Annotated in this window: 39 protein-coding genes, 1 tRNA gene and 2 pseudogenes (1 of these 42 running past the window's edge); 18 read left to right on the forward strand and 24 right to left on the reverse strand. The window is 69.2% G+C overall.

Annotation, left to right across the window (positions count from 1 at the left end):
• Window positions 1-312 (forward strand): annotated as a pseudogene (locus AB0C27_RS10170) (hypothetical protein); the annotation flags it as partial.
• Between the two features lie 39 nt (window positions 313-351).
• On the opposite strand, the gene AB0C27_RS10175 reads toward AB0C27_RS10170, so the two are convergent.
• Window positions 352-427, reverse strand: a tRNA-Arg gene (locus AB0C27_RS10175).
• 78 nt (window positions 428-505) lie between these two features.
• On the reverse strand, window positions 506-3,160 hold the full coding sequence (locus AB0C27_RS10180) for an AAA family ATPase (protein WP_357840733.1): 2,655 nt from the start codon (window positions 3,158-3,160) through the stop codon (window positions 506-508).
• Window positions 3,161-3,365: 205 nt separating this feature from the next.
• Here AB0C27_RS10180 and AB0C27_RS10185 point away from each other — a divergent pair, with 205 nt between their 5' ends.
• Together AB0C27_RS10185 and AB0C27_RS10190 are read left to right on the forward strand one after the other, a co-directional pair.
• Window positions 3,366-3,560 carry a hypothetical protein gene (locus AB0C27_RS10185; protein ID WP_357840736.1) on the forward strand — a complete coding sequence of 65 codons (195 nt, stop codon included), beginning with the start codon at window positions 3,366-3,368 and terminating at the stop codon, window positions 3,558-3,560.
• 11 nt (window positions 3,561-3,571) lie between these two features.
• Complete coding sequence (locus tag AB0C27_RS10190; RefSeq protein ID WP_357840739.1) at window positions 3,572-6,208, forward strand: hypothetical protein; 2,637 nt, start codon at window positions 3,572-3,574, stop codon at window positions 6,206-6,208.
• A 221-nt stretch (window positions 6,209-6,429) separates the two neighbouring features.
• Here AB0C27_RS10190 and AB0C27_RS10195 read toward each other — a convergent pair whose 3' ends face one another.
• From AB0C27_RS10195 to AB0C27_RS10205, 3 genes and pseudogenes are all read right to left on the reverse strand, one after another.
• A complete protein-coding gene (locus AB0C27_RS10195) occupies window positions 6,430-7,194 on the reverse strand; it encodes a hypothetical protein (RefSeq protein WP_357840742.1) in 765 nt (254 codons plus the stop codon).
• A gap of 195 nt (window positions 7,195-7,389) precedes the next feature.
• Window positions 7,390-8,550, reverse strand: coding sequence for an IS30 family transposase (locus AB0C27_RS10200; RefSeq protein ID WP_357840745.1), 1,161 nt, complete (start codon window positions 8,548-8,550; stop codon window positions 7,390-7,392).
• A gap of 51 nt (window positions 8,551-8,601) precedes the next feature.
• Window positions 8,602-9,036: pseudogene (locus tag AB0C27_RS10205) on the reverse strand (transposase); the annotation flags it as partial.
• A gap of 927 nt (window positions 9,037-9,963) precedes the next feature.
• Between AB0C27_RS10205 and AB0C27_RS10210 the strand changes: the two are divergent.
• Window positions 9,964-11,055, forward strand: coding sequence for a pentapeptide repeat-containing protein (locus AB0C27_RS10210; RefSeq protein WP_357840748.1), 1,092 nt, complete (start codon window positions 9,964-9,966; stop codon window positions 11,053-11,055).
• 318 nt (window positions 11,056-11,373) lie between these two features.
• Here AB0C27_RS10210 and AB0C27_RS10215 read toward each other — a convergent pair whose 3' ends face one another.
• From AB0C27_RS10215 to AB0C27_RS10230, 4 genes are all read right to left on the reverse strand, one after another.
• On the reverse strand, window positions 11,374-12,168 hold the full coding sequence (locus AB0C27_RS10215; RefSeq protein WP_357840751.1) for a hypothetical protein: 795 nt from the start codon (window positions 12,166-12,168) through the stop codon (window positions 11,374-11,376).
• 7 nt (window positions 12,169-12,175) lie between these two features.
• Window positions 12,176-18,349, reverse strand: a complete 6,174-nt coding sequence (locus tag AB0C27_RS10220) for an ATP-binding protein (protein WP_357840754.1) — start codon at window positions 18,347-18,349, stop codon at window positions 12,176-12,178.
• A gap of 1,031 nt (window positions 18,350-19,380) precedes the next feature.
• Entirely contained in the window at window positions 19,381-20,490 is a 1,110-nt protein-coding gene (locus AB0C27_RS10225) for a DUF5925 domain-containing protein (protein ID WP_357840757.1), read from the reverse strand.
• Between the two features lie 58 nt (window positions 20,491-20,548).
• Window positions 20,549-22,252, reverse strand: a complete 1,704-nt coding sequence (locus tag AB0C27_RS10230; RefSeq protein ID WP_357840760.1) for a protein kinase — start codon at window positions 22,250-22,252, stop codon at window positions 20,549-20,551.
• A gap of 95 nt (window positions 22,253-22,347) precedes the next feature.
• On the opposite strand from AB0C27_RS10230, the gene AB0C27_RS10235 reads away from it, so the two are divergent.
• The 6 genes from AB0C27_RS10235 to AB0C27_RS10260 all read left to right on the forward strand — a co-directional run bounded on the left by AB0C27_RS10235 (window position 22,348) and on the right by AB0C27_RS10260 (window position 31,172).
• A complete protein-coding gene (locus AB0C27_RS10235; protein WP_357840762.1) occupies window positions 22,348-24,213 on the forward strand; it encodes a TrkA C-terminal domain-containing protein in 1,866 nt (621 codons plus the stop codon).
• A gap of 31 nt (window positions 24,214-24,244) precedes the next feature.
• A complete protein-coding gene (gene mtnA / locus AB0C27_RS10240) occupies window positions 24,245-25,183 on the forward strand; it encodes an S-methyl-5-thioribose-1-phosphate isomerase (RefSeq protein ID WP_357840765.1) in 939 nt (312 codons plus the stop codon).
• A gap of 127 nt (window positions 25,184-25,310) precedes the next feature.
• The gene (locus AB0C27_RS10245; protein WP_357840768.1) at window positions 25,311-26,069 is read left to right on the forward strand and encodes an N-acetylmuramoyl-L-alanine amidase; all 759 of its coding nucleotides are present in this window, start codon (window positions 25,311-25,313) and stop codon (window positions 26,067-26,069) included.
• Window positions 26,070-26,159: 90 nt separating this feature from the next.
• A complete protein-coding gene (locus AB0C27_RS10250) occupies window positions 26,160-27,932 on the forward strand; it encodes a methylmalonyl-CoA mutase subunit beta (RefSeq protein ID WP_357840771.1) in 1,773 nt (590 codons plus the stop codon).
• Entirely contained in the window at window positions 27,929-30,082 is a 2,154-nt protein-coding gene (gene scpA, locus AB0C27_RS10255) for a methylmalonyl-CoA mutase (protein ID WP_357840774.1), read from the forward strand. The genes AB0C27_RS10250 and scpA overlap by 4 nt, the downstream gene beginning before the upstream one ends.
• 136 nt (window positions 30,083-30,218) lie before the next feature.
• Window positions 30,219-31,172 carry a hypothetical protein gene (locus AB0C27_RS10260; RefSeq protein WP_357840777.1) on the forward strand — a complete coding sequence of 318 codons (954 nt, stop codon included), beginning with the start codon at window positions 30,219-30,221 and terminating at the stop codon, window positions 31,170-31,172.
• Window positions 31,173-31,247: 75 nt separating this feature from the next.
• Here the strand turns inward: AB0C27_RS10260 and AB0C27_RS10265 are convergent, their stop codons facing one another.
• Window positions 31,248-33,404, reverse strand: a complete 2,157-nt coding sequence (locus AB0C27_RS10265; protein WP_357840779.1) for a protein kinase — start codon at window positions 33,402-33,404, stop codon at window positions 31,248-31,250.
• Between the two features lie 111 nt (window positions 33,405-33,515).
• Between AB0C27_RS10265 and meaB the strand changes: the two genes are divergently transcribed.
• The 4 genes from meaB to AB0C27_RS10285 all read left to right on the forward strand — a co-directional run bounded on the left by meaB (window position 33,516) and on the right by AB0C27_RS10285 (window position 38,884).
• A complete protein-coding gene (meaB, locus tag AB0C27_RS10270) occupies window positions 33,516-34,475 on the forward strand; it encodes a methylmalonyl Co-A mutase-associated GTPase MeaB (RefSeq protein WP_357840782.1) in 960 nt (319 codons plus the stop codon).
• A gap of 487 nt (window positions 34,476-34,962) precedes the next feature.
• Entirely contained in the window at window positions 34,963-37,083 is a 2,121-nt protein-coding gene (locus AB0C27_RS10275) for a CehA/McbA family metallohydrolase (protein ID WP_357840785.1), read from the forward strand.
• A 110-nt stretch (window positions 37,084-37,193) separates the two neighbouring features.
• A complete protein-coding gene (locus AB0C27_RS10280; protein ID WP_357840788.1) occupies window positions 37,194-37,814 on the forward strand; it encodes a TetR/AcrR family transcriptional regulator in 621 nt (206 codons plus the stop codon).
• On the forward strand, window positions 37,811-38,884 hold the full coding sequence (locus AB0C27_RS10285) for an acyltransferase family protein (protein ID WP_357843052.1): 1,074 nt from the start codon (window positions 37,811-37,813) through the stop codon (window positions 38,882-38,884). Before AB0C27_RS10280 ends, AB0C27_RS10285 begins: the two co-directional genes overlap by 4 nt.
• Before the next feature lie 72 nt (window positions 38,885-38,956).
• Here AB0C27_RS10285 and AB0C27_RS10290 read toward each other — a convergent pair whose 3' ends face one another.
• Complete coding sequence (locus tag AB0C27_RS10290) at window positions 38,957-40,723, reverse strand: long-chain fatty acid--CoA ligase (RefSeq protein ID WP_357840790.1); 1,767 nt, start codon at window positions 40,721-40,723, stop codon at window positions 38,957-38,959.
• Window positions 40,724-41,071: 348 nt separating this feature from the next.
• On the opposite strand from AB0C27_RS10290, the gene AB0C27_RS10295 reads away from it, so the two are divergent.
• Together AB0C27_RS10295 and AB0C27_RS10300 are read left to right on the forward strand one after the other, a co-directional pair.
• Window positions 41,072-42,721, forward strand: a complete 1,650-nt coding sequence (locus tag AB0C27_RS10295; protein ID WP_357840793.1) for an ABC-F family ATP-binding cassette domain-containing protein — start codon at window positions 41,072-41,074, stop codon at window positions 42,719-42,721.
• A gap of 37 nt (window positions 42,722-42,758) precedes the next feature.
• Window positions 42,759-43,739, forward strand: coding sequence for a hypothetical protein (locus tag AB0C27_RS10300; protein WP_357840796.1), 981 nt, complete (start codon window positions 42,759-42,761; stop codon window positions 43,737-43,739).
• A gap of 65 nt (window positions 43,740-43,804) precedes the next feature.
• Here AB0C27_RS10300 and AB0C27_RS10305 read toward each other — a convergent pair whose 3' ends face one another.
• Both AB0C27_RS10305 and AB0C27_RS10310 read right to left on the reverse strand, forming a co-directional pair.
• The gene (locus AB0C27_RS10305) at window positions 43,805-44,071 is read right to left on the reverse strand and encodes a zf-TFIIB domain-containing protein (RefSeq protein WP_357840799.1); all 267 of its coding nucleotides are present in this window, start codon (window positions 44,069-44,071) and stop codon (window positions 43,805-43,807) included.
• A gap of 58 nt (window positions 44,072-44,129) precedes the next feature.
• Entirely contained in the window at window positions 44,130-44,987 is an 858-nt protein-coding gene (locus tag AB0C27_RS10310) for a phosphotransferase (protein WP_357840802.1), read from the reverse strand.
• 126 nt (window positions 44,988-45,113) lie between these two features.
• Here AB0C27_RS10310 and AB0C27_RS10315 point away from each other — a divergent pair, with 126 nt between their 5' ends.
• Window positions 45,114-46,001: a TIGR03619 family F420-dependent LLM class oxidoreductase gene (locus AB0C27_RS10315; protein ID WP_357840805.1), complete on the forward strand. Its 888-nt coding sequence runs from the start codon at window positions 45,114-45,116 to the stop codon at window positions 45,999-46,001.
• 48 nt (window positions 46,002-46,049) lie between these two features.
• On the opposite strand, the gene AB0C27_RS10320 is transcribed toward AB0C27_RS10315, so the two are convergent.
• The 3 genes from AB0C27_RS10320 to murQ all read right to left on the reverse strand — a co-directional run bounded on the left by AB0C27_RS10320 (window position 46,050) and on the right by murQ (window position 48,549).
• Window positions 46,050-46,430 (reverse strand): VOC family protein, encoded by a 381-nt coding sequence (locus AB0C27_RS10320; RefSeq protein ID WP_357840808.1) that lies wholly within the window; start codon window positions 46,428-46,430, stop codon window positions 46,050-46,052.
• 9 nt (window positions 46,431-46,439) lie between these two features.
• A complete protein-coding gene (locus AB0C27_RS10325; protein WP_357840811.1) occupies window positions 46,440-47,546 on the reverse strand; it encodes a serine hydrolase domain-containing protein in 1,107 nt (368 codons plus the stop codon).
• Window positions 47,547-47,649: 103 nt separating this feature from the next.
• On the reverse strand, window positions 47,650-48,549 hold the full coding sequence (murQ, locus tag AB0C27_RS10330) for an N-acetylmuramic acid 6-phosphate etherase (RefSeq protein WP_357840813.1): 900 nt from the start codon (window positions 48,547-48,549) through the stop codon (window positions 47,650-47,652).
• Between the two features lie 57 nt (window positions 48,550-48,606).
• Here murQ and AB0C27_RS10335 point away from each other — a divergent pair, with 57 nt between their 5' ends.
• The gene (locus tag AB0C27_RS10335; protein ID WP_357840816.1) at window positions 48,607-49,719 is read left to right on the forward strand and encodes a DUF1343 domain-containing protein; all 1,113 of its coding nucleotides are present in this window, start codon (window positions 48,607-48,609) and stop codon (window positions 49,717-49,719) included.
• A 2-nt stretch (window positions 49,720-49,721) separates the two neighbouring features.
• Here AB0C27_RS10335 and AB0C27_RS10340 read toward each other — a convergent pair whose 3' ends face one another.
• The 8 genes from AB0C27_RS10340 to AB0C27_RS10375 all read right to left on the reverse strand — a co-directional run.
• On the reverse strand, window positions 49,722-50,579 hold the full coding sequence (locus AB0C27_RS10340; RefSeq protein ID WP_357840819.1) for a GNAT family N-acetyltransferase: 858 nt from the start codon (window positions 50,577-50,579) through the stop codon (window positions 49,722-49,724).
• The gene (locus AB0C27_RS10345; RefSeq protein ID WP_357840822.1) at window positions 50,579-51,589 is read right to left on the reverse strand and encodes an ABC transporter ATP-binding protein; all 1,011 of its coding nucleotides are present in this window, start codon (window positions 51,587-51,589) and stop codon (window positions 50,579-50,581) included. Before AB0C27_RS10345 ends, AB0C27_RS10340 begins: the two co-directional genes overlap by 1 nt.
• The gene (locus AB0C27_RS10350; RefSeq protein ID WP_357840825.1) at window positions 51,586-52,584 is read right to left on the reverse strand and encodes an ABC transporter ATP-binding protein; all 999 of its coding nucleotides are present in this window, start codon (window positions 52,582-52,584) and stop codon (window positions 51,586-51,588) included. The genes AB0C27_RS10345 and AB0C27_RS10350 overlap by 4 nt, the downstream gene beginning before the upstream one ends.
• Before the next feature lie 2 nt (window positions 52,585-52,586).
• Complete coding sequence (locus AB0C27_RS10355; protein ID WP_357840828.1) at window positions 52,587-53,492, reverse strand: ABC transporter permease; 906 nt, start codon at window positions 53,490-53,492, stop codon at window positions 52,587-52,589.
• Window positions 53,489-54,496 (reverse strand): ABC transporter permease, encoded by a 1,008-nt coding sequence (locus AB0C27_RS10360; RefSeq protein ID WP_357840831.1) that lies wholly within the window; start codon window positions 54,494-54,496, stop codon window positions 53,489-53,491. Before AB0C27_RS10360 ends, AB0C27_RS10355 begins: the two co-directional genes overlap by 4 nt.
• A 3-nt stretch (window positions 54,497-54,499) precedes the next feature.
• On the reverse strand, window positions 54,500-56,332 hold the full coding sequence (locus AB0C27_RS10365; RefSeq protein WP_357840834.1) for an ABC transporter substrate-binding protein: 1,833 nt from the start codon (window positions 56,330-56,332) through the stop codon (window positions 54,500-54,502).
• Between the two features lie 145 nt (window positions 56,333-56,477).
• Entirely contained in the window at window positions 56,478-57,455 is a 978-nt protein-coding gene (locus AB0C27_RS10370; RefSeq protein ID WP_357840837.1) for a zinc-dependent alcohol dehydrogenase family protein, read from the reverse strand.
• Window position 57,456: 1 nt separating this feature from the next.
• A protein-coding gene (locus AB0C27_RS10375; RefSeq protein WP_357840840.1) for a M20 family metallopeptidase crosses the window boundary here: on the reverse strand, window positions 57,457-57,671 show its final stretch. 973 nt of this gene lie beyond the right edge of the window; the window shows 215 of its 1,188 coding nt (coding positions 974-1,188); its start codon lies off the right edge, out of view; it ends in the stop codon at window positions 57,457-57,459.

The following is a 57,671-nucleotide window of genomic DNA, read 5'->3' on the forward strand; positions in this document are numbered from 1 at the left end:
CCGGCAACGGCCTACACCGCCTCGCCCAAGGCCCTGCCCGCCGGCAGCCGCGACGCCGACACCCACGCTCGCGTACGTCACGACCGCATCGACCCCTCCGGCGTGGTCACCCTCCGACTCGACGGCCGACTGCACCACCTCGGCATCGGACGAACCCACGCCCGAACCCACGTCATCATGCTGATCGAGGACCTGCACGTCCGTGTCGTCAACGCCATCACCGGGGAACTCCTGCGCGAGCTGATCCTCGACCCCAGCCGCGATTACCAACCTCAGGCAAACCCCAGCAAGACGAAACCCCCGAACCCGTAGGTTCGAGGGTTTCCGATGTCCTGAGACATCACAGAGTGCCCCCGGCAGGATTCGAACCTGCGGCACCCGCTTTAGGAGAGCGCGGATCAAACTGTATGTTTACCTAGTTTGAACTGCAGTGATGCCTTGGAAGGCTCTCGCGGCTCGCTTGATCATCCCGCGTATGTCCCGCGCGTGTTGAGCGATCACCACATCATGTCCTGCGCGGCTGCTCGTCGAGGGTGGGAATTTGTTGGCTGAGCAAGGCTTGCTGCAGGTAACGGGCTCGTTGCGCTGAATCTGTAAGACTATCGGCGATACGTCGTATACGGCCCTGGACGTCGGCGCGCAGCCACATGACAGTCTCCCGGTCGTCGCCAACGGCTTCCAGCACCTCTGCAGCATGGTGGAGGACCTCTTCCGTACGTAGCGCGGGTAGGTCTCCCATCCGCCGAAGAATGTCGACGGCATCTCGGGCCAATGCTGCGGCGGCCTCAGTCTCGCCACGCAGATGACGGATCCTGCTGACTAGGGACAGCGCCGCGATCTCACTCCGGATCATGCCTGTTCGCCGAGTCTCTTTGATGGTGTCTTCGGCCAGTTCCAGCGCCTGGTCCAGCAGGACTGGATCGGTGTCGCCAAGCAGAAGTAGCACCTCGGCGTAGAGGTTACGGACGATGGGGACGAGGTTGAGCAGCCAAGTTTGTTCGGTTTCCCGCCATGCCTCCGCAAGCATCGGCTGACAGGCGTGCCTGCGGGCTGGGTCGAGTGCCATCAGCCGAGCGAGGAGGGCGCTGTTGTAGGCGTGCCAGCCGCTGGGCCCGCCGCGGGCCTCCTCGAAGGAAAGAGCTTCCCGTAGGGTGTTCTCCGCCGTGTCTGCATCCCCCATGGCTGAGTGCAGCTGAGCAAGGTAGTTGAGCGCGATAGGGAGCTCTGCATTGAGCGGGTCCGCGCGGAGGTGTTCCACACATGCGGTGAGGTGTACCAGTGCCGTCCCAAAATCCCCCGCATCGAAGAGATTCACCCCTAACTGCATGTCGGTGAGGTTGTGGGCGTGGCGAAGGACGGGATCGGACAAGTTGCGTAGCCGGGGATCGGTCTCGTAGAGCTGTTGGGCTTCCCGGAGCACCGTGAGGCCGCTGATCAAATCGCGCTTTGGCAGCTGACGTCCGTACTCGGCGAGGGCGACGAAGAGTGCTAGAGAATCATCAGTGTCTCGGGCGAGCTCCACCGCTAGCTTTAGCCTGTCCAGTGAAGGCACTAGTCCCTGGGTGTGGAGGAGGACTTTGCCATGAAGCATGACCGTGCGGGCCGCCAGGGCAGGGTCGCCGCAGCGGCGAGCCGCCTCCTCTGCCTGTGCAGCTAGACCTTCCAGGTCGTCGCCCTTGGTACGCCGCCGTGCCTGCCAGTGGATCTCGGTGAGGTTGAGGAGGAGCTCTACGGCCTGCGCCATCAGAGAGTCCCTGTGAGAGGATCGCTCTGGCAGACGCTCGATCTCGTGGACCGCGAAGCGACAGAGTTTCTCCGCCTCCGCAAAGGACAGACCATTGACTGCCACATCCTTGGCCAGTCTAAGGTGCTCAGCTCCAGAGGCTGGATGCGGGGCGCCCGAACGGAAGTGGCGGACGCAATCGAGCCGGGCTTCCAAAGGAAGCTCATAGCCGAGTGCCATTAGCCCTTCGGCGATCCGTGTATGACGTTGCCGACGCCGGCCGGGGCTCTGCTCTGCATACAGCTCCTTCTGAAGAAGAAGATTGTTGAACTGATAGCAGTCGGCAGGGGGCGCCCAGTCGGGATTCGGCGCCGCTGTGATAAGCCCACTCTCCCGGGAGAGCCAATGAAGCCTGTCCTGGACCTCCTGTTCCTCTAGATTGGCCGCTCGGGCAACAAGCGGAGCTAGGAACGTGGATCCCTGGGTAGCAGCCACGACCAGCAATTCCCGGTCAGAGGTCTCCAGGCTTGCCAACGGCTGCCGAACTGCTCGACGCAAGGCGTCTGGCAGTGGGCCGTCGAGCCCGCCATCGGTACCGATCAATGGCAGGAACTGAGTGACATAGGCAGGTCGCCCACCAGTGAGCTGGCTTAGCCAGGCCGAAATCGACGGGGCGATATCCTGGCTATGGTAAAGGCGTACGAGTTCCGCCACGGCATCGTCCGGCAGACCGCCGAGGGTGATCTGCTCCAGGCGCCCCCGCAGTTGCCACCGGTCGAGGAACTCCCTGATAGTTGCTCCTTCGGCTGGTGGACCGCTGTCCTGATCCGTTTCATGAACCAGTACAACGCCCACCGGATGACCCCAGAACTGCTCGATGAAATGGTCAAAGACAAGTAGGCTGCTGGGGTCGATCCACTGCACATCATCGACTATCACCAATGTCGGCCCAGATTTAACCAGAGCATCCACCAATGCCGACGCAAGACCATGGGCGAGGCTTTGCCGGTACGGCAGCAAACTGTCCCCCTGCACAGAACCGGAGTCAATGGCCGACTGGGTGATCTGCGCCGCGGCTGCAAGGGCTGGACCCACTATAGGCAGAGAACCTACGAGCTCCGGTAGATGCTGCACAGTCGCATACTTGATGCGCCGGGCGGCCCTCGGCGGATGAAGAGCATTAAAGATAGCCATCACTGGCCCATAGGCATTGGCCTCACCGACAAATGCCTGACACCTAGCGCGAATCACCCGGAGAGCCGGTTCCGCGGTGCGTAACTCTGTTAGACGTGCGACTTCATCAAGGAGGGCGGACTTACCAATCCCGAGTGGACCTTCGACTACAAGAGCACGGCTTTGCCCTCGGCAGACGTCTTCCGTCAGCTCCATCAGTGTGCCCACGTGTTCCACCCGGTCGACAAAGGCGATGCTTCTCATATGTCCTCCATACGTCGACCAGAGTCCACTGTGCAAGGTCTGCTGTTGAGTGCCCGTGACGGCACCGTAAGCGGAGTGGAGGGCGCCCTCGGTTTCGTCTGGTGCCGGCGCAGCGGGAGCGTAGCCGTTTGGTCTGGCCGGTGCGGAAGCCGTAGGTGTCGCAGGCGACGCTTTGATGACGCGGTTGGCGACTTCGGAGCCGGCGTTGGTGATGCTGGTCTGGATGGAGGCGAGCATGCTCGACCGCATCGGCATGCCCTTCTCGCCATGTGGAACGCCAAGGAAGACCCTGCTGGTCCTGCTCGCCTTGGCTCGTACCGACCCCGACCGCACCGACATCGTGGCCGCCTGTTCGCTCGACTTGCCGGGGCTTGTTGTCCATTGGGGTAGCACGCCGTGATGATGAGTCACATGGGCGGGGACGGCCGGAGACGCTGGGCGGCGTCGCCAGTGGCGATGGTCGCGATTCCGGTGGCGATCGGGCTGATGGGCAACCTGGCGACCAGCACCGTGGAGATAGAGGCGTGGTGGTGGGTCCCGCTCACCTGGACGGTGACCGCTCTGCTCGTCGGGGCGGCCCTGGTGAGCCAGATCGCGCAGTCCCGCCCCGCCGACAGCAGCGCCCCAGAGGGTACGCCTGCCGCGGTCGTGTCCACGGCGACCGTCAAGGAGAGCGATCCGATCGCCTTGGGCGTGCATCCGGCGATCGCGCTGGACCCGGCCATTGACAGGCCTGAACTGTCCCAGAAGCTCCCGACGTACGTGCAGCGCGACCACGATCGGCTCCTGCGGCACGTCCTGGACAGCCCGGAACCGCCCGCACTTGTGATGCTGGTCGGCACTTCTTCGACCGGAAAGACACGCAGCGCCTACGAGGCTATCGCGAGATGCCTGCCTGATTGGAGGCTTCTGCATCCCCTACACGCCACAGACCTGCTGGCCACTCTGGGAGGAGGAGTCGAGCCGCGCACCGTCTTGTGGTTGAACGAGAGCCAGATCTACTTCGAGGATGACCATGGTGAGGCCGCTGCGGCGGAAATACGTCGTCTTCTCGCCGTGACCTCGGAAGTCGTCGCCATCGGCTCCATGTGGCCCGAATACTGGTTCACCTACACCAGGACACCGCGCCCGGGCACGCCCGATCCTCACTACCAGGTGCGGGCGCTGCTGGAAATCGCGACGAAGATCTCCGTCCGAGACGCGTTCACGCCTGCCGAGCTGAAGAACGCGCACCAGACCGCCGAGCTTGATTCCCGATTGGCCACCGCCCTGACGGCACTGGACAACGGATACGGGGTCACACAGACCCTGTCCGGCGGGCCCGATCTCATGAGCCGATGGGAGGATGCTCCAGACCCGTACAAACGGGCGGTCGTCAACGCCGCGATCGACGCACGCCGGTTGGGGCACCTTAGCCCGCTGTCTGTCGAACTGCTGCGCAAGCTCAGTGCTGCGTCGCTGAACGGGCCGCAACGTGCGGCCGCTCCGCAAAGATGGTTCGAGGACTCGTTGGGGTACGCATGCGAGCCGCTCAGAGGAGGCATCTCTCTCCTGACGGCGACGTCGCGAGCGGAGAACCGCGTCGAAGGCTACGTGCTCGCGGACTTCATTCACCAGCAGGGCCGTGAGACGCGTCGCTGTTCGCCGGTCTCCGACGAGATGTGGCGAGCGCTGGCCGTCCATACCGGCGATGCGGACGACCTTGAGCGTTTGGGCGCATCCGCCTCCGGCCGTGGACGCTACCCCCAGGCGCTCGCATTGTGGTGGGCGTCCTATGCCCAGGGCAGGGTTTCCACGTGGTCGCAGCTGTGGCGGCTGCTGGGACAGATGGGCAAGTCACGCGAAGCTGAGGATGTGCTTCGGCAAGCCGCCGACTCTGGGGACGTCCATGCGCAGCGATTACTGCTCGCCATGCTACGGCGGGCACGCCGCGGCACGGAGATAGAGCAGGCACTACGTGGCATGGCCGCCAACGGTAACCCGCAGGCCGAACGCGAACTCGCGATCTTGCTGCACAACGGCGGACAGAAGCGAGAAGCCGAACAGTTGCTCCGGACAGCGTTCCAAAGGGGAGACCGATCCGCCGCCAGGCTGCTGTTCATCCTCCTCCAACGCCTCGGCCGGACGAACGAGGCGGAGGAGATCAGGCGCCTCCTCGACAGCCAGCCGGTCGTGACGCCAACCCGTCGCCAGCCTGAACTGTCGACGTGGCAGCTGCTTGAACGCGACATGAGGGCGGCCACGGCGTTCCCCGAGGCAATGAGCGCATTGCTGCACCTGCTGCGCCAGAGGCGGCCCGGAATTGACGGCGAGCGGCTGCGACGGCGGATGATGGCCGGCCAGTTCAACCAGGCGATCAAGGAACTGGCTGGCCACTTCGAGGATGAGCCCATGAGGGTCAGGGCCCTTCGGGTCCTTGACGATGTACGAACCGCCCCGGAAAAGGATCCGAGCCTTGGCCTGCTGCTGGCGGAGTTGCTGCTCAAGGGCGACCACCAGGCCGAAGCCGAGCATCTCCTGCGTCGCTTGGTCGATCTCGACTATCAGGCGCTCTCGGCTCTCGCCGACCTGCTGACGAAGTCAGGCAGGCGCGAGGCGTGTGTCGAGGTCCTAAAGGCTGGGATTGGACACCACGGTGCCAAGGCCCACTACTTGCTGGCGCAGGTGCAACGCGACCTCGGCAGGGACGAGGAATCCGATCGGCTGCTGCGTTCGGCGGCGGCGGAAGGAGTCGATGCGGCGATTCAGGAGCTCGTGCGGCGGCTCCTCAAGGGCGGATACGTTGAGGAAGTTGTGGACATGGTGAGAGCAGCCTCGCGGGCAGGCCGAGCCGACTCGGTGCGGCGGGCCGCCGTGCTGCTCTTTAACGCGGGGCGGACGGAAGAGGCATTGAGCCTGTTGCGCGATGCCGTCGTGTCCTGCGGGAACGCCGAATCCCTGCCCCTTCTCGTGCTCATGTTGACACGAACGGACCGTACGGAGGAGGCGGCTGCGATCTCGCGCCGGGGTTTGACGTTCGACGGGTCGACCGTCTCCGAATCTAGTTAAGAAGTAGCGCTTGAGAGGGCGCCGACAGTGCCATCGGCTGATGGCGATGTAGGTTCCACGGTCCGGTCCCCTGGCAAATCATCACGTTCGGTGGTGCCAGACATCCCCTGTAGAAATGCGCGGCTATAACGGCCCTGACATGTCGACCGAGCTGCACTAACGCAACGCGCAGTGTGCATTCTCTACAAGATCATCTCGCACATGTCCCCTATCCGTCACCGTCAGCGACGCTCCGAAAGGACGGGCAGCATATGCGGCAGTGCCAATGGGGTCCGGACGACGGCGACGGGGGAGGAACGCATCGACGTGATCGTTCCGAAGATGCGGGCATACGGGCCATGGCCGAGTGTCATAGCTGGGCAGCGGGAGCAAGGGCGGCCCGTTCTGCTGGGCGTCGCCGTGGTCTGCAAGTGCTGAACATGGGAGAGCGCGTCGCCAGGGGTATCAGCCACGATCTTGTACCAGTGGCCGTCATGGTCGGCTGGCGGCAGCGACCGGGCTCTCTCTTCACTAATGGGTCGGTACACGCTCCTACCGATCACCCGCACGAAGAAGGTGCGGTCGAGGATGTCACACGTGTCGTCGGTGGGAGCATGCTTGCGAAGCCACGTAAGGGTGCGTGACATGGTTGCCGGCCCGTACAGCACCTCTGAGGGAAACCGCGTTGACTCGTAGCGGCTGTCCAAGAACATTAGGTCCGGGTCGTCGAGGACACAGCGGATCACGGCGTGCCGCCAACCGGGCCCATAGTCCCAATTCTGGAGAGGCAACGACTGCACAGGCGTGATCGCCGCGTTCTCACGCTCCCAGCTGAGGACAGTAACGACGCGCTCCATCGGCGCCGGATATAGATGCCCGCCCGGCGTCGCTTGTCCCCAGAGCTGGTTGATGAACTCTGCGACGTCGGAGATTGTGCGCGCTGCTTCGACCGGGGTCAGGAGGTAGAAGCAGTTGGGGTGGGCGGCGGTGTTCCGGAGCGTGCACAACGCGTGCTCAAGGCTGCGGTTGCGTTGCCCTCGCAGCAGCCCGACATGACGCGCCCAGACGCGCAGGTCATGCAGATGCGCGTCAAACGGGATAGGTCGCCGTCCGGGGTTGGCCTGCAGTCGCCAGCCGCGGTTCCGACGGGTCGCTTCGACAACTTGCTCATAGCGGCGGTGCTTTCCAGCGGTGGTTGCGAATCACCTGGTAGAGGTCTGTGTCAGCCATGTTCTCATGGCTTCGGCCGGCGTGCGGTCGCCAAGGACGAGGCGGGGTCGCCGGTTCAGCTCTTGGGCGACCTGTCGCAGGTCACGGGCGGTGTGCGGGGACAGGTCGCTGCCCTTGGGGAAGTACTGCCGCAGCAGGCCGTTGGCGTTCTCGTTGGTGCCGCGCTGCCAGGGCGAATGCGGGTCGCAGAAGTAGATCCGGAAGCCGGTCAGAGCGGCGATGTCCTCATGCAGGGTCATCTCCCGTCCCTGGTCCCAGGTCAGGCTCTGGCGTAGCGCCTCAGGAAAGTCAGCGGTTTGAGTGATCAGCGCGTTGCGTACCTGAGGGGCCTTCCAGCCGTGGGGCAGGTGGATGAGCCGGATGTAGCGGGTGACGCGCTCGACCAGCGTGCCGATGGCCGAGCCCTGTCCACGGCCGATGATGAGATCGCCTTCCCAATGTCCCAGGGTGCGGCGTTCGTTGACTTCGAGCGGCCGTTGGGCGAGCAACGTCATATTCTTGATCTTGTTGAGATGCGGGACGCCGCGGCGGTGAGGCTTGCGGCGGGTCCGGCCGGTGCGCAGCTTGCCCGGCTTGCGGCCGAGCAGGCCGGCGAACAGAGCCCGGTAGATCGTCTCCGGACAGGCCCGCATGTCCCGCTGGGCGGGGTAGGTGCGCTGCAGGAAGCGCGAGATCTGCTGCGGCGACCACTTGTCGCTCAGCTTCTCGCGTACCAGGGCGCGCAACGGCCGGCTGGCGCGGATCCGCTCCGTCTTGGGTCGTTTTCTGCGCAACAGCGCCTGGTTATGAGCCCACCAGGGCTGGTAGCGGCCATCGGGCTTGCTGTTGCGTTTGATCTCCCGATACACGCTCTGGAAGCTCTTGCCGATGGCGGCTGCGATCTGTTTGACGCTCTGCTTGGCCTGCACCCCATCGGCGATGGCGATGCGGTCGTCCTGGGTGAGAAAGCGCGGCGAGACAGGACCCGGATCAGGAACGAGCATCCCGCCAGCATCGAGGAACCACAGCGATCCACAGCTCGTCGACACGCCGACAACGCGAGCCGCCGCTGCACCCTTGTAGCCCTGCCGCAACAGCTCGAAGTAGCGCTTCTTGGTGACCGTCGGCATCTTGTTGTGAGCCCAGCGAGGCATACGAATGTCCCTTTCTGCGACATTCGCAACCACCCTTAGAACTCAAGCGGCCTCCAGCGGCCGGGCTTGCCAGGTGCGGACCTCTTCCAGCACGGCGTCGGTGATGTTGGAGATGGCCTCGTGCGACAGTTCGACCTCGTAGATCTGGCGCAGGTGGTGCTGGATGTCACGCACGCTCATGCCGTGCGCGTACAGGCTGATGATCATATCGTCCAGGCCGCCGGAGACGCGGCCGGCCCGCTTGGGCACCAGCACCGGCTCGAAGGTGCCGGCCCGGTCCCGGGGCACGGCCAGCCGGACCGGCCCCACCCCGGTCTGCACCGTCTTGCCGATCCTGCCGTTGCGGGAGTTGCCGCTCCCGTGGCCGGCCACCTCGTGCTTGCCATAGCCCAGATGGGACGACAGCTCGGCCTCCAGCGCGCGTTCCAGCACCGCCTTGACCAGCTCGCCCAGCATCGAGCCCTCACCCGTCAGCCGCAGCCCGCCCGCACCGTCACGGGAGCGCTCCAGCAGCAGGTCCAGCACCTGATCGCCGAGCAGGTCCCGCAACGGCACCTCGCCGTCACGCTGGGGGGATTTTTCCCCGCCATGATGAGCAGCCGCCCCCAGCAGCGCCGATGCGTCATCGCGTCCGTCTTGCCCCACCGCGGCCAGCGCGGCTCTTCCCCGTGTCGTGGACATGATCGTGTTCTCCCCCGAGATGGTGAATGATCGTTGCAGACTTCCATCTACGTTTGGTGATCAATTACACACCTAGAGTGATACCCCCGGCCGTCCCCTGCAACTGGGCGGCGTTGACTCTAGCGGTGGGTGATCCACCAGAATAGTAGGCTGATGAGGCCTGCACCGGTGGCATGCGCGGCACCGCGAGCAAGTGCGAAGGTGACTGTGCGACGGAGTCGTTGTTGGGTCCTGGGACGGTGTTTCCGTGCGTCAGTCTCGGGTTCGGCGTCGTTGGTGTGTGTCATGGCTCTATGGAACCGAGGCCGGAGCCTTCCTTGAAGGTATGGCGGATAGATCCGGATCGTTGAGCCTACTCTGCTGGTGAGCGAGGGGCCGTTCCGGCCGGTTCCGGATCTGGTACGGACATTTGGTAGGGAGACGGGTGCCGTGACGACATTTCGCCCGCTAGGGTCGACCTCTCGCGTGCTAGCGGAGTTGGCGCGTCTGTGGGATCAGGCCGTTGTTCGGAGTCCAGGGCGGGTGAGTCAGAAGAAACTTGCGGCGGCATCAGAGGTTCCATATTCGACCTTGAACGGGTGGGCAACGGGAGTCGCAGCACCACGTGACCTAGATCAGCTGGTCAGGGTGGGCGCCACCTTGGCCGGGTGGGCAGGCGAACCGGCTCCGTTGGCACGGGACTGGGATGTTCGGATGAGATCCGATCAAAGTCACCGTCCTGTACGTGACTCGATGCGTCCTGAGCGAAGGAGGGCGCTCCAAGAGGAAACGTCGCTGGGATCCACAGAAGAGTTGCAACCGGCAGCGCGCACCCATGAAACCCATGAGTCGGCATCTGCTTCGCACCAAGCCCTATATCTCCAGGCCATTTCCCTCCTCTCCAGCGACGATGTGCATGTTCGTGCGGGTGCCTTGGAAATCCTCGAAAAAGTGGGCGAGAATTCGACCAGCATGAGGAGGTCTGTCATCTCAGCCATATGCCGCTACCTTCGAAATGATGGCCGTCGGCGAGACGTAGATGATGCACACATCTTGGCGCAGAGAATCATCGCCCGCCACATCGCCTGGCCTCGGCGGAAGTATGGTCAAGATCGGCCTAGCACCTTCTGGGAAGATATGGAGATCGACCTTCAAGGGGCTTTGCTGAAAGACCTCGATATGAGCCACGCCCACGTCATGTCGGCCTGCTTCAGAAACGCGGATCTCAGAGGTGACACTTGGCTGCAAGATCTACTAGTCGAAGAGAGTCTGTCTTTCGAAGGTGCGCACCTGAACGGCGACTTTTATTTCTCCGGGAGTGAGGTTTGTGGAGGCGCCTCATTTGCGGGTGTAATTTTTCGCGGGGCGGCGCTTTTTGGGAGGTCTGTTTTCGAGTATGATTCCAATTTCTATGATTGTCGCTTTTTTGGGCGTGCCAGCTTTGTGTCCTGCGACTTCCGTGGCGCTGTCTCGTTTCACGGGTCTTCGTTTCTATGGTCCGCCGAGTTCACTCAAATGCGAGTAGCCTGGGATGCAAGATTTGCGGAGGCTGAGTTTAAGGACACAACTTTCGAGCTGGCAAAGTTCGGTGATATTGTAAGCTTTTTGGGTGTGTCGGCTTCCGAGGAAGATCTCAATCTTCATGGAGTTAGCGTCGCGGCGAAGCATTTGCTGAACATTTGGCCTGCGGGCTGGGGAGAGCTTCTAGAGGGAGATGGGACGGCCACGGTTGTGCGGGTCCCCGAAGGGCGGGAGCAAGAATTCAAAGCCTTGCAGAAGGAGCGAAGGATGAAGTATACGTTCAGCAAGATGTCCCGGCGCCAGGCGACCACCGAACTAGACTGACCGCTACAGTTTCTTTCTTCATCCCTGCCTTTCCTGGTTCCGCCCACGTCGTTGCCGGACACGACACCGTTCGCCTCAGTCATCATCTTCGCCGGATGGCAGGGAGCGCTCTCGCGTCGGCGGTGGGTCATCAGCCGTACACAGCTCCAGCGCTTCGAGCAATTGCTCGGCTGCGTCATGTCGGCGCTGAGCTCCAGAAACATCAGCTGACGCTGAGTCAGCATCCGTACCGCCATGCGAGCAGGATGCGCTGGCCGCTGGGAGCTCTCGGTCGATACCTAATCGCACCCCGAAGGGCGACTGCCATCTTGCTTCGAATCAATGGTCGTCGCGCTGGCCAGAGTTGTGTACTCGCTCATCCCGGAAGGGCTTGGTTTCACGCTTTGCAGCGTCGACATCGGTGGCCTCTTCTGATGGAGCTGCACCAGGTTCGCTGTCGGCGCTGGAGCCCTCGCGTGTGGAGTCATTCCCCACACGAGACAGGAGGTTGAGGATGATCTGACGGTAGTGACGGGCAAGGATCGCAAGCGTGTGAAGTGGGGAAGGTTCGGCACCGTCCGCGTCGCTCACATCAGCATCGGTTGTCTTCGCAGGGGCGGCAGGGGATTGACGGGCCAGTTGTCCTGTCCAGACGTGAAGCCTACTGAGGCGCTGTTCGGCGGTAGCGGCCCGGCTGAGAACTGCAACCTCGTCCGGGGTCAGCTTGTCGCCGAACAGGGCGAGCCAACTCTGCTCGAGGTCCTCCTCGCCGGCAATGATGAGGTCGACGAGTGCGGCCAAGATGCGGTGGTGAAGATTCTGGAGCTGATCGAGGATGTTGCCTTGCTGCCAGGGTGAAGCGTCAAGGTCAGGAAGGTCATCGAGGAGTTCGACGACCTTGGCAGCGCGGGGTGGAGGCCATCCTGAGGGCCAGGCCGAGCGGTGATCCCAAAGCTGAAGGATCGCTGTGCGAGCATCGGAAGCTCGGGCGGCTGCGTCTTGATCGCCAGCAGCCTTGGCCCGATCGGCGGTTTGGATCAGTCCGGCAGTGTGATGCGCGAGCCACCGCGTGAGAGTGTTGTTCGTTCGGGCTTCGCCAAGGTCTTCGAGGATCTGCTCGCCGAGGCGGATCACGGGATCCTCATCGACCAGTGACGTGGCCGTCGGGGGCGATGAGGTAGATGCGACTTCGGGGGAAGCGGTACTCATCGCTTGTGGCAGAGCTTCTGTGTCGTCCAATCTGGACCTCCACGATCAAGTTCATTCCGGTCTGGGAGAGGAATCGCAGCAGCGGCTTCACCACGACAAGGAGGCGGTGACCGGAGGTAGTGACGACGTTGGTGTCGTCGGTTCTGGGATCGGCCCATTGAATGGTGCGTACGACCTCGACGCCGTAACCGGTGACATAAGGAACCTCATGTAGGTCAGGGCCTACGCCGGTCACCTGGCGGAAGAGGCGGCCAGGCAGGGGCCCCTTCGCGTGCAGGCCATAGGCGTAGGGGTCGTGCTCGTCCAGCCAGTCCCGGTCGCTGTGAGAGGCAACGAGCCATCCGCGCAGGACGAAGAGACCGTGGTCGACCTCGAATCTGCCTTCGTCTTCTTCCGGGAGCTTCCAGTCGGTTGGGTTCGGTGCTGCAGCGAGCGCCCGCTGTAGGTCCGCGGCATGTTCGGGTGTGACGAGCGCCGACCAAATATGCGTCTTGCCGAAGGCGCCGGACCGATTCACCTCGGTATGGCCAGCCACCACAAGCTCCTTGCCGATACGCCCGTCGACGAGGCCGAGCGCGTCGTCGTAGTCCTCGTTCAGAGGGATGTCCCAGGCGTCGAGCGGAGGCAGGTGACCGAACAGGCTAGGTTCGGCCGGCACCGGGTGGCGAAGGTCGGAGACCCAGGTGCTGAAGCTGCTGGGAAGGTGCGGGGCTAGCCAATCCCACCATGGGTCTTCCTCGTCGTTATACGGCGGGACGTGGATCGGCAGGCCGGCATCGACGAGCTCGCCCGCGACGACCATCATGGCGTGATACTCAATGTAAAGGCGCAGGTTCTCCTCAGGGGGAATTGAGCCGTGACGGTGGGACATCCGCTGGTACGAACGCTGGTCACGCAGTTCGCGGTTGTCACGCCACCAGTCCTCTTGGGTCAACCCCCAAACATCGAGAATCCATCGTTCGGCGCGTTCGGCTATGACCTGAACCGGAACATTGAATGCGTGTGCGAGTGGCGTGTACCAGTAGGGGATGGTGTCGATGTCATCGAACCTGTAGCGGCGTCCGTTGGGCAGCCCCTGGTTTCCGCTTCGATTGCCATCCGTGCGCTGAACGGAGCAGGTGGCAGGCTGGTTCGCTGCTTGAAGTACGTCGAAGTCCGAGTCAGTGGGGTCGGCCAGAGCGAGAGCGGTCTGACGCGCGAGTTCACGAATCTGAGCGTGAGGTAGTTCACGACTTGTCGCGAGCACGATCAAGTCGGGCAGGTACGCAGTGAGCACGTCGGGGCGTTGAACGGCGACGCGCTGCAAGGCGACCAAGAGCCCAGCAACGGCTGACATACGGTAGAAGTGCAGTGCGGGATCTCGGTACGCTGCGGCGTCGGTGCGGCCCAGGCAGGCGACAAGCTTGCCAGCGAACTGACGGGCATCGGCAAGGTTGGGGTATATCAGGAGCTCGCGCACGGCGTAGGCAGCACGCCAGCGAATTGCCCGGCGGGGATGACCGAAGACACTCCACAGCAACAGCGTGACCGGTTCGGCTTGAAGAGTCACCACGCCGACTTCACCGTCTCTGGCCCTGGGGAGGCGGTCGTCGAGCAGTGCGATCACGGCTTCGGCGGCGCCCCTGCGATCACACAGGCGACCGAGGAGCGCGGCGATGTTCTGCCAGCCGAACGGAGTCAGATGGGCTCGCGCTACCGGGAGTGCGGTGAGGACAGCGCGTCGGATGGCGTCGTCATCGGCGAACTGACGAAGCTGCTCAAGCAGCTCATCTGTGTTTTGCGACCAGGCAATATCTGGCAGGTGCCCGGTCAGCAGCGGTGGGAGCGCGGTTGTGGCCCATTCTGAGACGCCAGGCCACTGCCTCCACTGTGTGAGGCATCGAGCTATGACCGGAAGAACGGTCTGGACGTTGGCCAGGTGACACAGGCCGGCCACCGCAGTGAGTGTGGCCACGCGATCTTGGGGCCCGGCCGACATAGCGACCTTGGTGATGAACTCACGCATACGCTCGCCGTACACCCCATTTGCAGCGAGTTCCGCGACGTCATCGGCGAGTGTGGTCATACTGGAAGCGGACGGGTCGGCTGGCAGGAGTAGTTTGTTCGCCGATACGTTCGCGTTGGCCCCTTTGTCGCCCGTGTCAGGGTCGTTGAGGCCCAGCCTCGCGACCGCCTCCAGGTCCAACCTGATGGGTCCGTCGAGGCTACGTTCTGCGGCCCAGTCCAGGAGCCGATTGGCCAAGGTGGGCTGAGCGTGGGTGGGCACGTCACGGCGGATCCAGTCAACGGTGCGTTTCAGCGCGACGCGGGCATCGGCGATATCTGATGGGTTTTTCCTCAGCACGTCGATGACAGCCAGGCGGTACCACAGGCGGGCGTCGTCGTCCTCGACGAGATGGGCGAGCGCTAGAGCCTGCGCACCCAGGACACCTCCTCCCTCAACGGCTCCGACCAAGGCTCGGGGCAGTGTCTCGGTCATCGGGATTCGCCCCTCGTCGTCCCAGCGGCTCACGGCCCCGAGCGCAACCTCAGCGCTAAGGCGCCCTGCGGCCCCAGCGACCACTTCATAGGGGACGAGACCCTCATCGGAGACGTGCAACGCCACGCTCTCCGCTGCACGGACGAGCCGGGTGGCCACCGTCGGCCGATCGCTGTCACTGAGCACGGCACGTTCGGCGAGATCGGCGTACACCGACAGTAGGCGGGCGGCATCGTCATTGATACCGGTCGCCGCGTCAACCGCGTAGCGGAACAGTTGTTCGCCCAATTCGGGAGCGAAACGGTCGGCAACGTCTGCGGCGTCGGCGAGCAGTTCGAGCCGCTCGGACGCCGGATAGGTGCCCTTCTGTACATACTCCGCGGCCCGCGCGCAGAGGTCAGAGGCAGGACCCGTGTGGCCGCCGCGAATGGTGAGGTGAGCCGCAAGATCCAGCCACAAGGCGGGAGCAGCGTTCTTCAGTAGGACGAGCGCCGCATCGGCCAGCTGACCGATCAGGGTGATGTCCGCGGCGCTAACGACGACCGCGTCGGCGGCGAGCGCCGCCCATGCGCGGTAGGAGGTGTCGAAGGTGAACCAGCGATGCCCGGCCTTCTCGATGCGTTCCGCGAGGCCGGCGACGACGAACGCGGTGACCTCATCACGGTTGGCCTCGCCGATGGCGCAGTGGGCGGCGAGCAGGGCTGCCGCCAGCAAGGGCTGAACCATTTCGATCCACTCGCGCCGGTCATGGCTACGGCGATCGTCCGAAGTCTGCTTCGCGGTGTCCTTGTCTTCCGGCTGTAGCGAGGGCGGGATCAAATCGTCAATAGAGATGTCAGTTCCGCCGAGTACGGCGGCGAACGCGTGGCAACGGAGTGTTGCGACATCGACCTCGTTGCCGTTGTTGAAAGCCCAGCGATAGGGAGAAAGCGGGCGGCGGGCACAGTGCTCGGCAAGCGCTGCGGCCGTACGGCGGTCGCCATGTCGTACGACGGCGGTGATCAATCGCCTGTGCCAGGGTTCTGCGTTTCCTGCGTTGGTGACGAGAACCGCAGCGATCACTTCATCGAGCCAAGCGCGGTCGGGAGGAGCTGCGGGCGAACTAGCATACGCCAGGAATGGTGCTTGAAGAGCAGTTGGGACGTTCTGCGCGCGCAGAGCGTTACGGAGAGGGCCTGGTCCGACCTCTGCGGCGATCTGCGCGGCCAGTGCTGCGGCCACATCGAGCGCGAACTTCTCGGGTCGGCACCTCGATAGTTCGCGAAGGGCTGCTTCCAGCCCGTCAAGTCTGTATCGGGCCCCGGCGGCGGACGCCATGTCGTCCGCATCAAGGCTCCAAGCGCGGGTTACTCTCGATGCTTCGACCTTCTGCCGACGGAGCCACGCATCGGCACGCTCCAGTTCCGTGCGGGCTTCAGTACGCCGGGCTGGGTCACGGGCCAATACTGCGGCCACACGCATCTGCGTGGGCGCGTGCCACTCATGGTCTGCGGTTTGACGCCCCGCATGTGCACGCAGGTCGTCGATGTCGGTATGCCGGGTGACCAAGTCGAAGTGAGACTTGACCAGGGAGGACAGGGTGTCCTGCCGGGAGGCGGTGTCGCACGCGCGGACAGCGATGCGAACTGCTGCTGCGCCATCACCGATCGTTGCGGCGGCGCGTGCGGCCAGGTCGAGTCGTCGGCCCTGGACCTGGGCGCGCCGAAACCCATCGGGAATCGCCTCTGGCCAGCCCTCACTCAGAACAAGCGTCAGAACATCATCCAGTCGGCCCGCCTCGGCCAGGTGATCGGCGACATGCGCTGCCGCATCCGCGTCCACGGTGCGGTTGGTCAAAAACATCTCCGCGAGGCGATCGTGGGCCGCGATCACGTCACTCGTGTCGACGCGGTCCCGCACGTAGGTCTCGAAGTCCTCGTCGCGGAACTGAATCGCTCCGTCTACCAAGACGACACCTGGGGCGAGCCCGTGGGCGAATGCGACGACAGCATCCATAGGCACGTCCAGCGCGGCGGCCAAAGTAGCGACGCTGATCGGACGCGCGAGCGCGAGCATGGCCCCGAGCCATCGCTGCCCGCCAGCGTCGGCGCCACTCACCTGCAACGCAGACTCAAGCAGCCCCTTGAACAAGGGTATGGGGGTGCGGGTGCAGGCTTCCAGAAGGGCTGGCATGTCCCATTCGTTCGTCTCGGCCTGCGTAAGCGCGTAGTACTGGGCCCGCGGGTTTCCGTCCGTCCGTTGATGAAAGGTAGCCGCGTCCTCCGGGGACGCTTCTGGCCGATATCGCAGCAGGTGCGCAGTTGAGGTTGACTGGTCGAATGGCGCAAGTCTCACTTGAGGTGCGTCGGACGCAGCCAGGGACTCCACGCGGTGGCTTCGTGCGGTGAGTACGACTGCGGCGCGCGACGGCAGCGGCAGCCCCACGAGCCCTGATAGGAAGCCGCGGTCGCCCCTCTTGTCGGCTGCGTAAGCCGCGTTGTCCGCAGCGTCCACCGCCAGGACCAGGACAGCATCCGGGTCGAGGGTCTTGACAGCGTCTTCGAGCGCGCGACGTAGCCGCCGCCACAGGTCCTCGTCGCTCGCCGGCGGACGGACCAGAAGGGGGCTCCCACATTGCCGCGCGACATCGTTGATCGTCTGCAAGATGAATCGCTGCGGTGTGTGGCGCTCCTCGCCCGAGCTGAGGTATTCCCCGCCGCCGTAGCAGTCGTACAAGGTCACCACCGACCCCGGCGGCAGATGGTCGCCGAGTTGGCGGATGGCGGTCGTCTTCCCCGCGCCTGCCGGACCGTGTACCACGACGATCTCGCCCGGATGCGCGAGTACCGACTCCGCGATCAGTGGCACGCCGAGGGCCGGCAGCGGGTCATTCAACGGTGCCAGTCGAGTGGGTGCCGGGTATAGGCCCTGAGGGTCCGTGAGACCGAGCGAGGCCAGGACATCTGCAGCGCGGAGTCCTTTTCGCGGGGACTCAGGCAATGCCTCTCTGCGGACCATTTCGAAGAGCTGGAGGGCAGAGTCGCCGTCCCTGCCGGGTGTGAGGCTGGCCGCCCTGGCCTGGACACCGCGGGCCAACGCTGCCCGGCCGAGCGAACCTGTCTGCGACAGGTCAAGAACCGCCAGGAAGTCGCAGAACTGCTCACTCGTGAGCGCTTGGCCGACGCCGTCCGACAGTTTTTGAACCACGTTGGCATGCTGCGGGTCCGTCAGGGCCATGAGTAGTCCATCCCGGCGCTTCCCGGGACGCTGTGACCGCGCCCAACGGGCAGCTTCGGCGACGGCCTCTTGCGTCAACGGGTCGCCGGGCTGGTTGCTGACGAGACGGATACGTACCTTCCGCTGGATCTCGGCTCGATCGAGCTTCGCGAGTAGGCCCACATAGATGCCCGCGAGATCCGCTATGACAGACCTCTTCGAAGCCACGCTGCCATCGGCAGCTCTGCTGACCCGTGCCCTGCACAAGCGGCTGACGGTCCACGCCTTGCCCGGGTGCTTGGTGCTGTACTTGAGCTGGGACAGATCCACAGCGGAGGAAGCCTCGAGAGTCTCCCCGCCGAAGTACTCGGAGACGTCAACCGCCTCGCATACCTCGTCCGGATCATCGACGTGGCTCAGGCCTTCAATCACGACGACCGTTTTGTCCGCGCCGGGCTCTATCAGCTCCAGGACACGAGTCGCGGCCCACCAGAAGTGGAAGTCATCCCCCGCGTTTGACTCTGGCGCTCCCAACCTGTGCCTCTCCTGGGGTCTAGTGGGCGGGCCGAGAGTAACCATTTGCCCCGGTCCAGCTTAGCGCCGTTGATGCCAGGCGACGGCGGTCCCCGAAGAGGCCGTAATGAGCAATACGCTCGCCTTGTGGGTGCCCAGGATGCCGAAGCCAGGAGCAGGCGTACGGCATCCGAGGATTGGCCTTGAAGGTGGGGGCGAGAGCCAGATGTCGCTCAGTTCGAGAGCCGGTGAGTGATCGTCGGCGTCGGTTGTGTTGGTGAAGAGGAGAGCCATGCCCCCACAGCGGAGGCGTGGCTCTCCTTGCTTTGGGTGTTGGCGAGGGTTGCGTCCACGGGAGTGGTGTACGAGCCCGCCCTGCCGGCGGCATCGCCCGGTTGGCTGAGCCCCGGCCCTCCAGCGGGAAGGATCTGGCATGGTGGCTGCCCGATCGCGATGGTCCGCGGCCAGGGCGTAGCCCAGGAGAGTGACGACGCCCTCAACGGCGATGACCGGTTGCCGTTCCGGGTTGTACGCACGTATTTGGCACGATCGACGGCTGCGTCGCCCGTGCGCGGAGACCGGTCGTAGCGGGTTGTCGCTGCGTGGATGACTCGGAATCAGGGGTTGACCTGGGGGAATGCCTCCAAGATCATCCCTCGTATGTCCCCTGATCATGGTCGTACGGCTGCGTACGGGCACTGTCCGCTGCCTATCGGGGGTGGCGAAACAAAAGACCTGCGGCTGTGAAACCGCAGGTCAGGGGCCATATATGGCGATCTAGGTGAGTGCCCCCGGCAGGATTCGAACCTGCGGCACCCGCTTTAGGAGGGCGGTGATATCGGCCGGACCGCTCTGGTGGGAGAGGGGTCGTGCCAGGTGAGGGCCTGGGAATGCCCAGAGTCCCGCGCTCTGGTGGGAGCGCGGGACGTTCAGCTCAGGTGGAGCAGCGGTCAGAGGTAGAGGCCGGTGGATTCGTCGCCGGGGGTCGGGACGATGTCGCGGCCCGCGCGCAGCGCGTACAGCTGCGCCAGGGTCGCCCCCGAAGGCCCTACGCCCTCCTTCGAGCCCAGCCACGTGACCGCCTCCTCCTTGCCCAGCGGCCCCACCTCGATCTGGGCCAGGCAGCGGCCCGGGCGGACGACGGCGGGGTGGAGGCGGGCCAGGTCCTCGTTCGTGGTGATCGCCACGAGGACGTCGCGGCCCTGGCCGAGCAGGCCGTCGGTCAGGTTGAGCAGGCGCGAGAGCCCCTGCCCTGCCTGCGCCTTGGCGCCCGAGCTGATCAGCTCGTCGCAGTCTTCGAGCACCAGCAGCCGCCAGCGCTGCGCGTCCTCGTCGGTGTCGTAGCCGACGGCCACCTCCATGAGGTAGCCGGGCTCGTTGAAGAGCCGCTCCGGGTCGAGCACGCAGTCGACCTGGCACCAGTCGCGCCACTGCTTGGCCAGCGAGCGCAGCAGGGTGGTCTTGCCGGTGCCGGGCTCCCCGTGGAGCAGGATGAGGCGGCCGTTGACGTCGGCCGGGGTGATCGACATCAGCCGGTCGAGGGCCGGGCGGACCTTGGCCGAGTAGTTGGTGCTGATCTCGTCCCACGGCTGGGCCGTGATCGGCTTCTCCGACCGGGTGCCCCCGTGCATGCCGCGCCACCAGAAGCCCATCTCGATGTGGTCGACGTCGGGGGCGGCCTCCTCCGCGCCGTCGATGCTCTCCGCGAGCACGGTCTTGGCCAGGTCTTCGTCGACCGCCGTGACGCTGACGGTGGCGGTGCGGTTGCGGTGGCGTACGACGCGCAGGGTCCAGCCGTCGCCGCAGATCAGCCGGGACTCGGAGCCGTCCTCGACTCGCGCGGTGCGCAGCACGCGACCGCCCGCGGGGGTCAGCGTGGCGTCGGGCCGCACCCGCTCCAGGTTGGCCAGCCGCGACCACGGCTGTGTGCCGGTGGCGAACGGTGACAGCGCCAGCGCGTCGATGACGTCGATGGCGGAATCGGCGTCGTCGATCCAGATGTTCATCGGAAGCTCGGAGGAGTCCGGGCTGGCGAACGGCACCTCCCTGATCACAGACATACCGTTAATGATCTCCGTCTCTGCGCCGGATGTCGAAGGGTTTTGACTGCGAAACCACTCAGTTCTTCTGGAGCTTACCCGTCTGGGTCACCAATCCGAGGCCCGGCACGTCGCGCCAGGTATAGGTGAGGGTGTCCCCGTCCAGGTCCAGGGTGATCGTCCCGGGGACGCAGCCGCCCTCGTGCTCGCCCAGGGCGAACGTGAGCCGGGTCTGCTCGACCTTGGTCAGCGTGATGGTGCCCTTGCAGTCGGCGCCCTGGCCCTTCTCGGCCCAGTCCGCGGTGGATTCGCCCTCCCGCAGGTCGACCTCGTTGTCGGCGCCGCCGGGGCTCATCGGGTTGGTGCTGGTGGTGTGCCCGCTCCAGTCGCCCTCGAAGGCGGCGGGGATCTTCAGGTCGGGGTCGGTCGTGGGCTGTTCGCTCTCGTCGGTGTCCGTGGGTGTCGGACTGGTGGCGGTCGCGTCCGGCGTCTCGCTGGCCGTCTCGGCGGGGCTGGGCTCCGAAGTCGTCCCCGATTCCGTGGGTGAGGGGGAGTTCTGGGTGGGGGTGGCCGGCGGCGTGATCTCCGCTCTCGTGTCGGACGGGCGGTTCAGGTTCAGCATGAGGACGGTGCCGCCGGCCAGACCCAGGGCGAGCACGGCCACCACCACTCCGATCAGCACGTTGCGCCCGGGTGGCCGGCGTGAGGTGCCCGCCGTGGTCTCGGCCGGCGACCGTGGATTGGTCGGGGACCGTGGATCGGCCGGCGACCGCGGATCGGTTGGTCCTCCCGCTCGTGGTCCCGTCGCCTGTCCTCGGTACGCGGCGGGCGGATGGCCTTGGACGCCCGCGGAGGCGGGGGCAGCAGAGGGGGAGGGGGCCCCAGGGACGAAAGTCTCGGGGGCGAGGGTCCCGGGAGTGACGGTCCCCGGAGTGGCGGTCCCATGAGGGACGGTCCCCGGGGCAAAGGTCCCTGGAGGGGCGGTCCCAGGGGTGCCGGGACCGACCAGGGACACCATCAGGTCCCGTGCCGAAGGCCGCCGTGCCGGATCCTTGGCCAGGCACGACCCGAGCACCTCCCGCAACCGCACCGGCAGCGGCGACAGGTCCGGCTCGGCGTGCAGCACCCGGTGCAGCACAGCCGGTACGGTGTCGGCGCCGAACGGGCTCGTCCCCGACGCCGCGTACACCATCGACGCCGCCCACGCGAACACGTCGGAGGCGGGCGAGGCGGGTACCCCCGAGATCTGCTCGGGCGCCAGGTAGGCGGGCGTGCCGATCAGCCCGGACGTCATGGTGGCGGCGCCCTCGGCCCTGGCGATGCCGAAGTCGACCACGCGCGGCCCGTCGGGCCCCAGCAGCACGTTGGCCGGCTTGAAGTCGCGGTGCACGATCCCGGCCGCGTGGATGGCCGCGAGCGCGGTGGCGGTGCCGACGACGAGCCGTTCGAGGTCGCCGCCGCGCAGCGGGCCGCGCTCGGCCACCCGCTCGGCCAGCGAGGGGCCGTCGACGTACTCGCTCACCACGAAAGGCCGCGGCCCGTCGGTCGAGACGTCGAGCACGCGCGCCGTGCAGAACGAGGCGACGCCCTCCAGGGCTTCGAGCTCGCGGGCCAGGCGGGCCCGTGTCTCTCTGTCACCGGTGTTGAGCAGCTTGATCGCGACCGGTTCGCCGTCGTCGGAATGGGCGAGATAGACCACGCCCTGCCCGCCTTCGCCGAGTCGCCCGGACAGGCGGAAACCGCCCAGAGACGCCGGATCGTCGGGGGTGAGGGGCTGCGCCATGGCCGATACGTTACCTGTCGTCATGCGGAAGGAAAGATCCACCGGTACCTTGTGTCGTCGGGTGAAATCACTCCTTACGCGGAGGTATCGGGGAAGTGTCCAAGGTCACGTTCCGTGAACGGGCGCGCTACTGGTTCGACAACACCATGTCCAAGGGCACAGCCTCGCTGATCGGCTGGCTCGCGGTCGTCTCGGTGGGTCTGATCGTGCTGGTGACGGCGTTCACACTGTGGCTTGCGCCCAATGAGCCGGACGGCGTGTCCCACGCCGGCGAGGTGCTCTGGATCGCTCTCATGCACGCGCTCACCCCAAGCCGGGTGGCCAGTGACAAGGGTTCGGTCGGATACATGGCGGTGATGTTCGCCGGCTCGCTGGGCGGGCTCTTCATCGTCAGCATGCTCGTCGGCCTGCTGTCGAACGGGCTCAAGCAGAAGGTGGACCGCCTGCGACGGGGACGCTCGCGGATCGTGGAGTCCGGGCACACGGTGGTGCTCGGATGGTCGGACCAGATGTTCACCATCGTGACCGAGCTGGTCAAGGCCCAGGCCAGCCAGAAGAGCTCGGTCATCGCCGTCCTGGCGGACCGTGACAAACTCGCCATGGAGGAGGACATCCGCGAGCACGTCGGCGACCTCGGCAGGACCCGTCTGGTGTGCCGTACGGGCAGGCCGACGGAGCCGCGCGACCTCGACCTGATGAACCTGGCCGCGGCCCGCTCCGTCGTGGTGCTCTCGCCCGAGGGCGACGACCCCGACGCCCACGTCATCAAGATCCTGCTCGCCCTGGCCAAGCGCGACGGCATCCACCCACCGGTCGTGGCCGGGCTCACCTCCAACCGCAACGCCGCCGCCGCCCGCCTGGCCGGCGGCCCGGACGTGCATCTGGTCGACTCCGACGACACCGCCTCGCGGCTCATCGTGCAGTCCTCCCGCCAGTCCGGCATGTCCGTCGTCTGCATGGACCTGCTCAACTTCGACGGCGGCGAGATCTACCTGCGCACCCCCAAGAAGCTCGTGGGGGTCACGTACGGGGACGCGCTGCACGCGTACCAGACGGCCTCCGTCATCGGCCTGCGCCGGCCGTCCGGCGTCGTGCTCAACCCGCCGGGCGACACCGTGATCAACGCCGACGACCAGGTCGTCGTCATCGCGCACGACGACTCCCACGTGCAACTGGCCGCCGGCAAGCCCAGCATCGACGAGTCCGTCATCGCCGAGGCCCCGGCGACGCCCACCGCGACCGAGCGCACGCTCCTGCTCAACTGGAACGGCCGCGCCGAGCAGATCGTGCGTTACCTCGACGGTTACGTCGCCCCTGGATCGGTCCTGGAGATCGCCGCCGACCACCCCAAGGCGGGCACGAACCTGGCCGGCCTGCGCAACCTCACGGTGAACGTCAAGGACTGCGACACCACCGACAGGTTCGCCCTGGAGTCGCTCGGCGTCGGCCTCTTCCAGCACGTCATCGTGCTGTCCGACGACCGCTTCGACGCCCACCACTCCGACACGCGCACCCTCATGACGCTGCTGCAGCTGCGTGACATGCAGAGCACGCTCGGCGAGCACTACTCGATCGTCAGCGAGATGCACGACGAGAGCAACCGCGCCCTGGCCGAGGTCACCGAGGCCGACGACATCGTGATCAGCGACACTGTGATCGGCCTGCTGCTGGCCCAGCTCGCCGAGAACCGGCACCTGGCCGACGTCTTCGGCTACCTCTTCGACTCGCGCGGCTCGGAGATCTACCCGCGGCCCGCCGCCGACTACATCACGCCGGGCTCGGAGGTGACGTTCTCCACCGTCGTGGAGGCGGCGCGGCGCAGGGGCGAGACCGCCATCGGCTACCGCGACGCCGCGACCAGGAACGATCCGCCCCACTACGGCATCGTGCTGAACCCGGACAAGACGCGGCCCATCGTCCTGAAGGAGCAGGACTCCGTGATCGTCCTGGCCGAGCGCTGAGCCCGGGCTCCGGTGGGTTAGCGTTCCTGCTGTGAGGACCATCGACTGGGTCGACGGCGCCGTCGAACTCGTGGACCAGACCCTGCTCCCCGACAAGTGCGTGATGTTGCGCATCAGCACCGTCGCCGAACTCGTCGCCGCCATCAAACGGCTGGCCGTGCGCGGCGCCCCCGCGCTCGGCGTGGCGGGGGCGCTCGGCGCGGTCCTGGCCGACGGCGACCCGGCCCTGCTGGCCGAGCTGCGCGCCGCCCGGCCCACCGCGGTCAACCTCGCCTGGGGCGTCGACCAGGCCGCCGCCCACCTGGACGAGGGCCCAGAGGCGGTGCTCGCCGCCGCGCTGCGCGTGCGCGACGACGACATCGCCGCCTGCGTGGCCATGGGCGAGCGCGGGGCCGACCTGCTCGAAGGCGACCGGCTGCGCATCATGACCGTGTGCAACACCGGCGGCCTGGCCGCCGTCGAACGCGGCACCGCGCTCGGCGTGGTCCAGACGCTGCACGAACGCGGGCGGCTGGCCGAGGTGCTCGCCCTGGAGACCCGGCCGCTGCTGCAGGGCGCCAGGCTGACGACCTGGGAACTGGCCAGGATGGGGGCGCCGCACCGGCTCATCGCCGACTCCGCGGGGCCGTACCTGCTGGCCAGGGGCGAGGTCGACGCGGTGCTCATCGGCGCCGACCGGATCGCCGCCAACGGCGACACCGCCAACAAGATCGGCTCGTACGCGCTCGCCCTCGGCGCGGAACGGGCCGGCGTGCCGTTCATCGTGGTCGCGCCCGAATCCACCATCGACGAGCACACGCCCACCGGCGACCACATCGAGATCGAGGACCGCGGCGCGGACGAGATCGTGTCCGTCAGAGGCGTCCGGGTGGCGCCCGAGGGCACGCGGGCGCTGAACCCGGCGTTCGACGTGACCCCGCACGACCTCATCAGCGCGATCGTCACGGATCAGCGGGTGATCAGGCCCTAGCCGCACGAGTGATCAGGCCCTGAACGAACGGGTGATCAGCCCCTAGACGAAATCGCCCATCTCCAGGACCTGTCCGCGCCCGCCGCGTTACGCTCAGTGTTCCCGGCGGCGACCTTCGGAGATCAGCGTGGCCATCGACCTGGTGTTACGGCGCGATTGGAAAGCACGCGCTCCGCGCGGCGACTACACACAGCTCGACTCCACCAAGGGGGTCAAGGTTCACTACACGGGCGGAAGGGTCGATGCGGGCATCGTCTCCGACCACGCCCGCTGCGTGGCCCTGGTGCAGTCGATCCAGGGCTTCCACATGGACGGCAACGGCTGGATCGACATCGGCTACTCCTTCGTGGCCTGCCCGCACCGGAAGGTCTTCGAGGGCCGCGGCCTGCACCACCTGCCGGCCGCGAACGGCCCGGGGCTCAACGCGGGCCACTACGCCGTGCTGGGCCTGGTCGGCAACGCCGGGCTGGTCAAGCCGCCCGACGGGATCCTGCACGCCGTGCTCGACGCGATCCAGCACGTACGCGACCGGGGCCACGCGGGCAAGGAGATCAAGGGACACCGCGACGGCTTCGCCACCGACTGCCCGGGCGAGCCCCTCTACGCCTGGGTCAGGCGCGGCGCCCCGCGCCCCGGGCAGAGCGGACCCACCGCGCCCCCGTTCCCCGGCCGGCTGCTGACCTATCCGCCGGTGACGCGCGGGCAGGACGTGCGCACCTGGCAGGAGCAGATGCGGCGGCGCGGCTGGGACCTGGAGGCCGACGGCGCGTACGGGACCGCGTCCCGTGACGTGTGCCGTCGTTTCCAGCGCAGCCAGGGCATCGACGACGACGGGGTCGTGGGGCCGGTCACGTGGCGGCTGACGTGGGAGGCGCCGGCCCCCTGAGCCACCGGTGGTCCGAAGCACGGGTGACCTGGAACACAGGGGGTGGCCCGGGGTTACTCCTATTCCGGCATTCCGCCTACTATCCGAATCATGGAACTGGCAGCGGGATTCGCGTCCATCTCACGGGACGACTGGCGCGCGCTCGCGGCCGAGGTCCTGCGCAAGTCGGGGGCCGAGGCCGGCGCGCCGGAGGAGGTGCTGTCCAGGACGACGTACGACGGGATCACGGTCGCGCCGCTGCACGACGCGGACGACCTCCCCGGCGACCCGGGAGCGCCCGGCGCGACCCCCTACGTACGCGGTTCCGCGACCGCCGCCGGCTGGGACGTACGCCAGCGGCACGCCGTGGCCGACCCCGAGGCCGTGCTGGCGGACCTGGAGAACGGCGTCACCTCGCTCTGGCTCGTCGTCGGCCCCGGCGCGATCCCGGTGGGCGAGCTCGCCACGGTGCTGAAGGACGTCTACCTCGACCTCGCCCCGGTCGTCCTGGAGGCGGGTGACCTGGCGACGGAGGCCGCCGAGGCCCTGTTCGAGCTGGCCGCCGCGCGAGGCGTCACGCCCAGCGGCAACCTGGGCGTCTCCGCCGCGCGCGGCCCCGCCGGGATCGAGCTGACGCGGCGCTGCGCAGACGGGTTCCCCGGGCTGCGGGCCGTCACCGTGGACGCCACGCCCTACCACGACGCGGGCGGCAGCGACGCCGAGGAGCTGGCCTGCTCGATCGCGCAGGGCGTCGCCGAGCTGCGGGCGCTCACCGGCGGCGGCCTGACCCCCGGGCAGGCGCTCGGCCAGATCGACTTCCGCTACGCCGCCACCGCCGACCAGTTCGCCACCATCGCCAAGCTGCGCGCGGCCCGCCGCCTGTGGGCCAGGGTCGCCGAGGTCTGCGGCGCGCCGGAGGCCGGCGGCCAGCGGCAGCACGCCGTCACCAGCGCGGCCATGATGACCGCGCGCGACCCGTGGGTCAACCTGCTGCGCACGACCGTGGCCTGCTTCGCCGCCGGCGTGGGCGGGGCGCAGGCGGTCACAGTGCGGCCGTTCGACGCCTGCCTCGGGCTGCCCGACGCCTTCTCCCTGCGCATCGCCCGCAACACGCAGTCGCTGCTGCTGGAGGAGTCGGGGCTGGGGCGGGTGCTCGATCCCGCCGGCGGCTCCTGGTACGTCGAGCGCCGCACCGCCGACCTCGCCGAGGCGGCCTGGGCGTTCTTCCAGGAGATCGAGGCGGCCGGCGGGATCGCCGCGGCCGGGGAGCTGGTGGCCGGCCGGATCGCCGCCACCCGGGAGCGGCGCGCGGACGACATCGCGCACCGGCGCTTCCCGATCACGGGGGTGAGCGAGTTCCCCGACCTCCACGAGCGCCCGCTCCGCCGCCCGGCCTCACCGGGAGACGGCGCGCCGTCGGAGGCCGGCGGGCCGCTCGCAGCGCGTGAAGGGCTGCCGGCGATCCGGTACGCCGAGCCGTTCGAACGGCTGCGCGACCTGGCCGACTCCCTGTCCGAACGCCCCAAGGTGTTCCTGGCCACCATCGGCCCCCTGTCCGCCCACACCGCCCGCGCCGCGTTCGCGGCCAACCTGTTCCAGGCGGGCGGCCTGGCCACCGAGACCTCCGGTCAGGAGACCGACCCCGAGCGGATCGCCGCCGCCTTCGCCGCGAGCGGCGCGTCCGTGGCCTGCCTGTGTTCGAGCGACAAGCTCTACGCCCAGCACGCCGCCGCCGTCGCCACCGCCCTGCACGCGGCGGGCGCGAGAAAGGTGTGGCTGGCGGGGAAGGGACACTACGAGGGCGTCGACGCCAACCTGCACGCCGGCTGCGACGCGCTGGCCGTCCTGCACGAGACCTACGACGACCTGGAGGTGACCCGATGATCCCCGACTTCTCCGGCATCCCGCTGACCCCCCTGCCGGGGCGGGCGGCCGAGGTCCCGGACGTGGAGGGAGAGGTCTGGGAGACCCCTGAGGGCATCGCGGTCAAGCCCCTCTACACTGCCGCCGACCTCGACGGCCTCGACTTCCTGCGCACCTATCCGGGCGCCGCCCCCTTCCTGCGGGGCCCGTACCCGACCATGTACGTCAACCAGCCCTGGACCATCCGCCAGTACGCCGGCTTCTCCACGGCGGAGGACTCCAACGCCTTCTACCGGCGCAACCTCGCGGCCGGCCAGAAGGGCCTGTCGGTGGCCTTCGACCTGGCCACCCACCGGGGCTACGACTCCGACCACCCCAGGGTGGCCGGCGACGTTGGCATGGCGGGCGTGGCCATCGACTCCATCTACGACATGCGCCAGCTCTTCGACGGCATCCCGCTCGACCGCATGTCGGTGTCGATGACCATGAACGGCGCCGTGCTGCCCGTGCTCGCGCTCTACATCGTGGCGGGCGAGGAGCAGGGCGTCGCGCCCGAGCAGCTCGCGGGGACCATCCAGAACGACATCCTCAAAGAGTTCATGGTCCGCAACACCTACATCTATCCCCCTGCGCCGTCCATGCGCATCATCTCCGACATCTTCGCCTACACCAGCGAGAAGATGCCGAAGTTCAACTCCATCAGCATCTCCGGCTACCACATCCAGGAGGCCGGAGCCACGCTGGACCTGGAGCTGGCCTACACCCTCGCCGACGGGGCCGAATACCTGCGCGCCGGGGTCGGCGCCGGCCTGGACGTCGACCGGTTCGCGCCGCGCCTGTCGTTCTTCTGGTGCATCGGCATGAACTTCTTCATGGAGGTCGCCAAGCTGCGGGCCGCCCGGCTGCTGTGGGCCAGGCTCGTGAGGGGTTTCGGGGCGAAGAACCCGAAGTCGCTGAGCCTGCGTACGCACAGCCAGACCTCCGGCTGGTCGCTGACCGCGCAGGACGTCTACAACAACGTCGCCCGCACCTGCGTCGAGGCCATGGCCGCCACCCAGGGCCACACGCAGTCGCTGCACACCAACGCCCTGGACGAGGCGCTGGCCCTGCCCACCGACTTCTCCGCCCGCATCGCCCGCAACACCCAGCTGCTGCTGCAGCAGGAGTCCGGCACCACGCAGGTGATCGACCCGTGGGGCGGCTCCTACTACGTCGAACGCCTCACCCACGACCTCGCCGAGCGCGCCTGGACCCACATCGAGGAGGTCGAGTCGGCCGGCGGGATGGCGCGGGCCATCGAGGCGGGGCTGCCCAAGCTGCGCATCGAGGAGGCCGCCGCACGCACGCAGGCCCGCATCGACTCCGGCCGGCAGCCGGTGATCGGGGTGAATAAGTACCGGGCCGACGGCGACGAGGCCATCGACGTGCTCAAGGTCGACAACAGCGCCGTACGCGCCCAGCAGCTCGCCAAGCTGGCCCGCCTCAGGGCCGAACGCGACCCCGAGGCCGTGGCGCGCGCGCTCGACGCGCTCACCAAGGCCGCCGGGCATCCCGCGCCCGGCCTGGAGCACAACCTGCTCAAGCTGGCCGTGGACGCCGCCCGCGCCAAGGCGACCGTGGGAGAGATCTCCGACGCGCTGGAACGGGTGTTCGGCCGGCACGCCGAGCAGGTGCGTACCATCACAGGGGTGTATCGCGACGAATCGGGCACGACCGGGAACATCGAGCGAGCCCGAGCCGCCTGCGACGAGTTCGCCAAGGCCGAGGGGCGCCGCCCGCGCATCCTGGTGGCCAAGATGGGCCAGGACGGTCACGACCGGGGCCAGAAGGTGATCGCCACCGCCTTCGCCGACCTGGGCTTCGACGTCGACGTCGGCCCGCTGTTCCAGACACCGGAAGAGGTCGCCAGGCAGGCGGTCGAGGCCGATGTGCACGTGGTGGGCGTATCGTCGCTGGCCGCCGGGCACCTGACGCTGGTGCCCGCGCTGCGCGCGGCGCTGGCCGAGCTGGACGCCGCCGACATCATGATCGTCGTGGGGGGCGTGATCCCGCCGGGCGACCACGACGAGCTGCGGGCCGCGGGCGCGGCCGCGATCTTCCCGCCCGGTACGGTGATCGCCGACGCCGCCCTCGACCTGCTCCGCCAGCTCGCCGCCCGCCACGCCGCCTGACTCCCGCGCGCTACGGCGGTCTGACCCCCGCCCGCCCGCTACGGCCGTCTGATCCTCGCCCGGCCCCGCGCGGTCAGACCGCCGCCTGGCCCTGGCTCAGGCCGGCGGCTGATCGCCGGCGGCTATCATCCTGCAGATGATCGAGGAGCTGATACGCCGCGCGGCGGCCGGAGAGTTCGCCGCGGAATACGAGCTCGAACAGCTGGCCACCGAGACCCCGGCAGCGCTCACCCCGCACCTGCCGGACCTGCTCGCGGCCGATTCCTGGTTTTCGCCGAAGCTCTACCGCACCGCCGGCGACGACCTCCAGCAGGCTGTCGTCACCATGATCGACGAGGGTGCGTCGGACCTGAACGCCCTGTTGCTGATCCTGGCGCACACGCGGGGCCCCGTCGCCGAGAACGCCTTCCGCCGCTGGCGGGAACAGCCGCCGCCCGGCGCCGACGAACTCTTCATCGGCCCGGCCGACTACATGGTCGAAGGCGGCTGGATGCTGGACGACGGCCGGGCCCGCGAACTGTGCGGGCGGACCGCCTACGCGCTGCGGCCCGATCCTGAGCGGACGGTGGAACCCCCGGCTCAAGGCGAGTGCCCATGGTGCCGTGCCCCGCTGTGGACGGTGCTCGACGTCGACACGGGTGACCGGCGGGTCGCGGAAGCGCTCGCCCACACCGGCTGGAACGGCCGGCTCAGGATCGTCACCTGCCAGGGGTGTTACGCCTACACGACCCTCTACTCCACGGTGAGCCCCGACGGCCGATCCGGTCTCTCCGACCACTCCGCGGCACCCGTCCGCGTCCTCGACGACCAGAGTCCGCCCGAGACCCTGCGCAAGGTGCCGGGAGAGCTCCTCACCGATCCCGGCATGTCCGCCGGCGGCTGGGACATGACGACCCCGTCCATCGGCGGATACCCCGAATGGATCGGCGACGCCGAGTACCCTGCCTGCCCCGCCTGCGCGCGGACCATGGACTACATCGGAATGGAGGAAGCGCAGGACCCGGAGGGCGAGCCCATCACCGAAGGCACCACGTACCTGTTCCTCGACGCGTCCTGCGGCCTCGCCGCCACGATCTACCAGCAGACCTGACCCGTCCGGCCTGATCGCGGCGGGGTCCCGCGCGCCCGGCCGGCTACCGGCTCGGGCGGCGGCGCCCCGGTGCGGTCAGAACGTGCCCTGGGCGCACATGGCCACCGAGATCGTCCGCTGGGCGGTGACGGGTGAGGTGATCCGCAGCGTGACGCTGTGAGTGCCTCCCGTGCTCCGCAGGGGGCGCGGCGCGTTGAGGTAGCGGCGGCCGTTCTCGGAGATGAGCGCCGTGGCGCGGCCGGTGGCGATGCCGTCGACGAGCCAGGTGTAGCTGAACGTCACCGGCCCGCCCGCGCGGCGCACCATCGCGCGCAGCGTGGCCTGGCCGCCGGCCCAGCAGTCGCCGTTCCTGGTGCCGCCCGCCCGCAACGCGGAGACCCTGAGCCCGTCGGCCCCGCCGGTGTCGTCGGGCAGGGTGCTGGGTGTGCCGTCCGTCTGCGGGGTCGGCCGGGTGGCACGGGTGCGCCGGGGGGACGAGGTGGCGACCGGCTCGGTCGTGGCGCCGGTGGTGCTCACGGGCGCGCTCTTCGACTTGGGGGTGGGCTCGGTGGGGGTGAGCCAGATGATGGCCGCGGCCAGCGCGCACACGCACAGGCCCGAGATCGCGGCGATGATCACCGTCTTGACCCGGCGTCCCTTCGCCCGGCGCGCCGGCGCCCGCCCGCTGCCGGTGCCGGTCCCGGGAGGGGCGGGAGCGCCGCCGTTCTCGGCGGGTCCGCCGTCGTAGGCCGCCGGCTGCCCGTACGCGCCCGCTCCCTGCCCCCGCCCGTCGTGCTGCCCCTCGAACTGCCCGCGCTGCCCGGCGGTGGGGGAGCCGGCGGTGGGAGAGTAGGCCAGGCGGTCGTGGGCCGAGGCCGCGGGCGAGTACGCCAGCCGATCCTGCGCCCCCGCATCCCTGCGGGCCGCGGACGCGCCGGACCCAGTGGCAGGCCCAGGGGCGACAGGGGCGGACAGCGGCGTCGAAGCCTGGCGCTCCTGCGGCCCGAACCCGGCGGGCGGCTCGACGGGGGAGGAGAGGTCGAACAGCGCCTGCATCGGCGAGGTGGCCGCACCGGGCCCCTCATGCCCGGCCCCCGCCCGCGCGGCCCCGGCCGCGTGCGGATCATGGCGCGAGGCGCCGGATGCCGCGTATGGATCGTCGTGCGCGGCGCCGGACGCCGCGTGCGGACTCTGCTGCGGGCCACCGAAAGCCCCGTGCGGATCGTGCCGCGAGATGCCGGAATCCGCGTGGTGGCCGGTGCCGGACGCCGGGTGCGAGCCCTGGCGGGTGGAGCGGCGGTTGCGTGCGGGGAGGCCGTGCGCCGTCCCCGGGTCCTGGGCGCCCTCGTGCGGCTGGTCGAGGGTCTGCTGCCAGGACGCCGACACCCGGTCGGGAGTGTGCTCACCGACGAGCGCCCCAGAAGCCGCCTGCGAGCCTGGGGGAGAGGTCGCGTTCGAGGCGGAGGGTCGGCGGGACGGCGCGGCCAGCCGGAGCAGGACGTCGCGCATCCCCGGCCGCAGCGACGGATCCTTGGCCAGGCAGGCCGCCACGATCTCGCGCAGCGGCCCGCTCACCTCCCCGAGCTGCGGATCCTCGCGCAGAATGCGATTGATCACCGCGGGCAGCGAGTCGTCCCCGAACGGCGGCACGCCGGTGGCCGCGAAGACGAGGACCGACCCCCACGAGAACACGTCGGCGGCGGCCCCGACCGCCTTGCCCGCGAGCTGCTCGGGCGCCATGTACGCGGGCGTCCCCACGATGTTGCTGGTCGCCTTCATCCCCGAGCCCAGCGCTCCGGCGATGCCGAAGTCGACCACCCGCGCCCCGTCGGGCCCGAGCAGGACGTTGGACGGCGTCAGGTCCCCGTGGACGACGCCCGCCTGATGGATCGCGTCGAGCGCGGTGGCGGTCGCCACGGCGATGCGCTGCAGGTCCGCCGCGCCGCGCCGGCCCGCCTGCTGCAGCGAGGGCCCGTCCACGTACTCGGACACGATGTACGCCCGCCCGCTGGTCGAGGCGTCGAGCACCTGCGCGAGGCAGAACGGCTCGACCCTGCGCGCGGCGGCGATCTCGTTCGCCAGGCGCTCGCCCACGGCCAGCCCCTCGCGCAGCACCTTGACGGCGACGGGGGTGCCGTTGCGGGCCTGACCGAGGTAGACGACACCGTGGCCGCCCGCGCCGAGCCGCCCGACGAGCCGGTAGGGTCCCACCGCTGCCGGGTCGCCCTCGCGGAGGGGTTCGACGTTGGGCATGAGGGGAGTGACTCCTGTGACGGCTGAGACAGAACTCCAGCACCCTACTGGCAAAAGTCAAGACTTGTCAGAAGTTAGGCTGATCTAACTGGGAAGAAAGGGGCGATTCGGGTGCATTCGCTGGAGAACTACGCCGATGGCGTACGGGCCGGTTCACGTACCTGGATCGCCCGCGCGATCACGCTTGTCGAGTCGACCAGACCCGATCACGTGGCCCTGGCGCAGCGGCTGCTGGTCGAGCTCACCCCGCTCTCCGGACGGGCCCGCCGCGTCGGCGTGTCGGGCGTGCCTGGCGTGGGCAAGTCCACGTTCATCGACGCCCTCGGCACGCGCCTGACCGGCCAGGGGCACAAGGTCGCGGTCCTGGCCGTGGACCCGTCCTCCACCAGGACGGGCGGCAGCATCCTCGGCGACAAGACCCGCATGGCCCGCCTGTCGGCCGACCCCGCCGCCTTCATCCGCCCCTCGCCGACCTCGGGCACCCTCGGCGGCGTCACCAAGGCGACCAGGGAGGCCATGGTCGTCGTGGAGGCGGCCGGCTACGACGTCGTCCTGGTCGAGACCGTCGGAGTGGGCCAGTCGGAGACCGCCGTGGCCGACATGGTGGACACGTTCCTGCTGCTCACCCTGGCCCGCACCGGCGACCAGCTGCAGGGCATCAAGAAGGGCGTTCTGGAGCTGGCCGACGTCGTCGCGGTCAACAAGGCCGACGGCGAGTACGAGCTGCCCGCCAGGAAGGCGGCCCGCGAGCTGTCGGGCGCCCTGCGCATGCTCCGCTCCGACTTCGCCCCGCCGCCCGTGCTGACCTGCAGTGGCCTGACCGGCGACGGGCTGGACGAACTCTGGCGGCGGGTGCTGGCCCACCAGGACGGCCTCGACCTGGCCGCCAAGCGCCGCCGCCAGCAGGTGGGCTGGACCTGGACGATGGTGCGCGAGCGGCTGCTGGCCGAGCTGCGCGACGACCCGGAGGTGACGGCGATCTCGGCGGAGGTGGAGCGGGCGGTGCTGGCCGGCGACCTCACGCCCGCGCTGGCCGCCGACCGGATCCTCGCGGCTTTCAAGCGTGCCTGATACGCCCCTTTCGAGCAGCTTCGAGCACCCCCCGGGTTGAGATACCTCCCCCGGGGGTGAACTTTCCTCCTCCCCCTCCTCCTGGCCGCCCGGACCGTTCCCGTGATCCATGCCACGATGGCGCGCAACGACGTGGGAAGGGCTCACTTGACATCCTCCCTCTCCTGAAGGAGGGGGAGTCCCACGGTCGCCCGTGAGGTTTCCTGCTTCATCGCCGGTTGCCCGCCCGAGAAAGGGATCTCTCGTTGAGGTCTTACACCGGCTCCACAGGCGTTTCGCCTCTCCGCCAGCCCGGCGGCGAGGGTGTGTCGGATCGTTGCTCCGGCGGCTTGGTCATCGCCGCCGTCGAACACACTACCGAACTTCGCGGCATCGCGCCGCGTTTCGACGGCGGTCCGCCTGGCGGCGAATCGCCTGCCCCTGTCCTGCTCCGCAGGGGTCCGATTCCTCTCCCGTCTCAAGGCGGGGGTTTCCTCGGAGGTTTCTGATGAGTGCGGATTCGATGCTGCCCGGAGGGGTGACGGATGCTCTGGAGGAGTACGGGCGCCTCCTTGAGGAGCACGGCATCACCTGGGGTGAGCCGGAGATCCCTTACGTGAAGTTCTTCGCCCGGCGAAGAGTGCTGCGTCCCGAGCTGTTCGACCGCTTCTGGGAACTGGTCTTCAAGGCCGTCGCCGAGACCCATCCGGACGAGCCGAGAGAGCGGCTCGTCGCCCGGCTGGCCGAGCCCGACTACGACCGGGTCCTGCGCGACACCCTCGACGGCGAACTGCCCGCGCACCTCTACGCCATCAGGATCGAGGAGGACGGCGCCGTCCTGGAGGGGGCGGCGCGCACGATCCTGCTGCCTTCGCCGGAGCTGTGCCCGCTCGCGGCCGACGAGGACGGTCCAGGCCGGCGCCGGGCCGGCGAGGAGCGGATGTCGCTGCTCATCGACTCGCGGCGGGGCAGGCCCTGCCAGGTCGGCGTGGACGACGCCCAGCGGCTGCTGGCCGCCCGCGGGGCTTGGCTGGTGGAGGTGGACCAGGACAGCATCGTCGTCGTGGACGGCGAGCGCGTCCGCCTCGACACCCTGCTGCGCCCCATCCCCTCCTCCCGGCTGCGCCTGCGGTCCGGGACGCCCTGCCGCTGGAGCGTGGTGAGCGCCGACGGCGCCGGCTGGTTCCCGCCCGGGGTCGCCAACCGTTACGACTACCACGGCCGCCCGTACTTCCACGGCGACGACCTGCTCGTGGACGTCCCCTGCATGCCGCTGACGATCACCGCGGCCAGGGGCATGGAGTACGGCGCGGCCGGCCACGAGCTCACCCCGATGCCCGGCGAGGAGCACCTGGTCGAGCTGGCCCCCGAGCGCCTCTACGACGCCGCCGGCGCCGGCTGGTACGGCGGCGACCTGCACGTCCACCTCAACTGGGCGGGCGACCTGGTGGCCGTTCCCGCCGACGCGGCCGCCGCCCAGCACGGCGAGGACCTGCACGTGCTCAACCTCCTGGCCGGCAACGTCTCCGGCCGCCGGGTGTACGACCGCGAGGCCCTGGAGCACTGGACCGGCAAGGACCTGCCGTGGTCCGACGCCACGCACGTGGCCAGGATGGGCGTCGAATACCGCAACGACCTGCTCGGCCACATCTACGCCTTCGGGCTCCACTCGGCCCCCGGCCGCTACCACACCGGCTTCGCGGGCGACGCCGACTGGCCGCCCAACGCCGACGGGCTGCGCGAGCTGCGCGGGCTCGGTGCGCTGGTCGGCTACAGCCATCCCTTTCGCACGCCCATCGGCGACGGCGACCCGCCCAAGGGCGTCGTCTCGCCCGTGCCGCGCAACTGCGCCGCCCGCGAGCTGGTCGCCGACGCAGCGCTCGGCCTGGTGGACAGCCTCGACGTGCTCACCCACGCCTCCATCCCGGCCACGGCCGCGGTCTACCGGCGGCTGATCGGCGCGGGCAACCGGATGGCCGTGACGGCGGGCACCGACGCGATGATCTCCTTCACCCGCTCCGACAACCAGTCGAACCCGCCCGGCTGGGCCCGCGTCTACGCCCGGGTCGAGGGGGAGCTGAGCGCCCGCTCGTTCGCGGCGGCCGTACGCGCGGGCCGCACGTTCGCCACCACCGGCCCGTGGCTGGAGCTGACGGTGAACGGGCACGGCCCCGGCCACGTGATCCAGGCCCGCAGGGGAGACCGGATCAGCGTCACCGCCACGGCCGTCGGGCCCGAGGTGGCGGCCGTGCGCATCCGTACCGCCGACGGGGTCAGGGCCGGGGCCGAGCGGCTGCCGCCCGAGCAGGGGTGGCAGGGGCAGGAGCGGCTGACCGTGACGGCCGTGCTGGAGGTGGACGAGCCGACGTACGTGGTGGCCGAGGTCCTGTGCGACCCGCACCCTCGCACGCTGACCTCCACCGGATACGCCCTGACCAGTCCCGTGTATGTGGACGTCGGCGGCCGGCCGGTCGCCAGGCGCGAGGACGTGCTCTGGTGCCTGGAGTGGCTGGACCTGCTGGAGGACCTGATCAGGCAGCACGGGCGGCTGGCCAGCGCCTACCAGTTCGGCGACCACGTGTCCCTGCTGCAGCAGGCCAGGACGATCTACCAGGCGCGGCTGGGCTGACCCGCGGAAAGCCTCCTGGGAGCGTGCGGTACGCGCCGGCAGGCTCCCCTCCGGCCTCCTCGCTCGACCTCGCCCTTGGGCGATTCATCCGTTTGTGCTATTTTTTGGCCATGCGGTCAGAAAACGAACCCGACGGCCAGAAGCCGCGGTCCTTCATAGAGGAGGCCCGGCGCGCCCAGATCGTGGGCTCCGCCGTCGCCGTCATCGCGGAGGCGGGGTTCGCCAAGGCGTCGCTCGCGCGGATCGCCGAGCACGCCGGAATCAGCAAGGGCGTGATCTCCTATCACTTCGCCGGCAAGGACGAGCTGATGGAGGAGGTGGTGCGGCGGTCGTACGAGGGCGCGGCCGAGCATGTGGTGGCGAGGATGGAGGGGCTGACCACGGCGACCGAGCTGATCAGGACACACGTCCTCGCGGTGGCCGAACACATGCGCGGCCACCGCGACCAGCTCAAGGCGCTGGGAGAGATTTTCAACAACCTCAGGACCGACGACGGAGCCCCCCGCTTCGGGATCAACGCCAACGAGGAGCTCTACCAGATGCTGGAGCACCTCTACCGGCTCGGCCAGGCCGGCGGCGAGTTCAGGCCGTTCGACACCCGCGTCATGGCCGTCACCCACCAGGCCGCCGTCGACACCATGTTCGCCTACTGGGTCGCCAACCCCGACCACGACCTCGACGCACACGCGAGAGAGCTCGCCGACCTCATCGAAAGGGCGTGCCGCGCATGAAGGCGGAGACCACGACCAGGCTTTACGCCATCGACAACCTCCGGATCGTCCTGACCGCGTTAGTGGTCACGCACCACGTCGCGATCACATACGGCAACATCCCCCTCTGGTACTACGTCGAGCCCGCCAAGGACCCCACCGGCAGCCTGCTCGACCTGCTGGTCATGCTCAACCAGGCGTTCTTCATGGGGTTCTTCTTCCTCATCTCCGGCTTCTTCACCCCCGGCTCCCGCGACCGCAAGAGCGGGCGCGCCTTCGTGCGCGACCGGTTGGTGCGGCTCGGGATCCCGCTGCTCGTCTTCGTCCTGCTGCTGCGGCCGGCGCTGAACTTCGCCGGGTACGCCCAGGCGGGCGGGATGTCGTACGCGGAGTACTACCTGCGCTCCTGGGACCCGGGCCCCATGTGGTTCGTCGAGGTGCTGATCGGGTTCGTGCTGGTCTACGCGGCGTGGCGGAGCCTGCGGCAGCCGATGGAGGCGCGCGTCGTCCCGCTGCGGCTCTCCTGGATCGTGGCCTTCGTGCTCGGGCTCGCGGCCGTCACCTTCCTGTGGCGCATCCCGGTGCCCACCGGGACCTACGTGCCGGTGCTCGGCCTGCCGTCGCCGCAGTACCTGCCGCAGTACGCCGCCATGTTCGTGCTCGGTTGCGTCGCCTACCGGCGCGGCTGGTTCGAGACGCTGCCCGTGCGGGCGGGGCGGGCCGGGCTGATCGCCTCCGGCGTGTCGAGCGTGGTGCTGGTGCCGGCGGCGCTGCTGACCACCGGCGCGCTGTCGTCCGCTCTGATGGCGCTGTGGGAGTCGGCCTTCGCGGTCAGCATGATCATCGGGCTGACGGTGCTGTTCAGGGAGCGGTTCGGCGAGCAGGGGCCGCGCGGCCGGTTCCTGTCGCGGCACGCCTTCACCGTCTACATCATCCACCCGCTGGTACTGGTCGGGCTGGGCTGGGCGCTGCGCTGGCTGGACGCCGTCGCGATCGTGAAGTTCGCCGTCATGCTCGCGCTGGCGCTGCCCCTGTGCTGGTCGCTGGCCTACCTGGTGCGCTCGTTGCCCGGCGCCAAGAAGATCCTCTGAGCGGAGCCGGCCGGGTAGCGCGGCGGTGCTCGTGCTCGCGGGCACGAGCACCAATCCGGCGTCCGCGTCCGGTCAGGTGTAGAAGGAGTCGAGCACCTCCGCGTTCCGCTCCTCGACGACCTTGCGCTTGATCTTGAGGCTGGGCGTCAGCTCGCCCGTCTCCACCGCGAAGTCGGCCCCCAGGATCGCGAACTTCTTGACCGTGGCGTAGCTGGCCTCGCCCGCGTTGACCTGGTCGATCGCCTTCTGCACCTCCTCGCGCATGCGCGGGTGCTCGCGCAGCTTCTCGGGGTCGTCCGGCAGCGACTCGGCCCGTGCCCACGGCCCGGCCACGTCCATGTCGAGCGTGATCAGCGCCGTGACGTAGTTGCGCCGGTCGCCGTGGACGAACACGTGCGACGCGTACGGGCAGGCCGCCTTGATCCGGCCCTCCAGGTACGTCGGCGCGACGTACTTGCCGCCCGAGGTCTTGATCAGCTCCTTCTTGCGGTCGGTGATGCGCAGCCGCCCGGCCTCGTCCACCTCGCCGATGTCGCCCGTGTGCAGCCAGCCGTCCTGCAACGCGGCGGCCGTCTCCTCGGGCAGCCCGTGGTAGCCGCGCATGATGCCGCGCCCGCCGATCAGGATCTCCCCGTCGTCGGCGATGCGTAGCTCGGTGCCGGGGAACGGCGGGCCGACCGTGCCGAACTTCACCGATTCCGGCCGGTTGAGGAAGCTGCCCGCCGACGACTCCGTCAGGCCGTACCCCTCGTAAATGGTCAGGCCCGCCGCGTCGAAGAACTCCGCGATGTCCTGCGACAGCGGGGCGGCGCCGGAGATGAACAGGCGGATCCGGCCGCCGAAGCGCTCGCGCAGCTTGGCGAAGACCAGGCGGTCGGCCAGGGCGTACTCGGCGCGCATGGTGATCGGCAGCTCGGCGCCGCGCTGACGGGCCCGGCTCACCCGCAGGCCGGTCGCGCGGGCCCAGTTGAAGATGCGCAGCTTGAGTCCGCCCTCGCGGTGCATGTTCGCCACGACCGTGTTGTGGATCTTCTCGAAGATGCGCGGCGCGGCGGCCATGAGCGTCGGCCGTACCACGCCGAGATTCTCGGCGATCTTGTCGAGGCGGCCGTCGATCACGGTGGGCACGCCGAGGTCGATCATCACGACCTCCAGCAGCTTGCCGAACGAGTGGGACAGCGGCAGCCACAGAAAGTGCAGGTCGTCGGGGGAGATCAGGTCGAGCTCGCGCACCGCCTGGCCGGTGTAGAGCCAGTTGTCGTGGGTCAGCTCGACGCCCTTGGGCCGACCCGTGGTGCCCGAGGTGTAGATCAGCGTGGCCAGGTCGTCCTGGGCGATGGCGTCCACCATCGCGTCGTAGTCACGCCCGCTCGCGGCCGCGTCACGGCTCACCGAGTCGAGGGTGATCACCCAGCCGTCCTCGCCGGGCGAGCCGTCGATGACGATCACGTGGGTGACGTCGGGGAGCTCCTTGCGCACCGAGGCGAGCTTGGCGACCTGGTCGTCGTTCTCGGCGATGACGATGGTGCTGCCGGAGTCGGTGATGACGAACGCGGACTCGGCGGCGGTGTTGGACGGGTAGATCGTGGTCGTGGCCGCTCCGGTCGCCAGCACCGCGAGGTCGCAGAGGATCCATTCGAGGCGGGTGGAGCACAGGATCGACACGCGGGTGCCGGGGCCCGCGCCCAGCTCCGCCAGGCCGAGGGCCAGCCCGCGTACGCGTTCGTCCACCTCCCGCCATGACAACGAGGTCCACCCGTCGCCCGCGGGCACACGGTACGCCTCGGCGTCGGGGGTCGCCGCGATCCGGTCGCGGAGCAGGGAGGGAATGCTCGACATGCCTGACCTCCAGGGGGTGTTGGCCCCGACTCTAGGACCACGGCGGCGTTCCAGTCGATGGGTCGCGCCCGCGAAGGGGCTTGTTGCCAGGTGATCGGCAGGTCGCGTACGCTGGTGACGTCGTATCGCCGAGCCGTGGGGGCAACTGACGTGAGGATCTGAGGTCGCGGGCACCGCGCCGTTCCGCCCTTCCGTGGGCCTGCGCGCGTTCACACCTGGACCTCTCACGGATCTTCGCGGGTCTTCTCGGGCTTGCCGTCGGCTGGTGCCGGCTTCCTGGTGTCGCGTGCGTCTGCGGTGTTTCCCGCCAAGTCACGAAATTTCGACTTTTGTGATGGGAACCGCCTTATGTCTATTTCCATTGTCGTCGATCACGTCTCCATCGCGTGGCCGGACGGCACCACCGTGCTCGACGGGCTCGACGCCGCCTTCCCGGCGGGACGTACCGGGCTGATCGGGCTCAACGGGTCGGGCAAGTCCACCCTGCTCAGGGTGATCGCCAGGGAGCTGACCCCGGCCTCCGGGTCGGTGTCGGTCCGGGGCGTCGTGGGCTACCTGCCGCAGAACCTGCCGCTCGCCGCCGGCCGTACGGTGTCGGACCTGCTGGAGATCGGCCGTGTCCGGGCGGCCCTGCACGCCATCGAGGCCGGCGACGTGGCGGAGGAGAACTTCGCCGCCGTCGGCGACGACTGGGACGTCGAGGAGCGCGCCAGGGCCGAGCTGGACCGGCTCGGCCTGCGCCACGTCGGGCTGGACCGCACGGTCGGCACGCTGTCCGGCGGCGAGACCGTCATGGTCGCGCTGGCCGCGCGGCTGCTGAAGCGGCCCGACGTGCTGCTGCTCGACGAGCCCACCAACAACCTCGACCTGGACGCGCGGCGGCGGCTCTACGACGCCGTCTCCGCCTGGCAGGGGGTGCTGCTCGTGGTCAGCCACGACCGGGCGCTGCTTGAGCTGGTGGATCAGATCGCCGAGCTGCGCGAGGGCTCCGTGCGCATGTACGGGGGCAATCTCACCTCCTACGAGGAGCAGGCCGAGGCCGAGCAGCAGGCCGCGGAGCGCTCCGTGCGCACCGCCGAGGGCGAGATCCGCCGCCGGCGGCGCGAACTCGTCGACAGCGCGATCAGGATCGACAGGGGGCAGCGGTACGGCAGGAAGGCGTTCGAGAACAAGAAGGTGCCGAAGATGGTGGCCGGCGCGCTCAAGCGCAAGGCCCAGGTGAGCGCGGGCAAGCAGCGCGCGCTGCACGCGGAGCGGCTGGAGGAGGCGAACGAGCGGCTGAGCGAGGCCGAGCAGGCCGTGCGCGACGACGCGGAGATCCGCATCGAGCTCCCGGGCACGGAGGTGCCCGCGGGCCGCACGGTCCTGACCCTGCCGCTGGAACCCCGTTCCGCGCCCGCCGAAAGCCCAGATGACGGCCCGGATGACGGCCCGGATGACGGCTCAGGTGCCGGCCCAGCCGTTGGCAGGGTGGCCGTGCTGGAGACGCTGGTCGTGCGCGGGCCCGAGCGGATCGCGCTGCTCGGCCCCAACGGCTCGGGCAAGACCACGCTGCTCAAGCGGATCGTCGCGCACGGCGCGCACGTGCCGCTCCGCTATCTGCCGCAGCGGCTCGACCTGCTGGACGACCGGCTGAGCGTGGTGGACAACGTGCGCGCGATGGCCCCGTCCGCCTCCGTGAACGAGGTACGCGCCCGCCTGGCGCGCTTCCTGTTCCGGGGCGATCGGGCCGGCCAGGCAGTGGGCACGCTGTCGGGAGGCGAGCGCTTCCGTGCCACGCTGGCCGCCCTGCTGTCGGCCGAGCCGCCGCCGCAGCTCCTCCTGCTCGACGAGCCGACCAACAACCTCGACCTGGCCAGCGTCAGGCAGCTCGCGCAGGCGCTGTCGGCCTACCGGGGCGCGCTCATCGTGGCCAGCCACGACCTTCCGTTCCTGGAGGAGCTGGGGATCACCCGCCGGCTGCGGCAGGATCGGGACGAGGGACTGGCGGAATCGTAATTGACGGTTGGGGATCAACCGGACGATAGTGTGGCAGGTGGCTACACCCCGTTTGATCTCCTGTGTTCTCGCGCTGGCGACCCTCACGACCCTCGGCGCGTGCTCCACGGGCTCGGCGTCGCCGACCGGTGGCGAGCCGAGGGTCACGGGTGTCGCGGGCGGCCAGGGCGCAGCCCCCGCGGGCACCGCGGCCGGTGCGCAGAGCCCGGCGGCGCTGACGCCCGAGGCGTACAAGAGTGAGCTTGAGAACCGGCACAAGGCGATGTCCGGCGCGATCACCTCGCTGGCAGGGGCGCGCGGCGTGAAGGCGCTGGACAAGCGCGTGGGGCGGGCCGAGGAGGCGCTGAGCGGCGCCGCCGACGCGCTGTCCGCGCTCGCGCCGCCCGAGACCGTGCGCGCCCAGCACGAGGCGTACGTGAGCAGCCTGCGCGACTTCGCCACCGCGCTCGGCGCCACCGCCGGCAAGGTCGGCGCCCGCGACCTGTGCACGTCCTCGGCCGTATTGACCGACGTGGACGACAAGCTGGCCGCGCTCGACGAGGCGGGCCGGGCGCTCCAGGAGGCCGGCGACTACCCGGCCGACATCGTCGGCGTCAAGGCCACGGGCAAGAAGAGCAGGCGGCTGAGCAACGGCTCGTTCCTGCGCAAGGGCACGCTGAACGGCCGCGGCTCACTGGAGATCGACAACGGCGGCAGCCGCGACGCGGTGGTCACCGCCATGCGCGGCGGCAGCAAGGCGTTCAGCGTCTATGTGCGCAGGAAGGCGAAGTTCAAGGTCAGAGGCGTCCGTGACGGCAGCTACAAGATCTACTTCACGCACGGCTCCGACTGGGAGGGCAAGACCAAGGCCTTCACCCGTGACTGCAGCTTCGAGCGGTTCGAGAAGACGGTGAAGTTCAAGACCACGTTCACCGCCACGCAGATCCGCTGGCACGACTGGCGGATCACGCTGCACGCCATCTCGGGCGGCAACGCCCGCACCGCGCCCGTGGACCCGGACGACTTCCCCGGCGACTGAGCGGCCGAGCGGCCGGGGAGGCCGCGCACCCCGCGTGCGCGGCCGCTCCGATCAGAGGCGGACGATCAGGTGGAGAACAGCATGCCTACCCAGCTGCGCTGACCCCGGTGGTGACCGTGGTGGCCGCCTCCGTGGTGCGGGGCGCCCCACGCGGGGCCGGGGGCGTGTCCGGGGGCGGGCGGGGGAGCAGCGTGGTACTGCGACTCCATCCGGGTCAGCGTCTCGAGCTCGCCGTAGTCGAGGAAGATCCCCCGGCAGTTGTCGCACTGCTCGATGTGGACGCCGTTGCGCTCATAGGTCCGCATGCTTCCGCGGCACTTAGGGCACTGCATCTAAGTCGCACTCCTTGGCTTCGAGGTCTCAGGGTGAAACCTACCGTGCGCAACCCCGTCACGCTCGGACGATTCTGTTGCACGATTCGACCAACGAATGTTCGACCTCGTCGAGTTCCCGGCGCTCGTGCCAGGCGTTGACCACGGCCACGGCGGCCAGTTGCACGGTCAGCGCCCTGGCGGGCACGTCGAGCCGCTGCCAGGGATCGTCGCCCTGGCCGAGCGCGGGCCCGCCGGAGGCGAGATAGGCGCCGAGGAACCGCTCCCACACGGCGGGGGCGAGCAGCCCCGCCGCGTACCAGGCGGCCGGCCTGGCCAGGTCCCATGCCGGGTCGCCGACGCCCAGGTCGTCGACGTCGATGAGCAACCAGCGGTCGCGGTGGACGAGCTGGCCCAGGTGCCAGTCTCCGTGGGTGAGCAGGGCCGGCATCGGCCGCGGCTCGGGCAGCTCCTTGAACGCCCGCCTGACGAGCTGCTCGACCGGCCCGTCGCCGGGCATCCTGGCCACCGCGCGGGCGGCCCTGGCGGGCCCTCCGGCGGCCGGCAGGCCGGGCATCAGCGTGAGGGGGACGGCGTGCAGCCTGGCCAGCAGCCGGGCGCCCTCCTCCCACGGCGCGTCGGCCGGGTCGTCGTCCTGCGCCACGGGCCGGCCCGCCGGCCACACCGTGACCGCGCGCCCGCCCGCCGACAGCACCTCGGGCTCCAGCGGGGCCAGCATCACGCTGCTCACCGCGGCCGAGGCCGCCGCCTTCAGCCTCGGCCGTAAGTCCCCGGCGTCGTCACGCGCCGAGTGGGCCTTGACCACGACCTCTCCTCTGCGCAGCACCACGACGTCGGTGCGCGTCGGATGTAACACGGGCTCGCCCGCGCCGCCGTACGCCGCGGCGATGCCCGCGAGCTCCTCCTCCAGACCCACCCGTACAGAGTAAGGGCGCGATGGCACGACCCGGGCCCGGCGCCGGGGCCGAGGTTCCCGGCCAGGAGGGACGGGACGATGACCGCCGGGTGCGGGGAGCGAAGCGGCGTCGTTCACACTGGGACCATGAGAGTCGGTTTCGCCGTACCGCAGTCAGGGGCGTGGGCCACGCCGGGAAACATGCGCAGGGTCGCCGTCCGGGCCGAGGAGCTGGGCTACGCCGAGCTCTGGACGTTCCAGCGGCTCCTCTACCCCGTCGGCCATCCCATGGGCCCCACCTACCGCGCCGTGCACGACCCGCTGATCACGCTGGCCCACCTGTCGGCCGTGACCGGCAGGATCGGGCTCGGCGTCGCCGTGCTCAACGCGTACGCGCAGCCGGTGGCGCTGGCCAAGCAGCTGGCCACGCTGCAGACGCTGTCGGGCGGCCGGGTCACCGCCGGGCTGGGCCTGGGCTGGCTGCCCGAGGAGTTCGCGGCGGCCGGCGTGGACATGGCGGGGCGCGGGCGCAGGGGCGAGGAGTTCGTCGAGGTGCTGCGCAAGGCGTGGCGTGACGAGGTGGTCGAGCACGAGGGCGAGTTCTTCCGGGTGCCGCCCGCCCACATCGATCCCAAGCCCGAGCCAGGGCCGCCTCAGATCCTGCTCGGCGGCACCGCCGACGTCGCGCTGCGCCGCGCGGCCCGGCTGGCGGACGGTTGGGTCAGCTCCAGCAGGGAGGACCTGTTGGCCATCGCCGGGCGGATCGCGCTGATCAAGGAGGAGCTGGCCGGAGCCGGGCGCGACCCGGAGGCGTTCAGGTTCGTGGTACGCGGGGTCACGCGGGTGCGGGCGGCCGACGAGGACCGTCCGCTGAGCGGCACGTACGACAAGATCCGGCGCGACGTGGCCGAGCTGGCCGCCCAGGGCGTCACCGACGTCTTCCACGACCTGAACTTCGACCGAGAGATCCCCGAGGCCGACCCCAAGGAGGCGCTGCGCCGGGCCGAGGAGGCGCTCGAAGCGCTGGCCCCCTGAGGCGGGACGGTGGCCGGCCACACGCTGCATGGCGGCCGCCGATCGCGGCTACCAGCCGCCGTACGGCACCGTGATGATCTCCAGGTTGTGGCCGTCGGGTGCGGACCAGTAGAGGCCGCGCCCGCCGTCGTTGGTGTTGATCTGCCCAGGACGCTGGTGGTAGGGGTCGGCCCAGAAGGTCAGGCCCCGCTCCTTGATCCGGCCCCAGATCTCGTCGAACTCCGGCTCGCTCACCAGGAACGCGTAGTGCTGCGGCGGCACGTCGCCGTCGGTCTGGGAGACGTCGAGCGAGACGCCGTTGCCGAGCGAGACGACCCGGAACGGCCCGTAGACCGGCGCGGGCTCCAGCCCCAGGATCTCGACGAGGAAGTCGGCGGTCGCGTCTCTGTCGGTGGCCGGCACGATCGTGTGGTTCAGATGCACGGGCATGCCCGCAGATTACGCCGGACGGGCCTCGGAGGCGGGGAGGCGGCCCGCCAGGCGCGCGGCGTGCGCCGCCACCGCCCCGCGCAGCTCCCTGATGCCGTCGCGGCCGCGCACCGGGTGGACGGCGTTGGTCAGCAGCACCACGGTCAGGCGGCGGGCGGGGTCGACGACGAGCGAGGTGCCGGTGAAGCCCGAGTGCCCGTACGCGTCCGCCAGCGGCCCCGCCACGCCGGGATCGCCGATGCGCACGCCGAGCCCGTGTCGGAACGGCGCCCCCTCCACCCCCTGGTCGCGCGTCATCTCGGCCACGCTCGAAGGGCGCAGCACGCCCCCGCCGCCGAGCCGCAGCGCCTCGCCGAAGGCCAGCAGGTCGGCGGCGGGCGCGAACACGCCGGCGTGCCCGGCCACGCCGCCCAGCGCGTACGCGGTCTCGTCGTGCACCTCGCCCCTGACGCAGCCGGGCCCAGGACGTTCGGCCTTGAACTCGGTGGCGGCGATCCGGTCCAGCAGCGCGGGCGGAGGCCGGTAGCCAGTGGCCGACAGCCCGAGCACGTTCGTGACGCGGTCGCGGACCAGCACGTCCAGGGGCGCGCCGCCGGCCAGCTCGGCCAGCCGGCCGGCCATGACCATGCCGACGTCGCTGTAGAGGTACGGCCCGCCCGCCGGATGGACGACCGGCGTGCGCAGCATGGCGGCCATCCTGGCCCCGGCGAGACGCTGCGCCGTCGCGGGGGTGAGCGGGCCGGGCAGCTCGTCACCGATGCGGCGGCCCGCGGGCAGGCCCGCCGTGTGGGTGAGCAGGCGCCGCGGCGTGATGCTCCGATCGGCCGCCTCGATCAGTCCGGTCACCGGCTCGTCCAGGTCCAGCAGGCCCTCCTCGGCCAGCGAGAGCAGCACGACCGTGGTGAACAGTTTGCTGACCGAGGCCAGGTCGAAGATCGAGTCGCGGCGCGCGGGGGGCCGGTCCGCGGCCAGGCCGCCCTCGGCGCCGGCGTACCGGACGAGCTCCCCGGCGGCGGCCGAGGCCACCACGGATCCGTCGACGGCGATCAGCGCGACCGCGGCCGGGCAGACACGCGGCACCGCGTCCGCCAGGATCGCCTCAAGACGATCGGACATCCCCACCCCGACATTCACCCCGGACATTCCCCCGACGTTCGCCCCGGACATCCACCCCGACATTCGCCCAGGACATTCACCCCGAGCGGAACGCTCCCGCGCCTCAGCCGCTCAGGGCGTCGCTGAGGCGCTCCCCGTGCGACTCCAGCAGCGCGCGGGCCGCCTCGGCGTCGAGGCCGTGCTGGATCATCAGGACCGCGATCTTCGCCTGGCCGCCCGCCGCCTCCAGCGCCGCGCGCGCGGTCTCCTGGTCGGCCCCGGTGATGTCCCTGACCATGCGCAGCGCCCGTCCCGCGAGCTTGCTGTTCATGGCCGACATCTCGATCATCTGGTTCCCGTACGTGCGGCCCAGCTTCACCATGGAGATCGTCGAGATCATGTTCAGCACGAGCTTCTGGGCCGTGCCGGCCTTCAGCCGGGTCGAGCCGGTCACCACCTCGGGCCCCACGACGACCTCGACGGCGTGCTCGGCGGCGGCCGACAACGGCGCGCCCGCGTTGCACGACAGGCCGACGGTCAGCGCGCCCCTGGCGGTGGCCTCGGCCAGCGCGCCCAGCACGAAAGGAGCCCGCCCGCTGGCGGACACGCCCACCACCGAGTCGAGCGGTCCCACCTCCAGGTCCTTCAACGCGGCCGCGCCCGCCTCAGGGTCGTCCTCGGCCCCCTCGACGGAGCGGGTCAGCGCGTCGGGCCCGCCGGCGATGACGCCCTGGACCAGCGAGGGGTCCGTGCCGAAGGTGGGCGGGCACTCACTGGCGTCGAGCACGGCCAGCCGGCCGGATGTGCCGGCGCCCACGTAGAGCAGCCGGCCGCCCTCGGCCATCCTGGCGGCGATCGCGTCGATCGCGGCCGAGATCGCGGGGACGGCCGTGGCGACCGCGGCGGGCACGGCGGCGTCGGCCTGGTTCATCAGCCGGGCGATCTGCTCCGTCGGCAGCCGGTCGATCTGGCTGTAGCGGGGATCGCTCTGCTCGGTGGACAGCTCGGGTAGCGGATCAATCATGTCGCTAATTTCCACCCTCTACTTCTCTCTTGTAAATATCTTTCAGACAATGGGTTCATGCAACATGTGAGAACCGGAGCAGAACGGCTGGCCGCGGATCCCTCCCTCGCCGGAGGCTCCCGCCTCGGCCTGATCACCAACCCGACCGGTGTCCTGCCCGACCTGACCGCCACCCCCGACGCCCTGCTGAACGCGGGGCTGAAGCTGACCGCCCTGTTCGGTCCCGAGCACGGCATGCGCGGCACCGCCCAGGCGGCGGGCAGCGAGGGCGACACGGTCGACGGCAGGACCGGGCTGCCGGTGTACGACACCCACAAGCTCTCCGGCGAGGCCCTCGACCGCGTGGTGGCCGCCTCCGGCGTGGACACCCTGGTCTTCGACATCGCCGACGTGGGCGCCCGTTTCTACACCTACGTGTGGACCATGTACGACCTGATGGAGTCGGCCGACAGGCTCGGGCTGCGGTTCGTGGTGCTCGACCGGCCCAATCCGCTGGGCGGCGAGGTGGAGGAGGGGCCGAAGCTCGACCCGGCGTTCGCCAGCTTCGTCGGCCGCTTCCCGCTGCCGCTGCGGCACGGCAGGACGGCGGGCGAGCTGGCCGGGCTGTTCGGGTTCGACCTGGACCTGACCGTGGTGACCATGGAGGGCTGGCGGCGGGACATGGCCCACCACGACACCGGGCTGCCCTGGGTGATGCCGTCGGTCAACATGCCCACCCCGGACACCGCGCTCGTCTACCCGGGCACCGGGCTGTTCGAGGGCACCAACTTCTCCGAGGGGCGCGGCACGACCAGACCGTTCGAGCTGGTCGGGGCTCCGTACGCCGACGACAGGTTCGCGCCGGCGCTGGCCGCGCTCGGTCTGCCGGGGGTGCGGTTCAGGGAGACGTGGTTCACCCCGACCTTCCACAAGCACGCCGGCACCCCCGTCCGCGGGGTGCAGCTCCACGTGCACGACCGGCGCGCCTTCAGGCCGGTGCTGACCGGCCTGTCCATGCTGCACGTGGCCCGTACGCTCTATCCTGACGACCTGCGCTGGTGGGGCCCCGACCTGTTCCTCGACCACCTGTGGGGCTCCGACACCCTCACCAGGACCCTGGAGGCCGGTGAAGATCCCCGCGAGCTGTGCCCGCCGCCGGGCCGCCCTGAGGGACATCTGCTCTATACGTGACATCACGCCAGATCGCGCCGGTAGAGCCAGAAGACGCGTTCCGCTCGCGCGCCGACGGCGCGCGAGTAGAACCGCAACGGCCCCACCCACCCGATCTGGGCGCTGTCCTGCCCGGCGGCCCGCTGGTCTGCCAGGCACCTGCGCAGCAGCACCCGGCCGAGACCCAGCCCGCGCGCGTCCTCGGCGGTGCCCATGGGCCCGAACCAGGCCGGCCGAGACCCCCACGCGGCGAAGCCGAGGATCCGGCCGTCGCGCTCGGCGTAGTGCAGCCCGGCCGCGTTGACCGCCTCCCAGGCCCACCGCTCGTTCCAGTGCTCCGCGACGAACGCGGCGACGCGCTCGCGGTCGTCCCCGGCCGCGTGCACCGTGACCCCCGACTCTTCGAGCCGGGCCAGCTCGTCCGCCACGGACAGGTCGGCGGTCGCCAGGTCCGCGGTCATGTTCCAGGCCACGTGGTAACGCTCGTAGCCGAGCCGCTCGGCCAGGCAGGCGGCGGCAGTGTAGCGTACGTCGATCCCGGGCCAGGCGTAACACGGCGGGTTCCCGGCGAAACGGGCCTGCCGCGCGCCCTGGCCGCGCAGCCACTCCTCGGCCGCGCGCACGAGCGCCGTGCCGTGTCCCCGGCCCTGCGCGGAAGGGTGCACGGCGAGCAGGTCGATGTGCCCCGCCTGCGGATCCTTCTCCGACATCGAGGCCAGCACCACGCCGCCGCCGGTGGCCAGCGCCGTCCAGCGCCGCCCGGCCGGAGGCCGCCACAGCGCCTCCGTCAGGGCGGCGGCCTCACCGGCGTCGAGCGTCAGCGCCGCTTCGGCGGCGCGCGCCGCCTCGGCGGGCTCGGCAGCCCGTACGGCGTGCGCCATCACACCTCGCTCATCGGCCGGGCGATCACGTCACGGCGCTCGGGGTAGAAGCACGCGTGCTCCTGCGGCGCCCCGTCGGTGATGCGCAGCAGCGGCCGTTCGTCCGCGCACCGCTCGCCCCTGAACGGGCAGCGGCGGGCGAACAGGCAGCCCGCGTCGGACTGGCTCTCGTCCAGCGACTCCAGCGGTACCACGGGCTGCTCACCGGGCTGCTCCAGGCCGTGCAGCACGGGGATGGCCGACAGCAGCGACTGCGTGTACGGGTGCACGGGATCGGCGATGATCGTGTCCACCGCGCCGCGTTCGACGACCTGCCCCCGGTAGATGACGTACAGCTCGCCGTCGGCGCCGATGTAGCGGGCGGTGGCCACGTCGTGCGTGATGAACAGCACGCTGACCCCGAGCCGCTCGCGCAGGTCTTTCAGCAGCGCCAGGATGCCCAGCCGGAGCGAGACGTCGATCATCGACACGGCCTCGTCGGCGACCAGCATCTCGGGGTCCACGGTCAGCGCGCGGGCGATGACCACGCGCTGGCGCATGCCGCCGGAGAGCTGGTGCGGATAGCGCGACAGCACCGTGCCCGGGTCCAGCCCGACCAGCGACAGCACCTCGGCCGCCCGCTCCTCGATCCATGCCCGCGAGCGCCCGGTCTGCCCGGCCCGCAGGCTCAGCGGGGCGTGCAGGGTCTGGTGGACGGTCCTGGTCGGGTTCAGGGCCGAGTACGGGTCCTGGTGGATCAGCTGGATCTTGCGGAAGTGCGGCTGGCGCTGCTTGTGCTTGAGCCCCGACATGGGGACGCCGCCGATCTCGATCTCACCCTCGTCGTACGTCTCCAGCCCCGCGATGATCCGCCCCAGCGTGGTCTTCCCGCACCCGGACTCGCCGATGAACGAGGCCGCGCCGCCCTTGGGGATGGCGAAGTCCACGCCCCGCAGCGCTCGCACCTCGCGCGCGCCGAGCATCTTGCCCCGCTGCTTGAAGGTCTTGACGACCCCGGTCCCGGTGATCATGCGTGCTCCTTCACCGTCACGGCGTGGCAGGCGACCGTCCTCGGCCCGCGCTCGCCCTGGTCGACCTGAGGCTCGGGGTCCACGCTGTCGCACACGTCCATGCGCAGCGCGCAGCGCTCCCTGAACACGCAGCCCTGCTTCGGCACGGTCACCAGCGTCGGCGGGCGTCCCGGCAATGCCTGCGCCTCGTCGATGTCGCCGACGAGTCGCGGGATGGCCCTGATCAGGCCGCGCGTGTACGGGTGCTGCGGCGCGCCGAGCACCTCCCTGGTGGGGCCCTGCTCGACCAGGCGGCCGCCGTACATGACGGCCAGCCGGTCGGCCACCTCGGCCACCACGCCGATGTCGTGCGTGATGACCAGCGTGGTCAGGCCGCGCTCGGCGTGCACCTCACGGACGATCTTCAGAATGTTCGCCTGCGTGATCATGTCCAGGGCGGTCGTCGGCTCGTCCAGCACCACCAGGTGCGCGTTGAGCACCAGCGCCAGCATGATGCCGACCCGCTGCCGCATGCCGCCGGACAGCTCGTGCTGGTGCGAGTCGAGCACCCGGGCGCCGTCCAGGCCCATCCGGCCGAGCAGCTCCTGGGCCTCGCGCACCAGCCCGCGCAGGTCCTCCACGCCGTGCGAGCGGCCCAGGTCGAGCAGCTGCTTGCCGACCGTCTTGAGCGGGTTGAGCGAGTTCTGTGCTGCCTGGAAGACGTAGCCGATGTGCCGGCCCCTGGCCTTGCGCAGCTCCTCGCCGGCCAGGCCGACCACGTCGCCGAGCCCGTCGATCTCGACGCTGCCCGCCGCGATCCTGCCGGGCGGCTGGACGGCGTTGAGCAGCGACAGGGCCAGCGTGGACTTGCCCGAGCCGGACTCGCCGACGATGCCGGTGATCGTGCCGGGCTCCAGCGTGAGGCTGATGTCCCTGACGGCGGGCAGCTCGCCCGCCGGGGTCTTGTAGACGACCGTCAGGCCGCCGATGCGCACTCCCGGCGCTTGTGTACCCACCGTTACTCCTCGCGCAGCCGGGGATTGAAGATCTCGTCCATGGCGTCGACCACGAGCACGATGCCGAGCGTGAGCAGCAGGATCGCCAGCAGCGGCGCCAGCAGGTAGCCGAGCGCGTTCGGTGTGATCATGGCGCCGGCCTGGAACACGGCCAGGTTGAGCATGACGCCCCAGTTGTCCGACTCGTACGGCAGCACGCCCAGGAAGAACAGGCCCACCTGGGAGTACACGGCGCCGGTCACCGAGATGAGCATGTTCATCGCGATGTACGGCGCCATGCTCGGCAGCAGCTCCTTGCCGATGATGTGCGTCGTGGACAGGCCCAGCCCGCGCGCCGCCTCGATGAAGCCGCGCTCACGCAGCGACAGCGTCTGGGAGCGCACCGCCCTGGCCACGCCGCCCCAGCCGAGCAGGCCCAGCACCAGGCCCATCTGCAGCGGGCTGCCGAACTGCCACACGGTGGCCAGCACCAGCAGCAGCGGCAGGCCGGGGATCGTCAGCTTCATGTCGGTGAACCGCATCAGCACGGTGTCCCAGCGGCCCCGCTTGAAGCCGGAGAACAGGCCGATCGAGGTGCCCACGACGACGGTGATGAGCGCCGTCACCGCGGCGGTGAGCAGCACGTAGCGCGAGCCGGTGATGACCAGCGCGAGCACGTCCCTGCCCTGCGGGTCGGTGCCGAACCAGTGCTCCCAGCTGGGCGCCTGCGTGATCGCGTTGGTGTCGGACGGCAGGTGCTCGGGCAGCACCATCGGCCCGACGACCCCCATGACGATGAAGCCCGCGATGATGACGACCCCGACCAGGCGGCTGGGCTTGCGCTTCATCACCCGCCAGACGCCGCGCCAGAAGTTGCGGCGCATCTCCGAGGCGGCCGAGCCGGTCTCCGGAATCAGCGTGGCACTCACGACGCCTCCTCTCCGCTGCGCACGCGCGGGTCGATGACCGTGTAGAACAGGTCGGCCACGATGTTGGCCAGGATGGTCCCGACGGTGATCAGCAGGAACGCCCCGCCCATCAGGGCGTAGTCGCGGTCGGTGACGCTGCTGATGAGCAACCAGCCGAGCCCCGGATAGTTGAAGATCTTCTCGATGAAGACCGCGCCGCCGAGCAGCAGGCCCAGCGACAGGGCGAGCATCGTGAACAGCGGCAGGATCGCGTTGCGCGCGATGTAGCGGAAGACGATCGAGCGCTTCACCCCGCGCAGCTCGGCGGCCAGGATGAAGTCGTCACCGAGCACGGTCACCACGCTCGACTTCATCGCCAGCACCCATCCGCCGTAGGCCGACAGCGCGTACGTGAGCACCGGCAGCACCGCGTGCTCGACCAGCGAGCCGATGTACGGGCCGTTGAAGCCGGGCTCGTACAGGATGTCCACCGATCCGTCGGCGGGCAGGATCGGGATGAGCGTCGCGAAGATCACCACCAGCAGCATCGCCAGCACGTACTGCGGGATGCCGTGCAGCAGCGAGCCGGAGATCGACAGGGCGTCGCCGAGCTTGCCGGTGCGCTTGATGGCGGCGTACACGCCGAAGATGATCCCGACCAGGAAGCTCAGCAGCGTGCCCACCAGCACCGGGACGATCGTCCACTTGGCCGCGTCGGTCAGCACGTCGAGCACGGGAGTCCCCGGCCTGGTCACCGAGACGCCGAGGTCGAGGTGGAGCAGGCCGGTGATGTAGTCGGAGTACTGCTGCCAGAGGGTGCCGGTGGGCTGGAAGCCGTACAGCACCTTCACGGCCTGCCTGGCCGCCTCCGGCGCCATCCCCTGCTCGATCAGCTTCTCGTAGCGGGCGGCCATGGGGTCGCCGGGGATGTTGTTGACGATGAAGAAACTGATCGTCGCGACGACCAGGATCATGACGAACCCGCGGGCCAGGTGGCCCGCGAGTCGCCGCGCGATGAGCGTCATAGGCTACTGCTTCGCCTTGATCAGACCTTGCTGGATCCACACGCCGGAGGGCAGGACGCCGGTGCCCATACGCAGGACCTCGTCGTCGTGGGGCCAGCCGGTGAAACGGTTGTTGTTGACGAACTGGGTGTTGATGTAGTCCCAGAGCTGGATGACGGGCAGGTCCTGGTTGGCCGCCTTGGCCAGCTTGGCCATGATCGGCTTGGCGGCCTGCTCGTCGGCCGAGTTCAGCTGGCCGGTCAGCTCACCGGGGTTGATCTTCTCGCCGTCGACCTCGATCTCCTCGGGGCCGCCCATCCAGTTGCCGTTCTTGCCCGCCGCTGCGTGCGTGACCTTGCCGGCGACGTTGGTCCAGCCGTTGGAGGCGCCGTAGAGGCGCTGGAAGATGTCGTACGGCGCGGGGCCGAGCGCCATCAGCCAGAAGCCGGCGTCGTACTTGCCGGCGGCCAGTTCCTCCAGGTAAAGCGGGTAGTCGGCGGTCGTCACGACCTCGGCGTCCACGCCGGCCTTGATGAGCTGGCTCTTGATGTTCTCCTGGGCCGAGAGCCAGTCGGAGAACCCGGACGGCGCGTGCATGGACACCTTCCACGGCTTGCCGTCGGCGAGCGTCCACTTGCCGTCCTTCTTGACCAGGCCGGCCTCCTTGAACTCGGTCTCGGCCTTGGCCACGTCCGGCTTGTACTGCTCAAGCTGCGGGACGGTCTCGGGGATCCACGCCTGCGCGGCCTTCTGGTGGATGCCGCTCGTCGTCGCGGCGGGCGTGCCGCCCTCGGGCGAGGCGACCTTGGTGACCTGGTCACGGTCGATCAGGTAGGCCAGGCCCCTGCGCACGTGCACGTTGTCGTACGGCTTCTTCGTCTGGTTGAAGGCCATGCCGACGGCGACGGGGGAGTAGCCCTTGATGACCTCGTTGCCCGAGGCCGCCTTGATCCGGTTCATCACGTCCGTCGGGGCGGCGGTGAAGCCGGCGTGGTCGAGCTTGCTCTGGGTCAGGTAGTTCCAGATCTGCTCGTTGCCGGTGTAGTTGAGGAACTTCACCTGCGCCGGGGCGACGTTCGCGGCGTTGTAGAAGTACTTGTTCCTGACCAGCAGCGCCTCGGAGGGGTTGACCCGCTCCAGCACGAACGGGCCGGCGGAGACGTCCTTCGGCGGGGCGAAGGCGATGACCTTCTCGCCCAGGGCGGTGACCTCCTCGCGGGCCTTCTCGGCGTCGGCGCCCTCACCGCGGGCGGCCTTCAGCTTGTCCCAGAAGTCCGCGGGGAGCACGCTGCTCCACACGTGCGAGGGCAGGACGGTGGTGTCGAGCACGCCGCGGGCGAACTTGGGGCTCGGGTTGGCCATGTCCTGGGTGATCTTCACGGTCTGCGGGTCGACGACCTCGACCTCGGCCGCCGCGCCGGCGGCGCCGGGCGTGACCGAGAAGGCCGTGCTGCCCTGCGTGTAGGCGATGCCGATGGACATCTTGACGTCCTCGGCGGTGACCGGCTTGCCGTCCGACCACTTCGCGTTCGGCTGCAGCTTGAGGGTGATGGCCGAATTGTCCGGCGCGATCTCCCAGCTGGCCGCCAGACCTGGCAAAGCCTTGTTCGGGTCGGTCAGGTGGTTGACGACCCAGCCCAGCTTCATGGAGCTGTAGCCGGGGAAGGAATTGCCCTTCGGGTTGTACGGGTTGGCCGGGGCCGACGCCTCAAGCCCTGGCCGGTTCACGTCGATCGTGGTGAAGAGTCCGCCTCCACCGCCGCCCGAGCCGCCGGACTTGTTGGTCGTACCGCCGCTGCACGCCGCTGTCGCGGTGGCAAGGCCCAGCAACGCCACTACCGCTGCCAGTCGCTTCATTTGCCGCTCCGGGGGATGTCTCTAGGGATTGACCGGACATTACGATCGCGTCGAACCAGCGTCAATAATCTCCAGTGGTTGTGAGGCTAATGTAACTTTCCTTCATGAGTGTACGAAGTGGTGCTAAGCGCCATCAAGCATTCGGTCAGGTCTTTACCAGGACGGCCGCGCCGTTGACCTGGTCCGCGGCCAGATCGGCCAGCGCCCGCCCGGCCTCCTCGAACGGATAGGCCGTCGTCGTCACTCGTGGCGGATGCGCCAGCGCGAGCTCCAGATACGCCCGCCCGTCGGCCCTGGTGTTGGCCGTCACGCTGCGCAGCGTCCGCTCCTGGAACAGGTGCCGCTCGTAGTTGAGCACCGGCACGTCGGTGAGATGGATGCCCGCCACGGCCAGAGTGCCGCCCCGGTCGAGCGCTTCGAGCGCCGATGGTACCAGGGTACCCACGGGCGCGAACAGAATGGCCGCGTCGAGCGGCTCGGGCGGCCGGTCCCCTGCCGAGGCGGCGCCCAGGTCGAGGGCCAGCCGCCGGGAACCCTCCGACCTGCTCACCGCGTGCACGGTGGCGCCCTGCGCGATGGCCGCCTGCGCGGTCAGATGGGCCGAGGCCCCGAACCCGTAGATGCCCAGCCGCCCGCCGGCGGGCAGGTCGCAGCGCGCCAGCGCCCGGTAGCCGATGATCCCGGCACACAGCAGCGGGGCCAGCCACTCGGCGGGACGGTCGTCGGGCAGGGGATAGACGTAGTCGGCGGGCGCCACGAGATAGTCGGCGTAGCCGCCGTCGGCGTCCCACCCGGTGTAGGTGGAGTCGGGGCAGAGGTTCTCCATGCCCCGCAGGCAGTAGCGGCACCGGCCGCACGTCGAGCGCAGCCAGGCCACGCCCACCCGCGCGCCGATCGCCCCGGCCCCGCCCACGACGCGGCCCACCACCTGGTGCCCGGGGGTGGTCCTGGGCCGTCGCGGAGCCAGGTCGCCCTCGGCCAGGTGCAGGTCCGTACGGCACACGCCGCACGCCTCCACCTCCACCAGGACCTCACCGGGCCCCGGCTCGGGCACCTCCCGCTCGATCAGCGCCAGCGGCCCCGACGCCATCGGCCCCGGCCGCTCCACCACCCAGGCACGCATGTCAGGACAGCCTGGAGAAGGCCAGCGACGCGTACAGGGCGGCCCCGTCGGGCAGCACCGCGTCGTCGAACTGCGCCTCGGGCGAATGGTTGTACGGCGCCGTCGCCGGGTCCCTGCCGGGCGGGCAGGCCCCCAGGAACACGAACGCGCCCGGCACGTTCTCCAGCACGTACGAGAAGTCCTCCGACCCCATCACCGGCTGCGGCGAGACGAAGT

Source organism: Nonomuraea sp. NPDC048882 (assembly GCF_040649755.1).
GTDB lineage: Bacteria > Actinomycetota > Actinomycetes > Streptosporangiales > Streptosporangiaceae > Nonomuraea > Nonomuraea maheshkhaliensis.

Coding starts and splice junctions, on each gene's coding strand:
- AB0C27_RS10285 (WP_357843052.1), top strand. CDS start 37,811: ATGAAGGCGGAGACCACGACCAGGCTTTACGCCATCGACAACCTCCGG.
- AB0C27_RS10290 (WP_357840790.1), bottom strand. CDS start 40,723: ATGTCGAGCATTCCCTCCCTGCTCCGCGACCGGATCGCGGCGACCCCC.
- AB0C27_RS10250 (WP_357840771.1), top strand. CDS start 26,160: ATGGAACTGGCAGCGGGATTCGCGTCCATCTCACGGGACGACTGGCGC.
- AB0C27_RS10210 (WP_357840748.1), top strand. CDS start 9,964: ATGCGTCCTGAGCGAAGGAGGGCGCTCCAAGAGGAAACGTCGCTGGGA.
- AB0C27_RS10295 (WP_357840793.1), top strand. CDS start 41,072: ATGTCTATTTCCATTGTCGTCGATCACGTCTCCATCGCGTGGCCGGAC.
- AB0C27_RS10265 (WP_357840779.1), bottom strand. CDS start 33,404: ATGCCCAACGTCGAACCCCTCCGCGAGGGCGACCCGGCAGCGGTGGGA.
- AB0C27_RS10180 (WP_357840733.1), bottom strand. CDS start 3,160: ATGAGAAGCATCGCCTTTGTCGACCGGGTGGAACACGTGGGCACACTG.
- AB0C27_RS10370 (WP_357840837.1), bottom strand. CDS start 57,455: ATGCGTGCCTGGGTGGTGGAGCGGCCGGGGCCGATGGCGTCGGGGCCG.
- scpA (WP_357840774.1), top strand. CDS start 27,929: ATGATCCCCGACTTCTCCGGCATCCCGCTGACCCCCCTGCCGGGGCGG.
- AB0C27_RS10190 (WP_357840739.1), top strand. CDS start 3,572: ATGGGCGGGGACGGCCGGAGACGCTGGGCGGCGTCGCCAGTGGCGATG.
- AB0C27_RS10365 (WP_357840834.1), bottom strand. CDS start 56,332: ATGAAGCGACTGGCAGCGGTAGTGGCGTTGCTGGGCCTTGCCACCGCG.
- AB0C27_RS10325 (WP_357840811.1), bottom strand. CDS start 47,546: ATGTCCGATCGTCTTGAGGCGATCCTGGCGGACGCGGTGCCGCGTGTC.
- murQ (WP_357840813.1), bottom strand. CDS start 48,549: ATGATTGATCCGCTACCCGAGCTGTCCACCGAGCAGAGCGATCCCCGC.
- AB0C27_RS10315 (WP_357840805.1), top strand. CDS start 45,114: ATGAGAGTCGGTTTCGCCGTACCGCAGTCAGGGGCGTGGGCCACGCCG.
- AB0C27_RS10305 (WP_357840799.1), bottom strand. CDS start 44,071: ATGCAGTGCCCTAAGTGCCGCGGAAGCATGCGGACCTATGAGCGCAAC.
- AB0C27_RS10340 (WP_357840819.1), bottom strand. CDS start 50,579: ATGGCGCACGCCGTACGGGCTGCCGAGCCCGCCGAGGCGGCGCGCGCC.
- AB0C27_RS10360 (WP_357840831.1), bottom strand. CDS start 54,496: ATGACGCTCATCGCGCGGCGACTCGCGGGCCACCTGGCCCGCGGGTTC.
- AB0C27_RS10280 (WP_357840788.1), top strand. CDS start 37,194: ATGCGGTCAGAAAACGAACCCGACGGCCAGAAGCCGCGGTCCTTCATA.
- AB0C27_RS10230 (WP_357840760.1), bottom strand. CDS start 22,252: ATGGCGCAGCCCCTCACCCCCGACGATCCGGCGTCTCTGGGCGGTTTC.
- AB0C27_RS10225 (WP_357840757.1), bottom strand. CDS start 20,490: ATGTCTGTGATCAGGGAGGTGCCGTTCGCCAGCCCGGACTCCTCCGAG.
- AB0C27_RS10320 (WP_357840808.1), bottom strand. CDS start 46,430: ATGCCCGTGCATCTGAACCACACGATCGTGCCGGCCACCGACAGAGAC.
- AB0C27_RS10345 (WP_357840822.1), bottom strand. CDS start 51,589: ATGATCACCGGGACCGGGGTCGTCAAGACCTTCAAGCAGCGGGGCAAG.
- AB0C27_RS10275 (WP_357840785.1), top strand. CDS start 34,963: ATGAGTGCGGATTCGATGCTGCCCGGAGGGGTGACGGATGCTCTGGAG.
- AB0C27_RS10200 (WP_357840745.1), bottom strand. CDS start 8,550: ATGCCTCGCTGGGCTCACAACAAGATGCCGACGGTCACCAAGAAGCGC.
- AB0C27_RS10335 (WP_357840816.1), top strand. CDS start 48,607: ATGCAACATGTGAGAACCGGAGCAGAACGGCTGGCCGCGGATCCCTCC.
- AB0C27_RS10260 (WP_357840777.1), top strand. CDS start 30,219: ATGATCGAGGAGCTGATACGCCGCGCGGCGGCCGGAGAGTTCGCCGCG.